Source organism: Thermoplasma sp. (genome assembly GCF_023256435.1).
Lineage (GTDB): Archaea > Thermoplasmatota > Thermoplasmata > Thermoplasmatales > Thermoplasmataceae > Thermoplasma.
The window spans coordinates 1-49908 of record NZ_JAGDXM010000013.1 but is presented as its reverse complement, the minus strand read 5'-3'; the positions used below and the strand labels follow the sequence as shown (position 1 = coordinate 49908).

Below are 49908 nucleotides of genomic sequence, written 5' to 3'. Positions count from 1 at the left end.
TTTCTCTTGAGTTCCGTATAATTTTCTCCGTAACCTGATATTTCAATCTCCAGCTCCGGGTTTTTCACTTCGACATTCCTTGGATGACTCTTTACATATATACCTTCGAATTCCTTCATCAGCTTATCTACATATGGCGAGAATAGACTTTCCATGACTCCAGATATAATTATGGATGTATCGTAATAGTGCACATCGGGTATTATTATGTCCTTCTCCATAGCCTCCAGAAGGGCTTCCATTTCCCTTGGGACACCAGGCGTAATTATGATCTTCTTACCATCAATGTTGCAGAGCAGACCCGGGGCCGTCCCAACTGGATTCTCAACCGGCCTGCATTCGGATGGCATCTTCGCCATCTTTATCCTCTGTTCTGTCAGCTGATCCGTGCCATATTTCTTCCTGATCATGGCCAGCGCATCGCTGTTCACCATCAAATCCCGCCCTATGCACTTTGCGAATGCCTCAACGGTCATATCATCGAATGTTGGGCCTAGTCCGCCAGATGAAACCACAAGATCCGAGGTTTCCAATGCTGTCTTAAAGGCCCAGCATATCTCGTCTGGATCATCCATCACAACTATGCCTCTTCTAACCTGATATCCATGATACGTCAGGAAATTCCCTATGAAAGCCGCATTTGTGTTGATGGTTCTTCCTTTCAGTATCTCATTTCCTACGGTTATCACGGTTGCATATTTCATATCAAATGCCTCCTGTATATGCATCTTTCAGTGGATTACGATTTATCTAATTTTTGTGGTCCACTCTATTCCATTCAAGCCTTATCTGACCTGGACATCACCATTGGAATCAGAGCTTCTGACCGTCATCTATGAAGGTGGAGATGGCCTGATCCCCATTTAGTATTTTTTCTAAGTTAGCCAGATCCCTAGATGTGACTATTACCCTTATTCTTGATCTCATGGCTATTGTTAGTGCGGTTATATCCATAAATACGTTCGGACCAGCACCAGTTGAACTCTTTGTAGAAAGCGCTATTGCTTCCCTGTATCCTATTCTCTCATACCTCTTGGCGTTGGCAAATTTATTGGGATCCATATCGTATACGCCGTCCACCGAGGTCACATTTATGAGCGTCTTTACACCGCTTCGCTCGCACAGAAGTGCTGCCACGGTATCTGTCGTATGGCCAGGTTCGGTACCACCCATTATGACAAAGCGATAAGTGTTCATCAGGTTTACGGCCTCCTCTACGGTAAAGGGTATCATCGGATTGGATCCTGGCATAAGGCTGGCCATGGAGAGGGCGTTCATTCTGGTCGCATAGATCCCTATTTCATCCAAAACATTCTCATTCACATTGAGCTTCCTCAGCACGGATATGTAGGATCTGGCAGTGCGGCCACCTCCAGTCACTATGCCTACCCTCCTGTACTTTGAAGATTCAAGAAGGCTGGCAAAATCCCTCATGTAATCCGCGTCAATTGGATCTCCGGAGATCACGGATCCTCCTAATGAGATTACTATGGAATCGTTCAATTCGATCAATAGGTTATTGAATACTCTTTAAAATACAATCGCAGAATATCAGTATGGGATCTATGAGCCATTCCTGAGAAGGAAATTCATTCGCTTCGTGGAAACTATTATACCGATGTTTGACCAATGCGATATAACAGCATGAGGGATGATGAGGGATCTCAATTCCATGATAACATTTTCCAGAGAACGGATAAGGATTGGTTTTTAACAGATGTTCTGAATGATAGATACGGAGTTTTCGAACTTGTAATTGAGAAAGCTAAGATCAATGCATCGCTGATCAGGCTGTTCAGGGACAGCAAAGAATGGGAGCAAAGAAACAGATTTCCCGTAATAATATCCAGTTTTTCATTTTCTTCCTTCTCTGGGGATATTAAGTCAAAGTGCAGCGATACCAAATTCTATGCTATCGCCAACGTGGATAGGATGATCGTTGGAGATTCCAGACATGCCGTAAATCTTGGAGATCAACTCGCATTCGAGATATTCTCCAGCGTTTTAAGAATAACCGATCTGGATATATTCCTGTTGGGCGCATCTGATATATATATTTCGGACAGAAGAGGATTCAACAGGGAGTTTACAGAAACATTTTGGAATTCCTGCATATCATCGCTTCTTGCGAGGAACGATAGAAACAGGCTTTTTTGGATAAACTGGGGAGGGCTGAGGGACGTGGAGGAGATCTTGGCATCTTATACGATCGCCAGTATATACTTAGATATCTCAGGGCAATCGTCTATCATCAAGGTAAAATTCCTATGAAATTCAATTATCAGTTATTTTCGTTTCTAATATTCTTCATATCGCCGATTGCTGCAGCCTACTTCACCTCAAGCAGTCTTTATGTGATACCCCTGGTCTATATGTTCTGGCTACTCCTTCTGGTTTCCATAACATCTGTGGTCATTTTTCAACTGCAGATGTTCGGAGCTGACAGATACACCATGAAGCTTCTACATGAATGCAGGGATGAGAGGGTCGTCAGCTTCATACTCAGTTACAATGAGGATGTGAAGATGCTGAAAAAGACGATCATAGCGGTTAAGAAGGCAAATATATACGGCGAGACGTGGCTTCTGGACGATTCAACAGATGAGAAGATAGTTTCTGATCTTAGGGAGATATGTGATAAAATGGGCGTAAAATTTGTCCATCGGAGTAATCGCAGAGGTTTCAAAGCAGGCGCCATAAACGACGCGATGTCACAGATCGATGATTCTTACGGATATATCGCAGTGTTTGACAGTGATCAGAGACCTACGCCAAGATTTTTCAATGGCATAATGAGCTATTTTGAGAGGAGGAATGTGGCTGTGGTTCAGATACCACAGACTTATACTGCGATATCTACATCGATAAGCGAATCTGCATTCTTTCAGCAGGAGGTTTTCCTGAGGAAGATAATGAGAGCCAGAAATGGCAGATCTGCCTTTATTCTTGGATCTGGATTCGTTGCGAGGATATCGGCGATAAGATCGGTTGGTGGATTCTACGAAAAAAACGTCACAGAGGATCTGGCTACATCCATAATGCTGCAGAGCCTTGGATGGGAGATAATATATCTGGATTCAACCGACATATGGTACGGTAAACCTCCTGAAACTGTGAGCGCCTATCTGACCCAACAGGGCAGATGGTCCCTTGGTGGTTTTCAGGCTCTAGGGCTTCTACTAGGTCTCAAGCTCAGGCCATCTGTGTTTGCAGAATATATGGCTGGATGGCTTTATTGGATCTGGGTTGGCCCGATCCGGCTGGCATCTATAATAATGCTCATACTGTTTCTTGATTTCAGATTGATAACCGTGATCATATATCCGATTTTCTTTATTTTCTTCTATTTTCCATACTTCATATATTCAATGCTATTCTATTACTACACAGTTTCTGATGGTCTCATGAATTACGGTGCTAGAGGATTCTTCCTGCATCAAGGAGCTGAACTCCTGCTAATGTTCACCGCCACCTCATCCTTCATATCGGCTCTGCTCAAGAGAAGAAAGCCATTCAAAGTGACCCCCAAGGGAAAGGCTGGCACATATTCTTTTACACAGGCTCTGCCCATGATCTCCCTGGAATTGCTGACAACCACCACCATTTCCATGGGCTTCATATGGCTCAGGGAATCGACATCCAGGATCATGGAAATTGCAATAGGCGTGAACATTTTCTTTGCTATGTATCTGATTCCATTCATGATCGTTGCAAGCGTGATTCTGTTTACCAGCACATATAAGGGCGAGAGCGATGAGATCAGACTCATTAATCTTAATTGAGGTGATATTGAGTTCAAAAATTTCCGGTATGATCATCCATTCTGGAATTCTATCCGCATTCAGGATTATGGCAGCGCGATGCATGACGAGATAATTCTAATTGTACCTGAAGAACATGGGGCCGTCCGGATTTGGACCGGAGTTTCCAGCTCCCGAAGCTGGAAGGATACCAGGCTACCCCACGGCCCCCCATTCATATAACAATGCAGTCGCCACCGATATTTTGTCTCTATGTTTAAATTTTATCATATGGGATGTTTTCACAGCAGTACTGTTTTCAAGGAGAGACTAGGATCATTTCATGAGTTCTATTGTATATGACTCGATCCTGTCCTTGACCGAATACTTTGAAAATGGCGAATGAGCTAAGATCCAGGTATTATCATTGAATCAGAATTGACAGGGTCGACCGCCCAGAAAACTACATGAGAAGCATGGAAGATCTATTATAGTTTAAATGAATATCGATGAGTAAAATGAACCGATCCCATAAAAATACATGGTTAGCGATTTCCAATGCGTTGAAATTCATATTCAGCAGTCAGGGTTTTGGGACGGTGCAGCAGAATTTTGATCTGAACTCTGGAATTATTTTCTGCACATCGAATTGACTTCTTCGTTTAGAAGGTGTTGTTTATGGAAGATGATGAACAGATAAGAAGATATGAATTTAAACGGGCGCTTGAGGAACTTTCCAAGCTTCATGGTCGTGGTACGGAGCTGATATCACTCTATATCCCTCCAGATAAACAGATATCGGATGTGGTTGCGTATTTGAGGGACGAGTATTCGACGTCCTCAAATATAAAGTCTAAATCAACGAGAAAGAACGTTCTGGCTGCGATCGAATCGATCATGGCAAGGTTGAAATATTACAAGACGCCACCTCCAAACGGCTTGGTATTCTTTGTGGGGCATATCGCAACAAGGGGAGATCAGACTGAGATGTACACAAAGATAATAGAACCGCCGGAACCCATAACTACGTTCATGTACAAATGCGATTCAGAGTTTCATCTTGAGATGCTAAAGACTATGCTGGAAGAAAAAGAAATTTACGGCCTCATAGTCATCGATAGAAAGGAGGCGACAGTTGGATTTCTCAATGGTACGAGGATTGAAGTGGTAGATAACGTTCAATCTCAGGTTCCAAGCAAGCACCATCAAGGTGGTCAGTCTTCGCGAAGGTTCGAAAGGCTTATCGAGATAGCCGCCAATGAATTTTTCAAGAAGGTGGGCGAGATAGCCAACAATGCATTCATGCCAAAGATAAAGGACATAAGAGCCATATTTCTAGGTGGACCTGGTGCAACAAAGGAATATTTCTTTGAGAAGGACTATCTCAGGAATGAAATTAAGGATAAGATAAAGGATCTCTTCGATGTTGGCTATACAGACGAATCTGGTCTGAGAGAGCTTGTGGAAAAGGCCTCTGAATCGATAAAGGATATGAAAATATCCAAAGAAAAGGATCTGATGAACAGGTTCCTGCGTGAGGTCAGAAAGCCAGATGGTGGTCTGGCCATTTATGGTGAGCAAGCCATCAGGGATGCGCTTGAGCAGAAGATGGTCGATCTGCTGCTAATATCGGAGGGCCTCAGAAAAGTCAGATACACCTACAGGTGCCCAACTTGCCAGACGGAAATTGTACTGAATCAGGAGCCTGACGAATGGCCTGTTTGTGATAAAGATGGTACACCCATGGAGCTGGTTGCAGAGGATGATTTCATAGAGGATCTCTATAGGCTGGCGAAGGAATCGGGGGCGCAGGTTGAGATAATATCGGACCAGAGCGAGGAGGGTAAGCTTCTGAAGCAGGCATTTGGTGGTATGGCCGCTGTTCTGAGATTCATCAGGAAAGATAATGTTCAGGTAACGTGATCGCATGATCGGAAGCAGCGCTAGATCGCAGATTGAAGATCTCATCGAGTCAATGCACCGGATGGGTATAGGCAATACGCCTTTCGTCCAAGTTGAAGAGGGTGTCTTCGCAAAAATAGAGTGGAGGAACAGGTTTGGTTCCATAAAGGATAGACCAGCATTTTATATGATATATAGCCTCAGGGAAGCCGGTGATCTGGACAATCGCATAATTATTGAGGCATCGTCAGGGAATACTGGCCTTGCCATATCCGGCATAGCCCGTATGCTTGGCTTGAAGTCCGTGATAGTCCTGCCAGAGAACGCAAGCAGTGCAACGAAGCAGGCAATACTGGGTAACGGATCAGAACTGATAGAGACCTCCGCTGTGTTGGGTACCGAGGGATCGATAAAAGCGGTAAACGAAATGGTATCTACTGGAAATTATGTTTGGCTAAATCAGCATTCCAACACGAAAAACAGTGATGCTCATTACTACACCACTGCAAGGGAGATGGCTGAGGCTGAAGGAAAACCTGCTGCGATAATAGCTGGAATCGGCACAGGTGGAACGATAACGGGCATAGCCAGATATTTCAAGGAGATGGATCCAGGCATAAGGATCATCGGTGTGCAGCCCTCCTCAGGTTCACATATACATGGCCTGAGAAACGCATTCTCATCCAAATATAGGGGTATAATAGACAGATACGGAGACCTTATCGACGAAATAGTTTATGTGAATGAAGATCAGGCAAAGGGAGAGATAAAGAGATATTACGAAAGAACGGGTGATCTCATCGGTATCTCCTCTGGCGCAAATCTTTTTGCTGCAAGGACAATGAAGGAGAGATATGGTAAGATATTCACCGTATTCCCGGATTCAGGAGAAAAGTACAGGGACGAGCTGGATTTCCTGAAGCAGTGATCGTTGGCTCTGCTGCACGAACATGCGAATGGAACCATTTAAATCGCAGGTAACAATCATGGGTTGAATGCAAATATTCACTCTTATTTCGTGGGATTTCAAAAGGAATAATCAATTTTTCAATCAAGCTGTTCTCAATCCATATGAATACTGGTCAGAACTGTTGGAAAGAAATGGCATTAAAAAGTATGTGATATTGCTGACATGCAATCGGGTAGAGATATACCTGCGTGGAGATTATCCATCTGAACTGGACAGAATGAATCCTATCGTGAGCCACGATGATCAGGCCATCAAGCATCTCTTTGAGGTCTCGGCAGGCCTTGATTCCATGTCGCTTGGAGAGAACGAAATACTGAAGCAGGTTAAGGAGGCCTATGATCTTTCTCTGAAAAATGGGAAGGTAGACAAGGTTATGTCATTGATCTTCCAGAAGGCTATATCAGTGGGCAAGAAGGTGCGTTCTGAAACAGAGATATCGAAAGGCAAAGTATCCATACCATCGATAGTTTACGATATTCTGGTGCACAGCGGGGTTTCCAAGGTTTTGATCATAGGAAACGGTATGATAGCAAGCGAGATTGCACCATATCTCAGCGGAAAATTTGAGGTTACAGTGGCGGGAAGGAATATAGATCATGTGAAGGATCTGGCAAGCAGATACAATTACAGCTATACGACCCTGAATGATGTCTGTGATCTGATCGTCAAAAACGATGCCGTTATAGCAGCTACGTCCGCCAAGACTCCGATAATAAGCAGCGATTGCATCGTTGACGGAAAGCTGTACATAGATCTGGGAAACCCAAGGAACATCCAGGATCGGCCAGGTGCTAACATAATAACTATAGATCAGATATACGCTGTATCAAACAGGAACGGAACGATGAGAGAGACGAGTGTGGAGGATGCCCACAGGATAATTGAATCAGAGTTGGAATCCCTGATGAATAAGGTTAAGGATCTTATGATCGATGAAATATTTGCCGATTTCTATAGATTTGCGGCCGTTGTTCAGAAGATAGAGGTGGAAAAGTTCAGGCGAATGCATCCAGAGATACCCGCATCGGATCTGGAAGCGTTTGCACATTCCATGATAAACAAGGTTATGAATATACCCGTCATGACGCTGAAGAGCGTTGCAAGATCCCAGGAGAGCCAGGATTTCGGAAGGATATTCTCAAAATTTTACGATAACTTCAGCGATCTCGTATCTGCTGCTCTCCAGAGCTATGAAGATCATCAAGATACCCAAAGTCTACGAGACCGAACTCGTCAGTTATTGCAAAGATCCTGAAGCTTGACGGCTTCATACCCTTCAGGGAGGGTGTGAAGTGTTCCTCGCTGAGCAATGACTGTGAGAGATCAGTTCCAGACGAAAAAAAACTCATAGCGGGAGTTATTATCACATTACGCTTGAAATTGAATGCGAATGCAGGCAGCTTGTACATTCCACCGACCCGATCCCTCAGGACGAGAGAGGGATGCTCATGGCCGAGTATGGTTATCTTTTTTATGCCCATATCTCTATCTCCGTGATATATGAAGTATCTGCTGTCTTCGTAAAAATCCAGCATGCCAAGGTTCTTCCTTGATAATATGGTTGCAAGATAGTTATCATGGTTTCCCCTTATGAATACGAGATCGCGATCATCGTACCTTTCTATGAAGTATATGACGTCTGTCCATTCACTGGGAAGGTTCTTTGAAAATTCCTGCTTGAAATCACCGTTGATTATGATCTTCTGCGGATCGTATCTCTCTATTATCCTGTCCATTATCGAAGTCACATGATCCCTCTGTATCTTGGGCAGGAACAGTCCGTGAAGGTTCATCTCCTCCTCGTAACCGAGATGCAGATCTGAAACAACTACAGCCTCTATATCGCTCAAGTAGACGCAGTATAGGTCTGTCAGAAAAACGTTTTCAAGGATCTCTATCTCACGCATGTGGATCTTTTAAGTACAGATTATGCTGACATACTTTATCCTATCGTATTTAGACGTCTTAAAGAGATATGATAAAATTATATTTTCATAATAAATGGTTTCAGAGATTTTTTGATCCCATGTATTTGATATACTTGATGACCTCCGGTATATTGATCTTCATTGGGCAAACTTCCTTGCAGCCACCAGAATGAACGCAGTATGACGCAGGCCATGGGTCCTTATTTGTTATGTAGTTCCACATAACGCCGGTTGGACCATTGTAAGGAGACTTTGTGGAAACCCAGTCCTTTCCAAGGATGCGGTATATGGGGCATGAAAAATAGCAGCGTCCGCATTTGATGCACAGAAGGGCCTCCTTGAGATCTGGGTTCTGGCTCGCATCCATCCTTCCATCATCGAGAAGAATCAGATGGAAGTCCTTTGGTCCTGTTGCAGGTGAAACCCGCTTGAGCTCGATGTCTGCGGTTGAACTGGGGCCAGCGGTCACATTTATGTAGGTTGGCGGGTAAATGCCTGCATAGGCCGCCTGTACCATGACCTCATCCATAGCATCCCTGAGTGTAGGCACTATCTTGTCTATTCCGGTGATTGATATATGGACCTGGGGCATTACCGTATCGATCCTTATATTGCCCTCATTCTCCACCAGGGCTATTGCACCGGAATCTGCTGCTACCGCGTTTGCACCAGTTATGCCCACATCCGCCTTAACGTATTTGGTCATCAGGAATTTTCTCACAGCCGCAACGATATCTTCAACTTTTGAGTTTTCGTTTATGCTTGGATCGATCTTTCTGACGGCTTTAGCCGCATCTTCCCTGGTCATATCAAGTGCGGGTGCAACTATATGGGTGGGCCACCCCTTCGATATCTGCACGAGATACTCGCCAAGGTCCGTTTCCCAGACCTCGTTGTGCCTTGATTCAAGATACTCTCTCAATCCCACCTCATAAGCTGCATTTGTCTTCGAGAATACAACGGTCTTGTTTTCACCAACTATCTCCCCTGCGATCTTTCTGGCATCGTCCTTATTCTTCGCCAGATAGGCATGTCCGCCCAGCTTCTCCACATTCCTCATCGTAATGTCAACATACGTACCCAGATTCTCGATGACCTTCATCTTTTGTTCTCTGAGATGATCGGCTAATTCAACTATGTACGGATATTCTCTGAGTATGCTCTCAACTTCGTTGTAATTCCCGGCGGAAACCATCGATATCAGTTCCACCCAGTTCATTCTATCACCTCCGCCAGATCCCTCACGTTGCAGTATGGTTCAAGATTAACATAGCAAAGCGGGCAGGCAACTAGCACATTTTCATATACTGATTTGAGGGCGGCGGCCCTGGCTCTGGCTATGTTATTGCTCAATTCGTCGTTGAGAGGCCCAACAGGACCACCACAGCAGAAGCCGACACCCTTCCCTGTGACTGTTGGATCCTCTATCAGTTCGATGCCTGCGGATTTAGCCTTATCCCTCACCGTGTCGTACATATCGAGAAACCTCGAGTATAGACAGGAATCATGCATCACGAACTTACCGCTACCTTTGACAGTTCCTATCATTGATATATAATTCCTGAACGGAATATCGAAATTGATGTATTTCTTGAGGTTTGCGAGCGTGTTTGTTGTATGGGGATCCACGGTAATTATCTCTTCGACGCCCTTTTCTCTGAAGAATTGAAGAACTTTCCTTCCATATTCCTTGAATTCATCCAGAAATCCAAGCTCATAGAGAAGCGATCCGCTGTAAGGTTCCTCCTCATAGAGATATCCCACATCTGCCTTCACTCTTGACACCATTCTGTATATGTTTTGGAGGATCTTCACGGATCTCTCCACGTCTTCGTCACTTGGTTTTATGAATCGTGATCCTATGGATGCCAGTATCCTTGATTTTCCAAGCGAACCAAGAGTTGGCACATATTTTTCATAGGATTTGAACACGGAAGCCATCTGATACATGTATGATGTGTAAATGATCACCCGCCCCCCTCTGGGAACGTTTAGTCCAGCAGCCCATTTTACCGCCAGCTTCTTGTCAAGGGGGAAAGGCGTATAATCTTCCATCAGGTTCTTGTAAAGAACACTCCTGATCAGACCCTCCTGCTTTTTCACCCGGTCCTCGTCCAAAACATCACCAGCATGATATCATTAAGGATACTAATAAATGATATTATGAAAGGGTCCGGGATTGGCCATATATCTCAGATGTATAATGACTGAAAAGGTCACAAGATCATAATAATGTTCAATGTACAGAAGCAGATGAAACCCTTTCTCCGTCTGCGAGAAGAATTGAAGATATATCGGTGACACTGTCGTCCTTGGCAAGATTTGCATAGCATATGGGGCATGCCGTCACTATGGGAAGTCCTGTTTTACTGAGCTCATTGAACCTCTTTTCTGATATATTTTCCGAGATCTCAGGAAAGAGAAGCTCATCTGGACCACCGCAGCATCTCGTTGGATTCTCCTCCACATTTACATCGAACATCCTGCCAACGTATTCGGAGAAATCGAAATACCTTGAGAAGTGGCATGGTGTATGCACCGCGTATTTTCCAGAGATCTTATGCGTCCCGATCAGATCCATGTAATATACCACCTCAAAATTGAACTCAGTGTATCTAGGATAGATGTACTTCAAAAGCTCGTATGTATGGGGATCCACCGTTATTATTCTCTTCACGCCCTTCGATCGGAAGAGTTCAGAAACGTATCGTGCATAATCTCTGAACTCATCTTCAAAACCGAGATCGTATATGAATGTTCCAGGATATGGCTCCTCGGATCCAAGATATCCAAACTTTATGCCATTCTGCTTCAAAAGTTTGACAATGTTGATCAGATATCCGTTCATCTTGTCCATCATAGCTTTATCGTAAAGATCACGAAATATTGAGACTGAAGAGGGATGTTTTCTTATGAATGACGCCAGCTGAACCTCGTATTGACCGAAGAATTTGCGCAGTTTGCCAAATTTTCTTAGGTATGCCATAAGCTGATACATGTTTCCGGTATAGAGCAGCGTTTCAGGAGCATCGAACTCAATACCTCTTGCCCACTGGGCGCATTTCTCCCTCACACCCAGAGGATTCTTGTATCTCATCGTAAGTTCCACTATCATCTTAGCGATTTCAGGTGCCTTCCCCTGTTTCGCCAGTATCATTCTTCCGATCTCACTTACCTTTCCGGCATTCACCCCGGCAGGGCATACTGTTAGGCAGGCATAGCAGTCAACGCATGAATAGAAGGATGCAGAGGGATCTATGCTATCATCCTTGTAGAAAAACTTTGCAATATCAACTCTCCCCCTTGCCCCCTTCGTTGAAAGAAAACCGGCAGCGGGCAGCGTTGGACATACTGATTCACAGAATCCACAATTAACGCATTTCCCAGCTTCCGCTATCAGATCCTGAAGCTTAGTCAAATATATTACCTCTGTTCAGTATGTTCTTGGGATCGAAGATCTTCTTCACCGATTTCATCAGTTCCAATGTCCGCATATTGTCGTTGAATCGCATCTCCTCAACGAGGAGCTTTTTCTTCTCTATACCTATCCCGTGCTCAGCTGAGACGCTTCCTCCATGCCTGACTGAGATCATAGCCATGTCCATCATGAATTTGTTAACTCTCTCCATAGACTGGCTGTCTGAAAGGTCTGCAAATATATTTGCATGTATGTTTCCGTCGCCTATGTGACCGAACAATGCAGCCCTTATACCGTCCTGATCCCTTGCAATCTCGATCTCCTTTAATGCAGAAGGCAATTCTGAGACGGGAACTACAATATCACCTATGACGATGTACTCTCCTTCCTTTTCCCTCAGCTTCAGTATGGAGGCGTATAGTCCCTTTCTGGCCTGATATATCCTGTTCATCTCCGTTTCGTCCATGGTGCTCCTCGTTTCTATGGCGTACTTCTTCAGGATGGTCTCAATATCTTCTTTGCGTCTCTGCACCGTCTCCTTTGATCCAGATGCGTCCAGCAGCAATGCATAATTTGTTCCCTGTGGATATTTTATTGCATCCGGCACTGAATCGAGAGAGATCTTGTCCATGAATTCAGCCATCTCAGGTATGATATGTTCCTTGATCTCTGCGATTGCCCTTCCCGCGTCGTCTATTGTTCTGAAGAATGCCAGAATCCTCGCTATCCTTTCTGGTTTTGGCCAGATCTTCAGATATGCCTTTGTGATGACCCCCAGAGTACCCTCAGATCCTATCATGAGAGCAGTCATATCATAGCCCAGGGATCGCTTCAGGGTTTTGTTTCCGAATTTCACAAGTGTCCCATCAGCCAAGACCACCTCCAGTCCAAGCACCCAGTCCTTGGTAACTCCGTATGCCACCCCTCTTAGGCCGCCTGCATTTGTTGATATGGATCCGCCCACGGTGGCTGCACGGGAACTCGCTGGGTCCGGTGGATAGAAATGATCGTATTTTTCCAGAAAGCGTTCAAGATCATCCAGCCTGACGCCAGGCTCAGCTGTTACGCACTTATCATTCAGGTTCAGATCAAGTATATGATTCATCCTGAGCATGGACATCACCACGCCCTCAGTTTTGAGTATAGACGATCCGGTAAGAGAAGATCCACCTCCCTTGACCACGACGGGAACATCATACTTATATGCAATCCTCATTATGTTCTGTACATCCTGCGTTGAACCTGGCAACAGGACGGCTTGAGGCATCTCACCTGTGAAATAGGAGGCATCGTTCATATAAGGTATGAGATCCTCCTTCTTTGTTATGACGTATTTGCCAAGGATAGGCCTGATCTCATCTATGAATTCCATAAATATCTAATAGTTACGGATAGTTAAGTGTTTGCTTATCATCGTGGATATGAGCCGCAATGCGCCATCCATTACAGATGGAATCTGTGTATTATGAAGAGACAGAGAAATAATTAATTTGGGTCAGTATCAAGAGTTCTGATCGATTATTTTTCCATTTTGTCCTTTGCCAGTTTGTGAGCTATTCCTAAACTAAAGCTTCGGATCCTCATTTTTAAAAGATATGAGCTATGTAAATAGTTTTCATCTGGATAAAATATAAATAAGCTTATAAATAAGTCCGTAAAATCCGATCTCATGAAGGGATCTCTTCCAATCTTGATCGTTTTATTCCTATTAATATTCCAGGGTATCGTATTGCATTCCAATGCTAGTTCGATGGACATAGGAGACTCTGAAACCCATTCAGATTATTACTGGTACGGAAATCTTGCTGTGAACTCCGGGATTATAATGAATATAACCGATGAGAACTTCTTTCTCTACGGTCATTATCTAAACGTCAGTGGGATTCTCGATCTGTACAATTCTACGATTCACCTCAACTGGACATCGATCGATGTCGATAATGGATCGCTGCGACTTTACAATTCAACCATAATCGGAAATGGATCGGTGTACCTGAATGAAGCCACATTATATTCTTACAGTTCAGAGATCTCGCAGAAAGGAGATGAATGCCAGTTTACTGCCACAAATTCCACAGTATATCTTGTCCGATCGCATGTATTCGGTCAAAGGACATCAGCGGAATTCAATTACGACGTTTATAGATATTACAATGATACCTATCAGAGTGGAGGTAGGGTTGAACTACAGACCTTACGGAATGCGTCTGGATACCCATACGAGCTTCTGATATCGATAAAATATGAATACATGAATACCAGCCATCCAGCTTCTGTATATCTGACGGATGAGAATAGATCAGAATACATACATCTTAATCAGTCAAACGATGTGTCAGAATCAAATTTCACGTTCCATCTTCCGTACCCAGAACCTGATCCGATCCCGGAAATATACGTGGAGAGCAATGAAAGCGATATGATGGTGTATTCTGTGAATATTCTGGCCATTGCCAATGATACCTATTATCTCTTCGGTCCAGCTTATTTTGATCTGTATATGAATGGAAGCACCATGTATAGCGTAGATTCAGAGTTCGATCTCAACGATGTTCCGATTCATCTCCAGGACGGCCTCCTGAATCCAGATACGACTGGCATATATCTTTACAGATCATCGGCCTATGTTGCGGATACCGGTTCTGATGCAGGCAATATTACGCTTATGCCCTTCATAGCCACGATGTCGGCAGTGCATTACTTTGCGGCCGTGAACGTGAGCTACGAGGTCGACGGCAAGATTCGACCCTATACTGGGGATATATATTTCGCGGGAGGAAATCCGATCAGAGTGAATGCGACGCTGGCAGATATCTTTTCCTCGGCCTTCAGCTTCAGCGGTCTGTATGCGGTTCCAGTATGGACATACAGCTCCAGCATGAACTTCACGGGAAATTATGAGATAAAAATATTCAATAGAACCGAATATTTTTCAGTGCCGCCTTTCCCTGACATGGGGACAGCCACATTCTCCTTTACAGGATCGGTCACCCTGCCGTTGATCCGCATAAATTTTCCATCCAGCATACTGACTGGCGTGAATTATACAGTAGATGTGGAGGTAGAAGCTCTCTATGCGTCTACAGGAAATCTTTCTGTGGCAGTGTATCTCGTGGAAAACATCACGGATTACAAACTATGCTATCTGCATATTCCTCCCATTGAAATCGATTCGTTCACGAATCTGACAGTAACGCTGCGTGACCAGATACCTGCAGGCGTATACAGGATATTTTATGAAACCAATTCCTCTGAACTACTGTTTGCCTATCAGTATTCCAATGTGGTCGTCCGAGAGGACGTCAACGTTTCGGTGCATTACCGCTATCACTATACTAGGCCGTTCACCGATGTCAATTTCACACTCGAACTGCACAATCCATCCAGCGAGATCTCCACAAACGATCTGGCGATATCCTTCCTATCGCAGAACATCACCTTATATTCAGACAACCTGACCCTTGAGATTCCTGCAGGATCGTATTATAACAGGACATTTTCCATAGGATCCTCAGAGAACATAACTTCAGCCGTAATATACTTGGATTATAGCCCGGAGATGTACAATTCATATGACGGGTATTCCAGTAATATACGGTTTCTTCCCTTGTTCAAAAGATATGCGGTTAGGATAGAAGAGGTAGGATCAGAGGTTTATCCCCTTAACATAAGCATCGACAAGATGAATTATACAGTATACTCAGACAACGCCACGCTGATGATACCAAACGGAACCTATTCGATACACTCATCACCTGTACCTGGATACAGTGTGCAGTTGCCCGGGTATTTCGCCGTAAATGGTTCTGGCTTAACGCTTTACGCATATGTATCCAAGACGCTGTACAATGTATCATTCGTATCAGATATGCAATCAGGCTGGAGCCTTTACGTAGACGGTCAGCATTGTTATAATGATTCGATCATGCTGCCGAACGGAACATACAGTATAGAGGCCGTCCCTACGATCGGATTTAGAACCATACATGATAGCATATCTGTGGAAGGAAACAGTCTGACAGTCTATCTGAATTTCACGAGATCCGTTTACACATTGAACGTACTAGTAGATGGTTCAAAAGCACAGCAGCGGATCGATATCAACGGTACGGTGTACGATATCAGTGGAAATATGAATATATCTACAGTTTCCGGAGAATACCGCATTGTGGGCCTGAACTCCACCTATCTCAGAACTAATTTTTCTGAAAATCTTGATCTGATAACAAACACCACGATCACGGTGAAATATTATAGACCTAATTCAATTATACATATTCATTCGATTGGCTACAGTGGGCCTTTCATGATATTCATCAACGGATCAGAATACGGGGTAGTCAATGGTTCAGAATTGAAGATTCCGTTTGGAATATATGCAATATCAATGATCGGTATAGATGGCTATAGGGAAAACTACGCAAGCGCTATGAGTATAAACACTCCAAACGAACATCTTAACATCACTTTCAGCAGGTGTGAATACAGGATCATCATAAGAACAGGCATCGCCTCGAATATAAATCTTGGAAACTACAGTTCTTCCTCAGGAATACTTAACGTATCTGAGTATTATGGAACTTACAATTTGACCATATCTAGAGCGGGTTATGACACAGTAAAAGAAAGAATTATGGTTGAATCCAACGAGACTCTGAATTTTTCATTGAATATCATGATATTCACGGTCAAAATAAATTCAGATATTGAGGCGTTTTCCATAAGGACGGGTAACCTCAGCTATAGGGTGGCTGGATATAATTCCACTCTATATCTACCATATGGGTATCACGTCATATATCTGACGAAAAGTGGCTATGAACACTCGGTTGTATATCTTAACATTACAGAGAACGAAACTCTATACGTCAAGATGAGGCCTGTTCCGCCATATATTATGATTTTATCGTTCATCGAATACAATTATCAGATGATTCTAATTTCAGTGCTGATTTTCGCTGTCACATATGGATCGGTGATCAGGCACATTCGGGTTGTTAAGCGCTGATGTGGAAATATGATCATAATTGTGCTTTATTTTGAGACGTTCGTATGTATAATTCACAATTTTTCAATTTTCCAGCCTTGATCAAAAACGTTACGCTATTGATAAATAGTACGTTGCACATATCGATATGAAGCTATAAAAGGCCCGTTTCCATGAAGGTAATATATCGAAAGGACGACGACTTCCGCAAGACGCTTTTCGTAGACAGGGACGGAACAATAAACAGAGACTGCCCATACTGCCGCAGAGTTGAGGATCTTTATATATACGATGATGCGGTGGATCTGATCAGGCGGTACGAAGACAGGGGGTACAGGATAATAATCGTCACAAATCAATCTGGAATCGGAAGGGGATATTTTTCATACGATGAATTTTTTAGATTCAATGGTGCCTTGGTAGATGATCTTCGTAAGCGAGGCGTCATCGTTAGTGCAACATATTTCTGCCCGCACAGACCTGAGGATAACTGTCCGTGTAGAAAACCGGGCCGCGGCCTTATAGATGAGGCATTATCCGACTTCAGAATAGATATGGGTGGATCCATCGTCATAGGAGACAGAGAAGACATAGACGGTGCCCTTGCAAATAATATAGGGCTACCCTTTATTCTGCTGAAGCATTGATTGAACTGCAAAGAACCCCTCAATTTCGAATGGCATGGAGAGATGCCTCCTTGCTATCACTGGTACATCATATCTACCAGGGCTGACATCTCTCTTGATCTCAACGAACTCTCTTGATTGGTATCTCGCCCCGCATTTGGGGCATCGGAAATCATGCTGTCCCTTCGATATGGTACGTGTACCACATTTATCGCAGACTGGGTTCTCCATCTTGTATGTTCTTGCTATGCTATGTATTATCATCTTTTCCACATTCAGATTTCCGTTCACATAAGATCCGTAAAAGCTCACCGCATCACCGCTCCTGAGTTTGGAAAACGTCGATCGGAATTCCTTTGTTGGTTCGAAGGCTGCCGCCGTTAGGGATCGATCCCTGTAGCGAAATTTGAGAAAGTAATGGCCTCCAGGTACGGCTATTGGGTCGCTCTCAACATATCCCCTGAGCGAGTATGAATGAAGATCCTCTATATTCTCAGGTTCATGTATTATGTGATCATCCGTCGCCTGATTGGTCTTGAACACTAGGCGGCCCTCATAGGATATTCCACCCGCTTCATTTATGGCATCAGATGCTGCAAGCAGCGCATCATTTTTGAAGCCTCTTATGCCATAGATCACCGGTGTTCTTGGATGAGGAAAGATGGCTGGATATCCATTTCTCACATCGATATTGTTGAACGTACTCTCGAATGAATCAGCCAAGGCGGCCAGCCTAAGCTTACTTTCCTTAGGCATATCAGGTGGCCTTGGGTATGCATATTCGAGTATCTCGTAGGTATATCTCCTGGCCGGCCATGCTATTGCTGCCGCAGATCCAACTATTCCGTGGCCCTCCTTGATCTTATGAAATATGGCATTCGACCCACTGATGAATTTTTCTGCAGTAGCCACTGAAATTTCTTCTTCCAATGCCTTCCAGTAAAAACTTTCGTCTAGCTGGTGATTTGAGACAACTATGCCTGGATGTGTAGTGTAATAGTCCGTCACCGCGTATTCATTCACCAAATTTCTGGCGATTTCCATAAGATCGCTTGCATCAGCTGGCCTGTATTCATCTTCATACGAAATTACAGGTTTACCCTGCGCATCGCCGATTACTCGTGTTCTGCCCTTACCATGTCCAAGTCTCAGCACGATGGCACCATTACCTCTTGTCTTGAATCTTATATTTGGATTCAATCTGACAAGCCACGGGTCTCCTATTATATCTAGATTAGATTCCTCTATCAGTTTGAGCGCCAGATAGGTGGTGCACATGCTCTCTGGAGAATCGGTATCATCTATGGCAAGAAACATATGATCTACCTTCCGAACCTCCTCTGCCTCCTCTGATACGAGTATATAGCCCTGAGAAAATCAAGTTTTGAGAACTCAGGCCAGTAAACATCCGAAAAGTAAAGTTCAGAGTACGCACTCTGCCAGAGAAGGAAGTTCGATATCCTCTCTTCCCCGCTGGTTCTGAGTATCAGATCTGGATCAGGTATTCGGCCATCGTAAAGGTATTCCCTGAACTTGTTCTCATCAAGTTTATCAATATCCAGTTTGCCGGCCATGGCATCCTTCGTGATCCTCTTTATCGCATCGAGTATCTCTTCCCTTCCACCGTAACCGATCGCAAGATTGAGCTGATAATTGTTAAAATTCTTGGTGGTTTCTTCAACAACGTGAATGGTCTGCCTCAGATAGGCAGGTAATATTGAAAGATTGCCTATGACCTTTACATTTATCTTATTTTTATAAACGCGTTCATCCTTGAGAAGCGATCTGAACGCATCGTTGATCAGGTTGAAGAGAAAATCTATTTCATCCTTACTCCTGCGGAAATTTTCCGTTGAGAAAGCATAGAACGTTACGATCTTTATATCCAACTCCATGCACCAGTCGACGACCTCCTCCACCTTATCCTTTCCCTTTACATGACCTTCGTTTTCAGAAATACCCACGTTTCTGGCATATCTCCTGTTTCCATCTGTTATGATGCCTATATGCCTCGGCCTAGGATACTTCTTGACTTCCTCTAGAAGGACATTCTCGTAAACTTTTGAGGCCAGATCTCCCAGCTTATTGGATACGCTCATGAACTGCAGATATGATCATAAACGACTATATAGGATTATGTAAAATGATAAAATTATGAAAATTAATAAAATTACATCATTCTTGAATTATCTCATCCACGAAGGTTGAGATCTTTATCACCGTGGTCTTCTTTACGGTCTTCGGAATGCGCAGAACCTTCACACCGTCTATGAATGCCACATATTTCGAAAATTCCTCATCAGATATGTTGCGAAATGTCAGTTCTTCTATATTTCTAAAGGCAACCTTCTGTCCGAGATCCTTCAAATCGTCTGCAGTTATCTCCAACTTCTTGAAATTGTCTATGTATCTAGGTATTGCGCCCTTAGCACCTTCTATGAAGTTCTGCGATATGTTTCTGACGCCTTCAACAGTTCCGAGGAAAGTTCTGTAGGCGTCGTTGGTGATCTCGCCTATGGTCTTCCCCGTGTGCTTTGCCAGTTCGCTGACGTTTTTGTAGATGTCGTCTCTTATTCCCTTGACGGATATGGTTATCTTCTTTGTTTCCTCTTCTTCCTTCTTTTCTTTTTCAACCATATATAGTTATAGCTTTCCAGTATATAAGATTACTGGTAATCTAGATTACCAATAAACCAAAATCATGGGAATGATTATATTACATGCTTTGGATAACGTGCCTATGAAATATGCCATAAGAGAATATAAGGGTAAGAACGTTGATCTTGAAAAGCTGTCAAAGGCCATTGAGGATTATTTTAAGGAGGAAAATTTTGTAACTCAATCAAGCCAGCATCCGAACGGCTATCTTGTTCAGGCGAAGAAGGGTGGGATCTTCAGGACGATACTCGGCATGGATCGCGCTTTCACAATAGTCATATCAGGTACGCCTTCAGATTTTCGTGTGCAGATAGGACTAGGCAAATGGCTGCAGGATCTGGGTGTAGCTGCGATTGAGGCATTCTTCATAACGCCGGTTCTTGCTTTCATAGAGGTTCCAGAATCACTCTGGTCCTTTGAACTGGAGCATGCCCTCTGGCAGTTCATAGAGACTCAGATAAATCTTGGACTGCAGTGATGTCCCTCAGAAACACTCTGATCAGAGAATTGAAGAGAAGAAAGTCCATCGGCGTAGATCAGTATGAGATAGAGGAGCTGATGGGCTTTTCAAAGTCAACGGCTTCGGAAGCTCTTTCAAAGCTTGAAGCCGAAGGTATGATAGTCCGCCGTAAGATTGCTGGAAAATCAAAGCGTGTCTGGCTTAGAGAATACTATCCTTACTATGATCCAAGCATAATAAGAATAGGCTGCCTTAGATCCACAGAATACGCTCGATTTCTGAGCATCGCAATGGATTATGGAGAACGCACAGGAACGAGGATCATGATCAGGTTTTACAACGATGCAGGTTCTCTGCTTCAGGACATATCATCCGGAACACTTGAATTTGCCCTCGCTCCCATATTTACTGAAACGCTTTTTGCGCTCTCTCAGCATAATATCGTTGTTGTAGGCCCGGTCGCGTCAGGTGGATCTGGTATATTCGAAAATCCTGCATCCAGTTCAAGCTTAATAGCAACCAGTGAATCGACGTCAATGATGCTTCTCTCTAGGGAATTTCAGAAAAAGCACCAGAATGCAAAGCTGGTTGTATTTAACGATCCAGTGAAGGCCAGGAAGGATTTTGAAGCCGGTAATTTCAGATATATCGCAATCTGGGAGCCCTATGCTTCAGCAATAGACGGCAATAAAGTTTACGATTATTCCGATCTCATGGACAGTTTTCCATGCTGCGGTATATCCGTGCCAGCTGACAGATACAAAAATGGGCGACTGGCCGATGTTGTGAGCATTTATAAAAACAGCGAGGCCAGCATAAGGTCAGACATAATAGATCTGCTTGCCAAGGCGACAAAAGTTGGAAAGGGTCTAGTAAAGAAAAGTCTGGAGAGCTATAATTTTCATCTGAAATATGACATGCACTCTATGATGGAATATATGGATTTCATTGGATACCCGACCGCTGAGGAGGCAATTAAAAAAGTCTTCTTGTTATAAAAATGAAATTACATCAATCTAATTGCAAAAATTTATATTCCATTAATGTCTATGTCAGACATAGGAGGTAAAGATAGATTGAATGATGACAAGAGGGTCACGGTGAGACTGTCTGGATCGATGATCCAAGAGATGGAGGATCTCGTGCAGAAAGAAGAATTTGAAAGCATTTCCGATCTCGTCAGAAAGGCAGTTTCTTCATTGCTAGAATCCCGTGGCGTCAGAGGAGACTTTGTTCCAGTTCAGATAATGATACCTAAGAATCTGGTTGAGAAACTTGGAAAGGATTCAAGTAGACCTGTCAATCTGAGCTTGGATGATTTTTCATCGCTCATACTGGACAGAATAAATGGTCTCACAGTGAGGGAGACGATAAAGAAAATTGTGCACGAAGAAAATATTAAATAAACTCCTGATCTAACTCACTCTGATGGTTGTAATCAGGGATCCCCTTCCACGGCTTGTGGAAAAATTCGGCAAGGAGATAGTAGATCTTATATATCGCTATTCTGAAATCATAGGTTATTCAGTCGATCAGGAAGATGATCTGAAAATAGAATTCAATCCTGACAGGCCGGATCTTTTTTCATTTCCTACCCTTGTGAAGCAGATTAAAACGTACTATTACGGAGAAATTGAGATACGCAGATCGCAATCTAAGGACGAAAATATCAAGGTGGACGTTTCGCAGGGATCAAGATCTATAAGACCGTATTTTTCGGCATTCACTGCGGATGGTTCTTCCATTGGATCCTATTTTGATGATCTTATTGACTATCAGGAAACGCTGCATTCTACCATCGGAAAGAACAGGTTGAAGGTGGCAATAGGGATCCACGATGCCGAAAAGACAGGAACAATGATACATTACAGGACTGTGAGCAGATCGGTTCGCATGGAAACCTATGACGGTTTTTCTGGTACGGTCGATGAAGTACTGCGAAATCATGAGAAGGGGAAGATGTATGGAAGTCTGCTCCCTGATACTGGCAGAGTGGTTGCCATAACAGACGAAGATGGTGAGATATTGTCCCTTCCTCCAGTTATCAACAGCTACAGGTCCAGGATAGATCAGAATACAAAGAAGTTCTTTGTCGACATAACAGGAACGGATCTCAACTCAGTTAAACATGCTCATTATCTTCTTTCTAACTTTTTTTCCAGCCTCAAATATAGAGTGCGAATGCCGACTATAAACGGAATACCCGCTTTCGAAAAGTCATCGATAGCTACATTCGATTACCGCCCAATAAGGCCTAGAAGGAAGAATATTGATCGATATCTAGGTGAGTTCCTGGAAGATGAAGAGATCATAGTTCTTTTGAGGAAGATGGGATATGTTGCGGAGCCTGGATCGCCTGAAATCGTTGTGTACGTTCCAGGATACAGGGTTGATGTCATGGGAGAAATGGACGTGATCGAGGATATCATCAAGGCTAAGGGGATAGAGAACATAAAAGAAAAAGAGATATACATAGGGAAATTCGGCAGACCCATATACAAGAACGATATGAAAAATATGATAAGGGATGTCATGATAGGTCTGGGATTTCAGGAAGTTATGACATTTGTGCTCACATCATCAGTTTATGCTGACGGATACACCGGCGGTGTTAAACTGCTCAATCCTAAGAGTGATGATTACTCCGTGATAAGGGACAAGATATATCCCAATTTGATAGATCTGATCGCCAGAAATAAGAAACATCCACTCCCGCAGAAGATCTTTGAGATCGGAGAAAAGATGGTGGATGGAAAACAGATATCAGCGTTATCCTGTGTTATCGCAGACACCAGATCAGAATTTTCCGTGGCAAAATCATATCTTCAGGCATTTCTATCAAGATTTATGAAGGGTGATATAGCTATCGAAGAATCCAATATCTATGGCGCCATAGAAGGCAGATCCGGATACATAAAGATATGCAATAAATATATAGGGATGATTGGTGAGATCCATCCAGAAATACTGGATCGCTTTTCTCTGGCTGTTCCAGTATCCTTCTTTGAAGTAAATCTGGATCATATTCTCTCTATAGGACTATGATTCAGCTGTGTCGGTAGCGTTCGAGTCTTCCGCCCATATGAAGTTCTTTCAATTTCAGATAATCTTCAGCGTTGGCCTTTATGTATTCCATCTGTCCTTTGTTCACCTTAACGACTTTTGCTGGCAGGCCCAGTATGAGTGAATATTCATCTGACACAAAACCCTGCGTCACTAAGGCACCAGCACCCACGATGGATCCGGTTCTTATATGGCTTCCATTCATGAGTATGGACCCCATGCCTATTAGAACGTAATCGTCAATGGTGCATCCGTGAACAACTGCATTATGGCCGATTGATACATTCCTGCCTATCTTGGTAGGATAACCAGTATCCGTGTGTATTGTTACATTATCCTGGATATTGGTGTTCTCCCCTATAGTTATTCTGTCCATATCTGCCCTTATAACGGCATTATCAAATATTGAAACGTTATCGCCTATTTCCACATCGCCTATGATCACTGCGGTTTCTGCTATGTAGACATTCTTTCCTATCTTCATAATCAGGTATCTCGTTATCGTTTTTAGATTTCTGCGCGCTTTAGATGATATGGATTAATCAGATATGGATATGAAAATAGAAGCAGCCTACATAAATGCGTATAGCCATCCGTACAAAAAACGGGTATATTTGTATGGCTGATCGAAGAGTTGAGGTGCTAGATGAATAAGCTCTTAAGAAAAGTGCGAAAGGTGTTCAGCCTTAAAGCAGATAACAAGGCTGAAACTGGGATAGGCACACTGATCGTTTTTATAGCCATGGTTCTCGTGGCTGCAGTGGCTGCTACTGTCCTGATACACACCGCAGGGACTCTGCAACAGAAGGCAACGAGCACGGGCTCGCAGACGACACAGCAGGTATCTACAGGTATTCAGGTTCTTTCAATACAGGGGCTTGATAGTAATGCAACATATCCGACATATGGTAATATAAAGTGGATCGCCATTGACATAGGTGTTTCGGCAGGCAGTTCGTCGATAAACCTTGGAAACATAACGGTATCTATGACATACAGGGGTGTATCTGCGTCTCTAACATACATAGGCAATGCAAATGGTGGCTCGTATGGTTTCACCAGCGTCACTGGAGGAACGGACAATATATTCAATGCAACATACTTCAGTACTCTAACAGGAAGTTACGCTAAAACTCACTTTGCAATACTTGTGTTAAGAGACCCAACGAACTCTCTGAGCCCACAGTATCCAGTCATATCATATGAGGATCAGGTTGCTCTGCTCATCAACGTAACAGCGGTGTTCGGTGGCTTCACGCAGGGACAGCAGGTTGTTGGTCAGGTCCAGGCTCCAGTGGGATCCCCAGGTGTGATACAGTTCACAACGCCAGAGTCCTTCGTATCGGATGTGATACAGCTTCAATAAATATAAGTTGAAGCTGTATTATATTTTTAGTGACAGCTATGGGTCTCTTGGACAATGTAAAGAAAATGGTTAAGAAGGAGGCCACAGAAACCCCTCAGCAGACCAGTGATGACCAGAAGCAGGTACAGGCCATACACGTGACAAATGGAGTTGACCCCAAGGTCATAGATGCTATGAATGAGAGAATGACAAAGATTGAAAACGATCTGGGAAAGATAAACGGTGAGATAGAAGGCCAGAAGAAGACATTGAACGACATAAAGAATGATCTTGAAGGAATAAAGGAGAATGTGAAGATGGTCGTCTCACTTTACGAACTTGTGTCGCGTGATTTCAACCCGTTCATGGACAAGACGCCCGAGGAAATCCGGGGTATCACAGACGCACTGGCAGATCAGGTGAACAACGTGAAGAAGCTGGTTGAAGCTGCGATAAAGGATCTTAGGGAGCTGTATGGCGTACCAGACATAGATCAGTTCATACAGATGGAGGAGAAAGAATGATCAACGACTCATTGAAACCGTACCTGGAGGAGAGACTGGAGGGCGCCAGAAAATCAGTGCCTGGTTTCGCACTGGAAGAACTGAAGCAGAAGATAATATCTTCACCAATACAGTTCGGCAAAAACGACATAGACGACCTGGTTTCAAACCTGCTCAAGAGATACGAACAGACAAAGGAAAACTCACTGATCGGAAAGATAGACTCGATATTCAAGGAGATATCGGACATAGAAAAGGTGATGTCTTCAAAACAGCCGGAGTCTGCCCCGTCGCAGGCCCCCGTTGAAAAACAGAAGAAGAAAGCTAAGCTGGAGGTCATTGGGGATGATGTGGTATCTATAATGGTATCATTGAGATGGCTGGAGTTTCTTCTGGACAACTACGGCCCAGAGAACACCCTGGATGTCTTGGACTACTACGAAAGCCTTGGATGGATATCTTCGACGGTGAAAGAACAGATGATGAAATACGCAAAGATGACCGGTGTGATGAACCCGGCCCAGGAATATAAGATAAAACCATCGATACAGGACCACATCATAAACATGCTGTTCATAGAGAAGCTGAGAGGTGAAGAGATCAACAGGGATCTCATCGAGGCGCTCGAAAGGGAGTTTAGAACAATAAGAAAGGGAGTTGACGAGCTGTATGGGATTTAGCTATACAGTGGCGGCGGTAATAATGCTCTCGTCTACTCTTATATTTTTTGGAATAGTTTATACTTCGTATGTTCAATCCAATGAAAATATAGCAAATGCAAATCAGAAGCTTGTTAAGAATATATACGATCTTGAAAATACACGGGTTTCTGTATTTGATTATTATTACAATTCAAGTTCATCATATTTCGTGATCAACCTGACGAACAATGGAAGTCAGGTATTCAATATGAGTCTGGCCAATGTTCTCGTAAATGGTTCGTTGGTCAAATTCAACGTCTCCGGCCAGTTTTTGTTTCCACTTCAGACGGTATCGATAACCTTCAAAGAACCGGCCGGAACCTATACGGTTGAGATAGTTATGCCAGACGGTTATGAGATATTCAAGAAGGTGGTGTCCTGATGGCTTCGACGGCAGTTTCGGAACTTGTATTTTTCATAGTCACTTTGCTTATAACTGCATCTGCGGTGGCCGTACTATCCGATCAGACATTCCATCTTGTGGACGGCATGAAGACTTCGTCGCAGAAAACATCGGATATGATTCAGCAGAACTTTGCCATAATAAACGATCCTACACAAATACCTTATAATGGTGGTTATGTATTTTATATAAAGAATACGGGAAGCGTTGCCTTTGCCTTCACGAACACCTCGGTATCGGTTCTGATCGATGGCAACATCGTCACTGGGCATTACCTCACATTCGAGACTCAGAACAACACCGGGGTGCTCTACCCGGGTCAGGTCGGAGAGATAATAGTGAATGAAACTCTCACAGGGTACAACAGCATAACCGTTTCCCTTTCCAGTGGTGTATCGCATCAACTGGAATTTGAGGTGTGATGGAATGTTCTTCAGCTTCAAGATAGATGGAGACGAACTGGACAAGAGGATGGGTGGCGGCGTATACGTCGGCCAGCTCTTCACGATATTTGGAGATAACAGTGAAGGTAAAACATTACTTTCAATAAGGTTAGCCTATGGCTTCCTGAAGAATGGAATATCAATAGCCTACGTTTCATCGCAGATGCCAATAAGGGAATTCATCTCGTTTTCAGACGCACTCGGTTATCCGGTTCTGAATTCCGTCATATCCGGTGCAATGCTGTATATAACGCCTGTTTTTATACTGAGGCGCCCAAGGAAAGCAAATCTGGACGATCTGCTTAATAACGAACACGTCAAGGAGAAAAGTGTTCTTATAATCGATTCGCTGAACCCTGGCATGTTCAGGGACTTCGAGATAAATTCCTATATGGAAAAGCTCAGGAAATTCTCGGAGAACCGCGTGGTGATAATAACTGCGAATCAGGCCAGTTTGGATGATGCTACGGTTCTGCGGATGAATCAACTCTCTACAACAATAGTCTCCCTGCATTCTAAGGAATTGGGAGGGATAAAGAGGCACTTCATAGACCTCGTGAAATACCCAATGGTCGTAAGATCCATCCAGCAAAGTATACCTTTCCGTGTTGAACCTGGCCGCGGTCTCATAGTTGAGATATCCAGCGTGTCGTGATCGCCATGGATAAGGGAGTTGTCTCTGACAGCTATGAGATTGCGATATCAAGGAATCCACATCTGGGAGAATACCTCTCAAAATACAGAGACGAGACAGGCAGAAGTCCATCGTTTCTCGTCAACATCGACAGCTCTCTGAAGAGTCTGGCACACGTTGATGTGATATACCCCGTCGGCGATCCGATATTCATCCATATATACGAAAAGGGAAAGGAGAGGAGATATAAGCCTATAGAACCACTTCTCAAGGGTAAAGAACTGGAATTCATGGATGCGATCCTTGATATAATAATGACAAAAGCTTCAGAGTATCCTCCCGCGGAGAACGAAGAGGAACAGGAGAAGAACATCGAGGATGTATATAAGAAGACCGTTTCCGTGGGTTCCAACAAGATAAGGAGGAACAGCGTATCACTTGAGAAGAACCTCTACGATAAGATGCTCTACAACGTCAAGAAGGAGATAATAGGCCTTGGTCCATTGGAACCTCTCATTAGGGATTCTCATATAGAGGATATAAGTGGGATAGGGCCTGAGGATGTATACATAGTCCATAAGATCTTCGGGTCAATGCCCACAGATATAACATTTGGAAGCATGGAGAGGCTGATGAGGTTCAGCAAAAGGCTCTCTGAACGCGTAGGCAGACCGGTCAGCGATAAGAGACCCATAGTAGACGCAACGCTTCCAGACGGATCGAGGCTTTCCATTGTTTACAGCACCGATATATCACAGAGGGGTCCAAGCTTCACCATAAGAAAATTCTCGGAGATACCGCTCAGCATAATCAATCTGATAAAGTACAATACGATGTCGTATGAGGAGGCCGCGTACCTCTGGTTAGCTCTAGAATATGGGCAGAGCGTCTTTGTCTGTGGTGAGACGGCAAGCGGTAAGACCACTGTGGTAAACGCCATAATACCGTTCATAAGGCCGGAATCAAAGATATTCAGTGCAGAGGATACCCCTGAAATAAGGGCACCGCAGAAGGCATGGCAGCAGCTTGTGACCAGAGAGAGCGGAGCGGAGGAGAGCCGTGTAACTCTCTACGATCTTCTTCGAACAGCCCTCAGATCCAGGCCTAATTACATAGTTGTCGGTGAGATAAGAGGCGCAGAGGGCGCGATGGCCTTTCAGGCCATGCAGACAGGGCATCCGGTGATATCCACATTCCATGCATCATCAGTCAAGAAGATGATACAGAGATTCACAGGTAATCCAATAAACATACCAGTGACGTTCATGGATAACCTGAACATAGTCCTTATACAGCAGGCCGTATACGTCGGCGGAAAATTTCTGAGAAGAACAACGAGTATAAACGAAATCGAAGGATATTACGAAGATCTTGGAGGTGTCGCGACAAGAGCCGTTTTTGAATGGGATCCATCAACGGACAGACACATGTTCAGGGGTATGAACAACTCATATATACTTGAAGAGAAGATAGCGAAGACTGCTGGGCTTGTTGATACAAGCCTCATATACAATGAGCTCTTCCGCAGGGCAAAGATACTGAAAGAATTGGCCGATCAGAAGATCACAGATTATTTCCAGGTATATGAGAAGATAAAGGAATTCTATGAGGGAGGATCCGCCTATGGATACTAAGATGAAGAGAGGTTTCTGGATTGGAATAAATTATTCGAAGACCGATCTTATGCTCATAGCAGGATCCGCCGTCATGTCAGTTATGTTTTATCTCGTTTACATGGCCACGCAGAAGACATTCATACTGATACTGTTCAGCATGCTTGCCCTCGGATCAGCTTTCTTCTTTCTGAAACCGATAATAGACCGCGACAATAAGAAAAACGATATAAATTCAAACATACCGTTTTTCATAACAGCGTTTTCATCCCTGGCAACCAGCGATGCAAATATAATCGATCTTCTTGATTTACTTTCGAAAAAGGAAAAACTGGGCTATCTACGAAAGGAACTTGAGAAGATACTGAATCTCGTGAGGAACTGGGGCATGGGTCTTGCTGAAGCGATGACATTTGTTGCAAAGAGAACACCCAGCGATATATTCTCTGATTTCTTAACAAGATTCGGACATGCGATAGACAGCGGTCAGGACATTCAGGAGTTCGCAAGGACAGAGGTGTTCAGCACGATGAACAGCTTCGAGACCGCTTACACATCGGCGCTGTACAGCTTCGATCTCTATCGTGATATATACGTATCGCTTCTGCTCTCCTTCGCATTTCTGATAACTTTTATCATGATAATGCCAATACTGATACCAATAAACATAACCTTGGTTTTGAGCCTGAGCCTTCTCATGGTAGCGCTAGGTGAATTTATGCTCGTCTATGGAATAAGCATAGTTCTTCCAAAGGATCCGCTGTGGCACAAGACCGGCATAAAGACTGATACCGATATAAAGATGAGAAATCTCTTACTCATATCCATAACGGCTTCGATGATGATCTTCATCGTTCTTGATGTTACAAAGGTTATTTACAAAATACCGTTCTATTTCACTTTTGCAATGATCGTAAGCCCTATCGCCTATCCCAGCTATATCGGTTCCAAGATGGAACGGGAGGTTCAGAAGAAGGACGAGATGTATGGCAGCTTTATAAGATCCCTCTCTGGCTCGGCGTCAGCACGTGGAAACCTTCTTATCGATGCTCTGAAGGCTATAGTGATGCACGACTTCGGCATACTATCCAAGGATATAGATAAGCTCTACAAGAGGCTCCTTTACAGGATAAATTCACTGAAAGCATGGAAGATGTTTTCGGCCGACACAGGATCGCATCTCATTGAAATTTACTCGGAGACATACGCTGAGAGCATCGATCTGGGTGCAGATGCGCTCAAGAGTGGAATGATCGTCTCTGAAAATTTTGAAAAGATAGTTGGTCTAAGGAAGAGAAAGCATTCTTCCGTGACAAGCTTCGTTGGTATAATGTACGGTATAACAGCGGGTCTTGCATTTTCCCTGGCGATATCTTACGGCATTCTGAAGATAATAGACGGCATATTCTCAGGTTTCAACCTATCCGCACTTGGTGTAACAGGGATATTTCTGGCTCCGCCTTCATCCTCTGTATACCTCATTGAGATATTTCTGATGATAATCCTCTTCGTTCATTCCTTCATAGGTGGGGTTTCGTTGAAAGTCTCTGACGGTGGAAGGATCGCCCATGGGCTTCATCACACTGTCCTCATGATATGGATCGTATCATTTGTGGTGTATGGCACACTGCAGATAACCAGCATACTCCTTTCATCGACAGTTTGAAGGAAGATTATGGGCTATCTACATGAATTTTCATGTCTTTTTATGAAATGGCTGATGGTTTTCGCCGATCGTCAGTTCTGCAACTTACAATAAGGGGATGCAGATAAATGGGCGTTCAATTCATCAATGGCTTCTTCTACTAAGGTTTTTCGGGATACAATTTTTTATATATGGTGAACTATTCTTGAAAGGATGGCGGATCCTAAACTTACAAAGACCATCGTAATGAAGATGAATGCGATCATTACGGAGAAGGATCCGGAAAGGAAAAAGTCGAAGATATCTGAACTTATAGAATCCCTGAAATCCGCCGATGTAACGCAGATCAACAAGGAGGAAGTTGATCCATTCATCTCGGTTCTTGTCAGAAATATATCTGATAGCACACAGATTCAGGATATAATGCCGTATCTGGAGATGATATCACCCGACAATAAGAGCATCGCAGAGTCAAAGGTGATAGAGAACTACAGCGCTGGAAACTATCTCGACGTGATACGTCTTGTTACTTCAGACACGTACTTCTGTGAGATAGAAAATGTGATCAACCTCCTCATATCAAGCGCAGATCACTTGGAAAAATATGACAGCGTGGCCGTCTTTCTTTCAAAATGCGGAAGATACGATGACAGAATAATGGCGAGATATGCAGAACGGGATAGAAACGACGCAACGACAGACACGATAATAGGGAATTATGAAGCGCATAACGATTGCAGGGCCATTGTGAGTTTGATCAGGCATGTTTTAGCCTATGAATATTCAGAGAATTATATAGTTAAAATGATAGAATGCGCTGAGAAGATTGAAGACAACGAATCTGTAATATACGCTCTTGATCTGATCCTGCCTGACAAGATAGAGAAATCAGATTCTTCAATATTCTTGGCGAATACGGCACTTCGCCTCGGTAGATATGAGAAGGCAAGGGCGATAGCTGATCGCGGTCTCAAGCTGGATCCTGGCAACGTCCAGCTTAAACTTCTGCTCGCAAGATCGCTCTATGGAATGGGAAAGATCAATGATAGTTTGAATTTCTATAGGGATGTCTGTGGATCTCAACCTGAGAATATAGAAGCAGTGTATGAGATGATCGATATATTGTACAATCATGGCCGTACAAAAGAATATGCTGAAGCTCTGAAGAATGTCAGCAGAGAAAAATTCAGACCGGAGGATTATGTAAGGATCGCCCATCTCCTCAAGGATTCTGGTGATATATCCTCTTCGGTGAATCTCCTCAAGGAAGCCGTGACGAGGTTTCCAGACAACGCGGATATAATCAGATCGTATGCAATTGCAATGCAGGAAGTGGGGAATCTGGGCGAGGCCTATCAGGCCTATCGAAATCTCATAAGGATAGAGCCGGATGAAAACGCATTAAGATTCCTGATAGATTATCTCTTCAGCAGGAAGAGCTTTGATGAGATACTGAGCATATATGAATCACAGCAGGACGAAAGCCTGAAAGAGAAATTCGTTGGCGTTGCGGCGGCCTCCTATGTGTATATGGGGTATATAGACGATGCTGTTAAGATGGCCAGAGATCATCGCGAAGTTCTGGATGACCCGTATTTTGTCGACTCAATACTTTTCTCCATAAGGGAAAAGGATCATGCACAGATGCTGATCTCTGTAGGCTTAGAAAACACGTATTCTAGGATCTCCATAGACAGGCTGCTTGGAATAGAGATCAGAGGCGTGGACTACATAATGGACTATGCAGCGAAGTCATGTTCAAAGGCAATGGCCTTCGTGGCAGCAGAATCCGTTTTCAAGAAGATGCACACTGTTCCAGATAAGATAAAGGTCACTCTGTCCACGAGATGCCTGGAAGAAGTCTATGATGTTATCGTGAGCATGCAGGGCATATATACGAAGGACAACATCAGAGTATTTGAAGATCACCCAAGATACCTTTATCCAGCAATAGACACGTTCATTGGCGTGGGTCTGTATGATGAGGCCTATAAATTGATCAGCAGATATGAAAATGTCAAGGACGATCCCTTCCTGAACTATGAATATGCCCGTCTGATGTACGTCATGAACAGGCAGAAGGATGCGCTGAAGCTGATAAGAAAGGCAAAGGAAGACTTTCCAAATGTGGACTTCTATCTGTTATCTATAATGATAGATCCAGAATCAGTGGTTGAGGATGTATCTGCGATACTGGAGCTTGATAAAAATGCGGTTCCTTATAAAATAATCAGAGATAAATACGTGGACAATGCCAAGATCATTTCCGGCATACTTTCTCTTCTTCATGAGAGAAACGTTCAGAATCTTGAAGTATCAAGGTTAGAAAGGGATCATCTATTCAGGTCGGGGAAGTTGGAAGAATCTTTGAATATTTCAGCAAATGTGATAAAGGAATCATCAGACACCGATGATCTGAAGGTTCATTATTCAATACTGAAGAAGATCAATTCTGATTCTGCAGCCGATTTTCTGCTGCACTATCTGGATAGATTCGAGGGCATGGATGATCTCAAGGAGGCTGCGCATTCATTTTACAGAAGAAGAGATTTTGAAAATGCTATAACAATATACAGGGCTATGATAAGCAGGGGTGCTAATCCGGTTCAGTTCCCAGAATACATAGACTGCTTAATAGAGACTGGAAATTATGCAGAGGCGGATGATATAATATCAAGGCTTCCTACCGTCATGCCTGTGACTATAAAATTCTACCTCAGGATGGGCAAGACAGACAAGATAGTGGAGTACCTTATGTCAGGTGAAGAAAAATCCCAAGAAGATATAAAATATATAGCAAAGGTTGGCTGGTCCTACGATAACATAAGGGAAGCCCTGATAAGATACTACGAAGAATCAGGAGACATCGTGGCAGGCAGGTCGATCATGGAGAAATTCGTGAACGAGGGTCGATATGAAGACGCACTCCGCATAGCCTCTTACCTGTATGAAAACTTTTCAGACATTGATGTTGGCATCTCCTATGTCGATCTGCTGAGGATCAAGGGCGATGCTGCAAGGGCCCTCGAAATCGCTGACGATCTGGCGTCCAGGTGTCAGGGGAATATCTGCACGGAGATATACAGACGGATATACGGAATTCTGTATGATCTGAAAAAGTATACGGAAATCATAAAACTATTCAGGAAAAGAAGGGATTCCGACTCAAACATCGTACCGTTTATAGTTAGATCATACCTGGCAGTTGATGATATTGAAACAGCGGAGGAGGTATTGAATCAGTACAGTTTACCTGATAGTGTAAAAAGATCCTTGATGCAGGCCATCAGCGACAAAAGATACATGGATAGGATCACAAAATACACCTCAAAGATCCTAACTATAGAATTCAAGCAGAGGAGAAAATTATCGTTGGGAGAGATGATCTCGAAAGCAGATGTGCCTGAGGATTTCACCAGTGACATAAAATCTTTCTTCACCGACGATAAATATATGGGATCGCCTGATGAGATCAGCCTTGAAAAGATATCTGCGGATATAATAAGAATGATTGCAGAGAAGGAGAAGATCGAAACCGCAGATAAAATATACATCCACACGATATTCGGTTATCTTGATCCCAGGGATCCAATACTGGCCAAAAATCTCTATGTATACATACAGAAATCGATGAAGAGAGATCCAGGGGACATCGAAGGGGCAAAATCAATCGCCGAAAATGCGATGAATGATAATGTTCCAGATAACGAGATAGAAATAATAAAGAGATACGGGGTAGGTATCGCTACAGCTTCGGCGGCGGTAAAAATGATGAGAAAGATGAAGGAGGATAGATACAAGGATGTACGGGCATGATATTTCGAATGAAGAAAAGGACATAGCTGTTTCCGTCATAGCATTGACCGCCGCATTTGCCATAGCTAACAGGTTCAGATCTCCATACGGTCCATTTTTCATACTTGCAGTATCATTTCTCGTTGCTATTACAGCGTTTCTGATGCACGAACTTTCGCACAGATATGTGGCAAGATCCTATGGAGGGATAGCATATTTTAAGATGTGGCCTACAGGCCTTTTCCTTGCCCTCGCGACATCTATATTCGGTTTCATATTTGCCGCTCCGGGAGCTGTTAATATAGGAGGGATATATCGCAAGGATCAGATAGGGAAAACCGCGCTGGCAGGTCCGGCCATGAATATATTTCTTGGTATACTCTTCTATGGCATGGCGTTCTTCACCCTCATACCGGTGGTCAGTGCCATATTCAGATATGTAGCCGAGATGAATTTCTGGTTTGGCTTCTTCAATCTCATACCCATACCGCCTCTCGATGGCTATAAGGTATTCACATGGGATCTCTATGTTTACATAGTATCGATAGCGATCGCGCTTGTGTTTGTTGTGCTTTTCGTTTTCTGATCATACATATCGATATTATTTCTGGATGGCATGCGACAGAGTTCAGAAATCTATAGATTACGCGATGCGCATACGATGATAGTAGAATTCGATTTTATCAATAAACGTATTCATAAAGATTACATGCATCTATCTCTCAGCAAACTTTTGAAGTTCATACTTATTTCCGCGCCACAGTATATGCTTCATTCTATGTGCGATTATCAAATTTACCAGATAGATAAAGGGAAGCAGTAAAAATATTGCTGCGAATGAGATCCTTCTGATGACTGTTCTATCGTAAAGGCGATAGATTCCTATGATTTTTGGGATGAAGAGATATAAAAACACAGGATTCGTAATAGAGAGGATAATCGCCGAGATAAAGAGAATGATATCGAGCGAGTAGAATATGATGCCATAACGAAATATTTTTGGAGAGGCGCTTATGGATAGCGCCGTCTGTCTGTTCGCCCACTCCCAGAATTGGGGCCATGTATCGGGACAGTATATTGCTGGCCTGGCCTCCCTGACATAGGCTATGCGGAGACCTTTGGATTTGCAGATGGCAGTCAATGCCGAATCATCCGAAACATTTTCTGAGAAAAACGACATTGCGGAATCGATCAGCGTTCTTCTGAAGGCGAGAGATCCGCCCCAGCCGAATCTGGTCAACCTGGATTCCATCAGAGATTGACCGACAGTACCCCATACGGCTTTGATCTTTGATGAGAATGATCCCACAGGATAGAAGTATGGAAAGGTGGTCGAGATGCCGACCTCAGGATCTGAAAGAGGGCATACAAGGTTCCTCAGCCATTCTCTTCCTACCCTGATATCCGAATCGGCTATAACATAAATATCATAATCTGGTCTTGATGCGATTGCAGTTGAGATCGCTCTGACCTTTCCGCTGCAGGTGTTGCACGCATAATTTGATAAGATATGTGGTATCCCGATATTCTCCACAGCGGGCATTGCCGGATCCGATGGATCGTCAAGCACAGCCAGATAGTCTGCGTTCACATCCTGTGATATGATCGATCTGAGATTATCCTCCAGGCCGTAATCTATGCCCTTGCATGGTATTATGACCAGGATCCTGTCTTGCCTTCTATATTCGCATCTCTCATCAATTTCCTTATGAATGCCTATATAAGAAAAACCCGCTGCAATCAGGGAAAGTAATAATATGAAAATGATCAGAAATAATATCATATAAGGGAGACATTTTCTGTACTTATCTCGCCCACACCATCTATGCTGGAAATTTTATTCTCAACGTTGTCTATCTCGCCCTCTTTATCCTGAACGATTATTTCCAGCTTGATGTATTTAAGCCCAAAACCGATATCGACTTCTTCCATTCGATTTATGGAGCAGATACCGGATATGCTTTCCCTTATCTTATCTTCGATACCCTTTATATCAACATCGGTATCTTTCGGCAGAACCTTCAGTGATACCAGAACATCTCCCATCTGTATCACGGCCCCTCAAAACCACAGTTATCACAGACGTATGGGGTGGAATGCTCTCTGCATGTTTTGCATCTACCTATAACTTCATTTCCGCAGTTTGGGCACAGAAATACCGAATAACCCTCATCTATCAGTCCAACACCACAGGATGTACAGGTCTCTTTGTATACCATACTCGCAAATAGCATTCTCCTATATTAGGTTACGGCATTTTTTCGGTTCGATGAGGTCAGTTTTCCTTTGAAATGTAAGTAATTTCTGATATGCATCGTATCTGTATATTATCGCGCCTAATGGATGCAGGTTAAGGCAGATGAAACTGGAAACTATGGCTTCAAACCAGATGACAATGTGGAACGTCTTTGATACTGTGAATCGCCCGGATGATCGTAGAAGATCGCCCAAGTCTTTTATAAGGGATGGCGCTATTCTTGATCATGGCTGATCAGAGGCTCTTTGGCACCAATGGTATAAGAGGCATTCCCAATGAAGATCTGACTGTTGACTTTGCAATGCGCGTGGGAAAGAGTATAGGGATGTTCGTGTCTGGAGATGTTGCTCTGGGCAGAGATACAAGGATCAGCGGCGATATGATAAGTTCTGCAGTGATTGCAGGCCTAACCTCCGCTGGCCATAACATAGTGGATCTGGGCATATTGCCAACACCAGCCCTTCAATACTATTGCAAGAATCACGGACTCTATGGTGTCATGATCACTGCCTCACACAATCCGCCTCAATACAATGGCATAAAGGTTATTGATAAAGACGGAACGGAGATAGAACGGCCATCCGAGGAAAAGATAGAGGGCATATACCATTCCGAATCATTTTCCACGGTAAAATGGGAGGATGTCGGGCGTATAAGGTATGTAGATGATGCCCTTGATCAATATATAGGCGGTGTTCTTTCAAAGGTAGAGGTAAACAGGATAAAGGAGAAAAAGTTCAGGGTTCTGGTGGATACGGGGAATGGCGCGGCATATTTTTCTACGCCCATGCTGCTTGAAAGATTGGGATGCACAGTCGTTACTCTAAACGCGAATCCAGATGGAAGGTTCACCTCAAGAAACGCCGAGCCAAAACCTGAGAACCTTAGAGATCTAATGGCTCTTATGTCCACGGGGAACTTCGATCTTGGAGTTGCGCATGATGGCGATGCGGACAGGGTTGTGTTCATAGATGAAAAGGGGGAATTCATAGATGGCGATAAGAGCCTTGCCCTGCTTGTGAAGAATGTCGCATCAGCCGGGGATATAGTTGTGACTCCGGTGAGTTCATCGGACATTATCGCAGACGTATGCAGTTCCGTCGGTGCAACCCTCATCAGGACAAAGGTTGGTGCGCCCATAGTTGCAAGAACAATGATCCAAAACGGAGCAGTGATAGGTGGCGAGGAAAATGGTGGGGTTATATATGGGAAGCATCAGTACTGTAGAGACGGTGCCATGACCTTGTCACTGATGCTTGATCTCATGGCCAGAAGCAACAAAAAGATATCTGAACTTGTCAGAGAACTACCGCAGTACTTTCTTGACAAGAGGCAGGTGGAGAGAACGGTTGACTGGTCAAGGTTGCAGAAGGAACTGCAGAAGGGAGAGAAGGTAGATCTGACTGATGGCGTCAAGATCCTGAAGGAGGATGGATGGATACTCATAAGGCCGTCAGGAACCGAGAAAATCTTGAGAATATATGCGGAATCTACAGACATGTCCACGGCCAGAAAATACGCCGATCAATATGTGGCTAAGATAAGGGATCTTCAGGAAAAGTTAGGATAAGCCGCATCATTGATCGCGCAATTTTCCATATATTATGAAGAAGCGCTGAACCACCGTAGCCGTTCCAAATACTCCGAATATTATAAGGAGTGTGTTTGTGGGCGTTAGGGAAATATAGCTGAATCTGTAGAACGATCCAACAAAGATCTGAATTATTATGAACACGATCATTATGACGAGGCGGTCGGCTCTCCCCATAATACCCGCATAGAGGCGGTTCAGTCCCAGTGCCTGGGCCTGAGTGCCGAGATAACTCGTCATCAATACCCCTATGAGCGCAAAGAGGCCAAGATACACATTGCCGAATCTGCTGAACGCAAAGCCTAGTATGAGAAATATATCAGAAAAACGATCAAAGCTGTGGTCTATAAAGTCGCCGAGTTTTGAAGAGACACCCTTCAGCCTTGCCAGTTTTCCGTCTATGGCGTCAAATAGAGCTGAGAGAATAACCATAATCAAGGTTATCGCTGGGTATCCAAAAAAATAGGAAAGTCCGGCTATACCTGCGAAAACCAAAGAAAGGACAGATATGGTGTTCGGATCCCATCTTATGAATGCCTTGGATATGGGCGTCAGGATACCGTCAACCCTATTTCGGTATGAGTCCAGCATTTTTGAACAGCCTATACATGAACATGGCGCATAATATATTATTTTCCGAAGCAGGATAGCGTATCAACGTCGCTTCGTAAAAATAAAATGCATCATCGGCGAAATTCATTGTATGGCTACTGGATTAAGAATACAGCGGGTGCTGGTCTATTATCTTTTCGATATTTAGGATCGTTGCATCTAGATCCTCGTTATTGATTCTGAATATTCTGGTAGATGGGATCAGATCAAGACTCTCCGAATATATTACGTCAGATCTCTGAGCATCCAGATTCTCCTCGATCTTTTCATCTGGGTATCCGCGGGCTTTCATCCTCTCCCTAAGCTTGGATTCATCCGCTTCTAGGATGATTACGACATCGCATGGGAGAAGATGGGCATAGTGAGCCGCTATGATACCATGAAATCTATCCATCAGGAGATGATCGGAGAGGCAGTCTATATCAACCTGATCTCCGGAGATGCACCCGTATCTCGTTGCCAATTCATTTCCTTCAACGCATGGATGGCCAAGATCGTTCATCTTCCTGCATACGGTGCTCTTCCCAGTTCCAGGTATGCCGCTGATGCATATTATCTTCGTTTCCATCTTGTATTATCACCAATATGAATTGATTCCAGACGTCTAAGCAATATATCGCCTGGCATTTATAATCATTTTCGGATCATACAAAAACATAGTTTTTCTTAATCTAACGTCACTTTAAATTTCAGATTGTGATGCTGAAGCCATGGGATCTAAAGATCTGTTCCAGATTGGATCATCAATGTTTCCAATGGGTGTTAATTCACCCGTGCGTTATTTCAAGGATTATCCTTTCTATGTTCATCATGTAAAAGGGTCAAAGATATACGATGTGGATGGCAACGAGTACATTGATTACTGTCTCGCTTATGGTCCTTCGATCCTTGGCCATGCCGATCCAGACGTGGTAAAAGCGGTAAAGGAACAGGCAGAAAATGGCCTGCTCTACGGTGCACCTGCGGAAATGGAGATAAGGCTCGGAGATCTCATACGCAGATCATCCAGGAATATAGAGATGATGCGATTCACAAATTCCGGCACGGAAGCCACCATGCACGCCATAAGACTGGCAAGGGGATATACAGGAAGAAGCATAATTGTGAAGATGGAAGGAGGGTTTCACGGTGCTCATGATTATTCGCTCATCAGATCGGGCAGCGGAACTCTCACATTCGGATCGCCATCATCGCCAGGAGTGCCGGAGGAGGTGGCCAAAACCGTAATCGTGGGGAAATACAATGACAGGGAAAGCATAAAGGATATATTCGACAGGTATGGAGACAGAATTGCTGCGCTCATAACGGAACCCATAATGGGAAACGCCGGCGTTATATTACCTGATCCCGGATTCCTCGAATTCCTTAGAGAAATTACGGAGAAAAACGGATCGCTCCTGATATTTGATGAAGTTATAACCGGCTACCGCTTCGCTTTCTCGCCCTATCAGGATCTGATCGGAATACGCCCGGATCTGACCACGATGGGGAAGATAATTGGCGGTGGCATGCCAATAGGTCTCTTCGGCGGATCAAAGGATCTGATGAGCAGGGTATCGCCATCTGGTGATGTGTATCAGAGCGGGACATTCTCTGGAAATCCCATCACCATGGCAGCTGGCTATTCGGCGCTCAAGAAACTGCAGAACATGGATTATTCAAGGATCAGAAAGACGACAGAGAAACTGATCACAGGAATAGACGAAATTCTGTCCAGAAGGAGGATCCAGCATGTTATAAATGGGTACGTATCCATGTTTCAGTTCTTCTTTGCTAAAGAAGCCCATAACTATGATCAGGTCATGAAGGCAGACAGGGATCTGTACTTCAGGATATTTAAAAGCCTGATGCGGCATGGTGTGTATCTTCCGCCTTCTCAGTTTGAAACGAATTTCGTCAGTTTTGCACATTCGGATGAGGATATAGCAAAAACACTGGAGGCGTTTGATTCATCTGTAGGTGAGGTTGTGGGATGAAAACGATCAGGTTGGGCACGAGGCCCAGCAGACTGGCCATGGCTCAGACTGAGATGGTGGCCAATTCAATAAGGAAACTTGGTTACAGTGTAGAAATAGTCAAATATCTATCGGAGGGCGATTCTGATTTAAGATCACCGCTGTATTCCATAGGCAAGACAGGTGTCTTTGTGGACAGGATCAATGCTCTAATACTCTCAGGCGAGATAGATGCTGCCGTTCATAGTGCTAAGGACATACCATACACCATTGATGAAAGGTTGCAGATATCGGCTGTGATGCCAAGAGGTCCATTCGAAGATGCTCTTGTTTCAGATATGCCTTTATCGATGATGCCACCAGGTTCAACGATTGGAACATCCAGCCTCAGGCGTAAGTATCAGATACTTTATCAGCGCAGTGATCTAAAGGTTGTGAATCTGAGAGGCAACATAGACACGAGGATTGAGAAGATGAAGACAGAAGGCATGGCGGGCATGGTTATGGCACTCGCGGCCATAGAGAGGTTGCATCTCGACGTCAGATACTGGCCGATAGATCCGGAAAAGTATGTACCGGCACCAAATCAGGGGATAATTGCTGTAGTGTCACGGAAGGGATCAGAAGCATCAGACATATTATCCAGAATCAACGACAGCGCAACTTACAGAGATATGATGGTTGAGAGAACCATAACGCAGGATCTGAGGCTTGGGTGTTCAACTCCAGTGGGCATACTTAGCAGATCCAGTGGAAGGGGAATGAGGATACTCGCGCAGTTCTTCTCAATGGACGGTTCAGACATGATCATGTTCGATCAGCATATAGAGGATCTGCATGACATCGAAGATACCGTATCATACATAAGGGACAACATTCCTGAGGAATACGGGTATAATCTATGAGATACGTTCTTTCCGTAAGACCAGAAAAAAAGGTAAAACCTGTCACGACTGATTGTTTCAGCATTATCAATGTGCCTGTGACGGATCTGAAGCCCATTGATATAGATTATGACGATATACTCTCAGAGAACAATGTGGAGTGCATCGCTTTCACCAGCTCATACGGTGCCCATCTCTTCTTCATCAAAGCAAGAAATAAGGCGTTCAGATACTTCGGAATAGGGAAGACCACTTGCGAGGAGGTTGAGAGAAATGGGTTCAGATGCGAATACCCAGAGAGAATGGACTCCGAAGGTCTTGCGAATCTCCTCCTGTCCAGATGCGCTGGCAGAAGGATTGCCCTCATAAGGAGCAGGAGTGCAAATAAAATCGTTAACGACCGTTTAAAGGGCAAAGCTTTCTTTCTAGATATCAGAAACTATGAGGCAGTACCCACGGGCGTCGATCTAGCACAATATCTGCAAAGCGATGATTGTGCCGGTATAATAGTAACATCATCCATGGAAGCAGAGATTGCATTGCCTTATATACGGGCTTCTGGAAAACCTGTTTACTCCATTGGAGATGTCACCACAGAAACTCTGGAAAGTGCAGGTGTACATCCGCTGATATCGGGAAAATCAGATTTCTCGGATCTGGTAAAAAAGATAAAAGAATATCTGTGTTCCATCAGCTGAATATGTCCTTTTCACCCATTGTCCTTTCGCAGTAGACGCACCTTATGACTAGCGGATGTTTTGACACGATCTCAAACTCAGATTCTACTGGTTCGTGGGTATTGGTGATGCAGTTCTGGTTCTTGCATTTTATGACGCCAACGAGCCTTGACGGTAGATCCACCTGAAATTTCTCGCTTATTTCGTAATTTTTTATGATGCTTATGGTGGCATTGGGGGCAATGAGCGATATCATGTCAAGTTCATTCCTGTCTAGAAACCGGTTTTCGATCTTTATCACATCCTTGAAACCCATCTTATTGCTTGGCACGTGTATAGCAACGCTCACGGTGTAATTCACGTCCTCATGTACACCTAAGACGCCGATCACACGTATACCCTTTCCAGAAGGCACATGATCTATAACGGTTCCGTCCCTTATTTTGGATATCCTTAACGTCTTTTCCATATTACTCACCTAGTATACGATATATAAGGGCCATCCTTACGGGCACTCCATAATATGCCTGTTTGAAGTACTTGGCCTGTGGCAGTTCATCAACTTCCGGCCTGATCTCATCAACTCTAGGAAGTGGATGCATTATTATGGATTTCTGCTTCATCTTCGATACGAGTTCCTTATCAACAGAATAGGATCCTATAACGCTCTGATATTCATTCTGATCGGTGAACCTTTCCTTCTGAATTCTTGTTACGTAGAGAACATCCGTGTCCGCTATGACTGACGAGAGATCATCGTATTCTTTTATCCTGCTCCTGTCTCCTATCTTGGTATAGACGTAATCAGGTAGTTTCAGTATCTGAGGGCTTACAAGATTTATTCTGACGTCGTACTTTGACAATGCTATGATCAGAGAATGTATTGTTCTCCCGTACCTGAGATCACCCACCATGGTTATGACCTTTCCATCTATTGATCCGGTCTCCTTTTTAATGGTGTAAAGGTCAAGTATGGTCTGAGTTGGATGCTGTCCAGATCCATCACCCGCATTTATGACCGGTTTATTGGCGAACTTGGAGGCAAGCCTTGCAGCACCTTCAAGCGGATGCCGTATCACTATTATATCGGAATATGAGGAGGCCATTCTGATGGTGTCGGCGAGGGTTTCCCCCTTTGCGACAGAGCTGGTCTTAACGTCAGATACTGTTATCACGGATCCACCAAGCCTGTGCATGGCGCTTTCGAATGAAAGTCGAGTTCTGGTGCTTGGCTCATAAAACAATGTGGCCATTATCTTGCTCTTCAAAAGATCTGTGCTTCCACCTTTTTCAATTGTTTTAAGCATGGAATCAGCAAGATCGAAGAGATCATTCAGATCATCGCTGTCGACATCTTCGATTGAAACAACACTCTTATTCTTCAACATCCAGTGGACATAATCGGCGAGTTAAAAATTTTATCTAGAGGGTTTTCCAATACAGGTTTCAGTATCTTCTGTATCCTGAATATATACCGATATTCCCGTTGTCATCCATTTCGATGAGATGCCCCCCAGCGTATCTGCATATCTCTTCGTTGTAGGATGGCATAAATCTTTCACTTCCCATGGTTGAAGAGATCAGAAATAAATCGCTTCTTGTACCGAGCTTCGTCGCCCATTCCCTTATGTCCTGATCGATATCTTTTCCCATGGGAACGTTTGCCCTTCCATCTGTGATCATGATGGAGACCGTTCTGTTCCTGTAACGGCCTGAAATATCATACATCATCTTCAGCGCTGCAGGGATTGGGGTTTTCCCCTGAGGCACCGTCCTTGATATCTCCTCGTCTATCAGATCCAAGTTCCTTGTTGGCTCAACCATGAGATGGCTCTCTGTTCCAAAGAACGTTATGTATGAGAGTCTTATGCGCATTCTATAGGCGGAATGAAGAAATGATCTTGCTATGCCTCTAGCGATCGCTATTCTGTGCATGGTCTCCATCGATCTACTGGCATCAAGGGCAAGGATCACCGGGATAGACGCTCTGGATCTGGACGCTACAAAGGCCAGATCGCTGTACCTTATTCTCCTATGTCCAGAAATTATCATGTTGATGAGGCTGCCTCTGTAATCAAAGTGTTCCCCTGGTCGGTTCCGATCAAGCAGTCTAAATATGTCTGAGGATCCGGTCCTTCCGCTTTTATGGGACTTCTCTGAAAACGCGGCGGAAACCTCTGCAGACCTCTCCTCCTCTTTACCTGAACCTATCTTCTTTTCCATTCTACCGTTTGATTCTTCGCCTTCATCAATGCCACTGTTTGAACCAGCCTCAATTGAGGTTGTAGGCATCTCCTTGGATTCCCTCTCTATAGTGCCTTTGATCATCGCAGTATCTTTGACTCTGTGGCGCAGTACCAGATTGAGTGCTTCTTTAACGTCTTCGAGAGTCACATATTTTCTACCATTGTAAGCAGCCAGTGCTTTTGAGGCTTTTACCGCGGTTATCATCGCTCTGTTTCCGGCCTGAAGTTTAAGTACAACCTCCGCTATGAAATACTTGAGATCGTCCTCTATCTTCACATCCTTCAATAGCGATCTCGCTTTCATGATCCTTTCACGGATCTCAGCCTGAAGTTTCTCGTATTTCTTCGAAAACGCCTCAGGATCTCTATCGAAATCTTCAACCCTATTTGATATCTCGATCAGATCCGCTGCTTCGGATGGCTGCACGGCATTCACAGAGAGACCGAAACGATCCTTCAGCTGTGGTCTAAGATCTCCCTCCTCTGGATTCATCGTACCTATCAGTATGAACCTTGCCGGGTGGGTCACGCTTACACCTTCACGTTCAACTACATTTATCCCTGAAGCGGCCGCATCAAGTATGGAATCGACAACCGCATCGTCAAGCAGATTGACCTCATCTATGTATATTATTCCACGATTTGCCTCGGCCAGGAGGCCGGGCTGGAGGGATCGCAGGCCCTCGTCTATGGCCCTCTTTATATCTAGACTACCAATGACTCTGTCTAGGGTTGCTGTTACAGGCATATTTATGAATGGCATTTTTCTGGTATCTGAAACGATATTTCCCTCTCTGTATTTCTTCAGGCAATCATCGCACATGGACGATGGATCATCCGGATCGCACTTGAAAGGACAGTCTTTAACCACCTTTATTTCCGGAAGAAGATCGGTAAGCGCCCTGGCTATCGTGGATTTGGCGACGCCCTTTGGACCCATTATCAGAACACCACCGATCCTCTGATCGATTGCGTTCAGAATCAGCGCCTTTTTCAGATCTTCCTCATCTACCACAGCACTAAAAGGAAACAGTATCTTTCCCATCAAACCCCTCATAGTATGGCCGTGATACCAGTCGCAGATTCCTGGTATGCATGCACCACGGCATCATCATATTTTTACACGGTATATCTAAATTGCTGTTTCATGGATGTGCTGTCATAGCAGATATACAGAATGGATTCACCGATCAGAAAAAATAAAGTGTTTATCCTGAGGTACTATTCCCATAGCATGAAGTATGATATTGCAATCATAGGCGCCGGCATAGTTGGGCTGTCCACAGCATTCCATCTCTCTGAGAAACACGGAGACCTGAAGATAGCCGTCATAGATAAATTCCACACGTATGCACAGGGAAATACAGGTAAAAGTGCGGCCGGATTCAGGGATGTTTTCTCGTCCGATACAAGCTTCAAATTATCCTCATCTTCTATAAGGTTCTACGATCATGTGCAGAAGATACTTGGTATCGATCTTGGGATGAAGCATGTCGGATATCTTTTCCTCATGGATAACGATTCCAGTGTGGATGTGATCCAGGAGATAGGGAAAAAGACAAAGATCAAAGAGATCGATCTTGATTTACTTGGCGATATGGGCATATCCACGAAGGTAGACGATGAGATACGGGAAGCCATGGGACTGGAAGATATAAGAAATGCCTATCTCGCGCTGAATGCAGGCATAATGGAGCCGGACAAGATAGCAGCATTCTACTATCAGCAATGTGTGAACAAGAAGATCGATTTCTTCTTCGACACCACAGTTCAGTCTCTGAATCTCGTGCCAGTGAGGCCCATAAACTTTCCGGGTGAGCCATTTATCTGGCAGGATAAATTTATAAAGAGCATAAACACGAACAGGGGAGAAATATATGCGGACACCTTTATACTGGCGACTGATGTCTGGACAAACCTCCTCACAGATCCGATAGGTATAGATAGCCATATAAGGCCAAAAAAGAGACAGCTCTTCAAGATAAAGAACGATTTCATATCGGATGTTGTTGGTAAAAACGTGCTTGATACAGGTTCATATCCATTCACAATTTTTCCAAAGGGGGTGTACATAAGGCCATCTCCTCAGGAAAAGACATTTTGGGCGGGTGTAGCGGATGACATAGGACGCGATTTCTCATTCGTTGAAGATCCTGAAGCAGAACCACAGTTCTACACGTACAATGTGCACCAGGTTCTCCAGGCATACATGAAGCCTTTTTCATCAGCTTCAGTCACGGGTATGTGGGCAGGATACTATTCATATAACACGATAGATGGAAATCCATACATATTCAGATCACTAAATCTCATCGTGGCAACGGGCACCAGTGGAAGCGGTATAATGAAGGGAGATGCGATAGGTAGAATTGTGGCTGCCCTATACGATGGAGAGGAGAAGGCCAAGCTATACGATGGCATGAGAATAAATACAGCAGATCTTGGCGTGAAGGAAAGAAAGGTTGAGGAAGAGCGATTAGTATTATAAGATTAGATTCCAACCAGTAGGAACGAGGATAAAGTCTTCGAGGTGATCTGGCCTGATAGATGCATTTTGAGATACCAAGATCAAATAAGATAAAGCAAATTTTTAAATCAGTAATCCACTTAGGTATGTAAAACATGGAAAAGAGTAGTATGAAACTAGACGGTTATTTCAATCTCTACGGAGTTATAATATCGATTGTTCTCATAGGCATAACTGCGACCGAGATATTCGAGCTGGCTGAACTTCCATTTGAGAAATTCTTTGCTGCCATAAGTGTAGGATCTTTGTTCAGTTTTTCGGTATCTGTAGTTTCCAAGTCTGGTTATCTTGGTGTTTTTGGGCTGATGACGCTTGAGAGCACGTTTATTCCTATACCCAGCGAGGTTGTGCTCCCTCTTTCAGGATATCTCGTTTACCTTCATACTTTTTCCTTCCCGCTGATCATAGCTGATGCAGTATTGGCTTCGATGGTCGGTTCTTTTATAGACTACTATTTGGGATTGGTAATTGGTAGACCCATAATCGTAAAGATACTTGCATTTTTCTATGTTAAAGAGGATTCCCTTGTAAAGGCGGAGAGCTGGATAGATAGGTGGGGAGCAAGCTCCGTATTTTTTGCCAGATTTATACCCGGAGTAAGAAGCATAATCTCGATACCTGCTGGCATGCTGAAAATGAAGGTCTGGATATTTGCCCTGATGACGTTTTTTGGTTCTGTGATCTGGTCAACAATACTGATCTACATAGGATTGAGAGCAGGACCATACTGGTCATCCGCCGTGCACAGCTTCAGCATGATACTTGATCAGATAATAATAGACGCGATATTCATAGCATCTTTGATATACGTTGGCTATTTCATATATTTAAAAATAAGTTTAAGAATGAACTCTTCATATTGAAGTCTCATTCATGAATATTCTGTTTTTCGGCATCTCTTCAAGGATTGTCTTACCGAACTCAGTCGTCTCCTTGAAAGGTCTGCTGGCAACGAATTCCCTAAATTTGTCTAGACTTTCCCACTCTGTGAATATCATATATTGCTGTGGATCGTTAACGTCTTTGTATAGTCTCACGTCCTTTATACCCATATCTGTGCTTTTCAGCATGGCCAGAACGCTGTTGAATGTTCTTTCAAATTCCTCTTCGTGCCCTTTCTTTACCTTATAATACAAGCCGACATTTATCATATCTGGTTAATGCGAACATTTTATAAATAGTGTTAGGAGCCTGGGGAATCTGTAAAAATCAACCTTCCGGAAGGCAATATACGAGCCTCTACAGATGAAAGATTCGATGAAGGGTTTGAAAGATATATAGGAGCAGGGATTGTGCAACCAAAATGGGCATATCTTGGAATACCAATTCTGGTTCGTGGGAATATGCATGCAAAGAAAAAAAATTGATAGCTGAAGCGAAGATTCAAAGATTCAGCTTAGTGATAGCTCACAGATCCGTTTTTGATCAAGCCGTGAGCGCGATGGTCGCAACATGTAGGCATAGTGGCATTTTCCTGCACCGCAACAGCTTTATCATATTCTTTGTATCTCTGAGAGATGGATGATTCAGAAGATGCCTTTGGACATGCCCTCATGGATTATTCTAAGGGAAGATGTAGCTACGAGATGGTAGAAACCAGAAACGGCAAGATAGATGTGACCTCAATTTCATATTATTTCAGATCTTTCGATCAGTGGCCCAGCATGGAAAAAAACGCCATAAAACATGCAACCGGAAAGATAATCGATGTTGGAGCAGGTGCTGGAAGGCACTCACTTTATCTTCAGAATCTTGGATTTGATGTGATCGCAATGGATATCTCGCCACTAGCAGTGAATGTTATGAAGAATCGTGGTGTAAGAAATGTTGTCTTGGGCGGAATAGATGATATCCATGGCTCGTGGGACACACTTATACTTCTGGGAAACAATTTCGGCCTTCTTCGTACAATCCTTGAAGCAAAAGGTTTTCTTCGCAAATTCTACAGCCAATCTTCAGATGATGCTAGGATAATTGCTGAAACGACAGATCCCTATGCGTCTGGCTTCACTTCTGCTGAAGGCTATCCAGGAGAGCTTGAGATAAGGGTGATCTACGACAGATACAGGTCAGACTGGTTTAGATATCTCTTGGTCGACAAGGCAAAGCTGATGGACATCGTCGAAGATACCGGTTGGCATGTTGATAAATTGTACGAGATGAGTGGAGTGGATGTTTACTGCTTCGTACTTTCAAAATGAAGGATATTATAAAATATTGTGGTACTGGAACAAGCAGAGATCGGTTTCAGGCCATATTGGTATGCTGAGTTTAAAAGAGAAGGTGGGGTTTGGGGGAAGCTGTAAATCTCAACAGCTTTAGCGA

Annotated in this window: 49 protein-coding genes and 1 tRNA gene; 29 read left to right on the top strand and 21 right to left on the bottom strand. The window is 43.7% G+C overall.

The features are described 5' to 3' along the window. Both Q0C15_RS01595 and pyrH read right to left on the bottom strand, forming a co-directional pair. On the bottom strand, positions 1-728 hold a 728-nt coding region (locus Q0C15_RS01595; RefSeq protein WP_297215277.1), incomplete at its 3' end, for a nicotinamide mononucleotide deamidase-related protein. Positions 729-813: 85 nt separating this feature from the next. Next, positions 814-1503 carry a UMP kinase gene (pyrH, locus tag Q0C15_RS01590; RefSeq protein WP_110640675.1) on the bottom strand — a complete coding sequence of 230 codons (690 nt, stop codon included), beginning with the start codon at positions 1501-1503 and terminating at the stop codon, positions 814-816. Positions 1504-1644: 141 nt separating this feature from the next. Between pyrH and Q0C15_RS01585 the strand changes: the two genes are divergently transcribed. Both Q0C15_RS01585 and Q0C15_RS01580 read left to right on the top strand, forming a co-directional pair. After that, the gene (locus Q0C15_RS01585) at positions 1645-2271 is read left to right on the top strand and encodes a hypothetical protein (RefSeq protein WP_297215274.1); all 627 of its coding nucleotides are present in this window, start codon (positions 1645-1647) and stop codon (positions 2269-2271) included. Beyond that, the gene (locus Q0C15_RS01580; protein WP_297215273.1) at positions 2268-3782 is read left to right on the top strand and encodes a glycosyltransferase family 2 protein; all 1515 of its coding nucleotides are present in this window, start codon (positions 2268-2270) and stop codon (positions 3780-3782) included. The genes Q0C15_RS01585 and Q0C15_RS01580 overlap by 4 nt, the downstream gene beginning before the upstream one ends. A gap of 116 nt (positions 3783-3898) precedes the next feature. Here Q0C15_RS01580 and Q0C15_RS01575 read toward each other — a convergent pair. Continuing rightward, positions 3899-3971, bottom strand: a tRNA-Pro gene (locus tag Q0C15_RS01575). Positions 3972-4418: 447 nt separating this feature from the next. Here Q0C15_RS01575 and prf1 point away from each other — a divergent pair. The 3 genes from prf1 to Q0C15_RS01560 all read left to right on the top strand — a co-directional run bounded on the left by prf1 (position 4419) and on the right by Q0C15_RS01560 (position 7867). After that, positions 4419-5663: a peptide chain release factor aRF-1 gene (gene prf1 / locus Q0C15_RS01570; protein ID WP_297215271.1), complete on the top strand. Its 1245-nt coding sequence runs from the start codon at positions 4419-4421 to the stop codon at positions 5661-5663. 4 nt (positions 5664-5667) lie between these two features. Next, a complete protein-coding gene (locus Q0C15_RS01565; protein ID WP_297215269.1) occupies positions 5668-6570 on the top strand; it encodes a pyridoxal-phosphate dependent enzyme in 903 nt (300 codons plus the stop codon). 67 nt (positions 6571-6637) lie between these two features. Next, a complete protein-coding gene (locus Q0C15_RS01560; RefSeq protein ID WP_297215268.1) occupies positions 6638-7867 on the top strand; it encodes a glutamyl-tRNA reductase in 1230 nt (409 codons plus the stop codon). On the opposite strand, the gene Q0C15_RS01555 is transcribed toward Q0C15_RS01560, so the two are convergent. The 5 genes from Q0C15_RS01555 to Q0C15_RS01535 all read right to left on the bottom strand — a co-directional run bounded on the left by Q0C15_RS01555 (position 7770) and on the right by Q0C15_RS01535 (position 13330). Next, complete coding sequence (locus tag Q0C15_RS01555) at positions 7770-8519, bottom strand: metallophosphoesterase (protein ID WP_297215266.1); 750 nt, start codon at positions 8517-8519, stop codon at positions 7770-7772. The genes Q0C15_RS01560 and Q0C15_RS01555 overlap by 98 nt on opposite strands. 100 nt (positions 8520-8619) lie before the next feature. After that, entirely contained in the window at positions 8620-9759 is a 1140-nt protein-coding gene (locus Q0C15_RS01550) for a lactate utilization protein B (protein ID WP_297215265.1), read from the bottom strand. After that, positions 9756-10658: a (Fe-S)-binding protein gene (locus tag Q0C15_RS01545; RefSeq protein WP_297215263.1), complete on the bottom strand. Its 903-nt coding sequence runs from the start codon at positions 10656-10658 to the stop codon at positions 9756-9758. Before Q0C15_RS01545 ends, Q0C15_RS01550 begins: the two co-directional genes overlap by 4 nt. Before the next feature lie 118 nt (positions 10659-10776). Next, the gene (locus Q0C15_RS01540; protein ID WP_297215261.1) at positions 10777-11958 is read right to left on the bottom strand and encodes a (Fe-S)-binding protein; all 1182 of its coding nucleotides are present in this window, start codon (positions 11956-11958) and stop codon (positions 10777-10779) included. After that, positions 11951-13330, bottom strand: coding sequence for an FAD-binding oxidoreductase (locus Q0C15_RS01535; RefSeq protein ID WP_297215259.1), 1380 nt, complete (start codon positions 13328-13330; stop codon positions 11951-11953). Before Q0C15_RS01535 ends, Q0C15_RS01540 begins: the two co-directional genes overlap by 8 nt. A gap of 378 nt (positions 13331-13708) precedes the next feature. On the opposite strand from Q0C15_RS01535, the gene Q0C15_RS01530 reads away from it, so the two are divergent. Beyond that, a complete protein-coding gene (locus Q0C15_RS01530) occupies positions 13709-16966 on the top strand; it encodes a hypothetical protein (RefSeq protein ID WP_297215257.1) in 3258 nt (1085 codons plus the stop codon). 152 nt (positions 16967-17118) lie between these two features. Beyond that, positions 17119-17592 (top strand): HAD family hydrolase, encoded by a 474-nt coding sequence (locus Q0C15_RS01525; RefSeq protein ID WP_297215255.1) that lies wholly within the window; start codon positions 17119-17121, stop codon positions 17590-17592. Here Q0C15_RS01525 and Q0C15_RS01520 read toward each other — a convergent pair. The 3 genes from Q0C15_RS01520 to Q0C15_RS01510 all read right to left on the bottom strand — a co-directional run bounded on the left by Q0C15_RS01520 (position 17566) and on the right by Q0C15_RS01510 (position 20208). Beyond that, positions 17566-18888, bottom strand: a complete 1323-nt coding sequence (locus tag Q0C15_RS01520; protein WP_297215252.1) for a tRNA(Ile)(2)-agmatinylcytidine synthase — start codon at positions 18886-18888, stop codon at positions 17566-17568. The genes Q0C15_RS01525 and Q0C15_RS01520 overlap by 27 nt on opposite strands. Positions 18889-18893: 5 nt before the next feature. After that, positions 18894-19670, bottom strand: a complete 777-nt coding sequence (uppS, locus tag Q0C15_RS01515; protein WP_297215250.1) for a polyprenyl diphosphate synthase — start codon at positions 19668-19670, stop codon at positions 18894-18896. Positions 19671-19746: 76 nt separating this feature from the next. Then, entirely contained in the window at positions 19747-20208 is a 462-nt protein-coding gene (locus Q0C15_RS01510; RefSeq protein WP_110640560.1) for a hypothetical protein, read from the bottom strand. Positions 20209-20311: 103 nt separating this feature from the next. Here Q0C15_RS01510 and Q0C15_RS01505 point away from each other — a divergent pair, with 103 nt between their 5' ends. Genes Q0C15_RS01505 through pheT form a run of 4 tightly spaced genes read left to right on the top strand, consistent with a single transcriptional unit; the run spans position 20312 to position 23734 of the window. After that, positions 20312-20707, top strand: coding sequence for a hypothetical protein (locus tag Q0C15_RS01505; RefSeq protein ID WP_110640562.1), 396 nt, complete (start codon positions 20312-20314; stop codon positions 20705-20707). Further along, the gene (locus Q0C15_RS01500; protein ID WP_297215247.1) at positions 20707-21687 is read left to right on the top strand and encodes a hypothetical protein; all 981 of its coding nucleotides are present in this window, start codon (positions 20707-20709) and stop codon (positions 21685-21687) included. The genes Q0C15_RS01505 and Q0C15_RS01500 overlap by 1 nt, the downstream gene beginning before the upstream one ends. 51 nt (positions 21688-21738) lie before the next feature. Further along, complete coding sequence (locus Q0C15_RS01495; protein ID WP_297215245.1) at positions 21739-22095, top strand: type II toxin-antitoxin system ParD family antitoxin; 357 nt, start codon at positions 21739-21741, stop codon at positions 22093-22095. A 22-nt stretch (positions 22096-22117) separates the two neighbouring features. Continuing rightward, positions 22118-23734: a phenylalanine--tRNA ligase subunit beta gene (gene pheT / locus Q0C15_RS01490; RefSeq protein WP_297215243.1), complete on the top strand. Its 1617-nt coding sequence runs from the start codon at positions 22118-22120 to the stop codon at positions 23732-23734. A gap of 1 nt (position 23735) precedes the next feature. Here pheT and Q0C15_RS01485 read toward each other — a convergent pair whose 3' ends face one another. Then, positions 23736-24236 (bottom strand): gamma carbonic anhydrase family protein, encoded by a 501-nt coding sequence (locus Q0C15_RS01485; RefSeq protein WP_297215241.1) that lies wholly within the window; start codon positions 24234-24236, stop codon positions 23736-23738. A 162-nt stretch (positions 24237-24398) separates the two neighbouring features. On the opposite strand from Q0C15_RS01485, the gene Q0C15_RS01480 reads away from it, so the two are divergent. From Q0C15_RS01480 to Q0C15_RS01435, 10 genes are all read left to right on the top strand, one after another. Then, positions 24399-25118: a flagellin gene (locus Q0C15_RS01480; RefSeq protein WP_297215239.1), complete on the top strand. Its 720-nt coding sequence runs from the start codon at positions 24399-24401 to the stop codon at positions 25116-25118. Positions 25119-25156: 38 nt separating this feature from the next. Then, complete coding sequence (locus Q0C15_RS01475; RefSeq protein ID WP_110640572.1) at positions 25157-25621, top strand: flagella accessory protein C; 465 nt, start codon at positions 25157-25159, stop codon at positions 25619-25621. Then, positions 25618-26280 (top strand): FlaD/FlaE family flagellar protein, encoded by a 663-nt coding sequence (locus Q0C15_RS01470; RefSeq protein WP_297215237.1) that lies wholly within the window; start codon positions 25618-25620, stop codon positions 26278-26280. The genes Q0C15_RS01475 and Q0C15_RS01470 overlap by 4 nt, the downstream gene beginning before the upstream one ends. After that, positions 26270-26683 (top strand): flagellar protein F, encoded by a 414-nt coding sequence (locus Q0C15_RS01465; RefSeq protein WP_297215235.1) that lies wholly within the window; start codon positions 26270-26272, stop codon positions 26681-26683. The genes Q0C15_RS01470 and Q0C15_RS01465 overlap by 11 nt, the downstream gene beginning before the upstream one ends. After that, a complete protein-coding gene (locus Q0C15_RS01460) occupies positions 26683-27126 on the top strand; it encodes a flagellar protein G (RefSeq protein WP_297215234.1) in 444 nt (147 codons plus the stop codon). Before Q0C15_RS01465 ends, Q0C15_RS01460 begins: the two co-directional genes overlap by 1 nt. 4 nt (positions 27127-27130) lie before the next feature. After that, a complete protein-coding gene (locus tag Q0C15_RS01455) occupies positions 27131-27802 on the top strand; it encodes a flagellar accessory protein FlaH (protein WP_297215232.1) in 672 nt (223 codons plus the stop codon). A gap of 5 nt (positions 27803-27807) precedes the next feature. Next, positions 27808-29415, top strand: coding sequence for a type II/IV secretion system ATPase subunit (locus Q0C15_RS01450; RefSeq protein ID WP_297215230.1), 1608 nt, complete (start codon positions 27808-27810; stop codon positions 29413-29415). Continuing rightward, positions 29405-31060: a type II secretion system F family protein gene (locus Q0C15_RS01445; RefSeq protein WP_297215228.1), complete on the top strand. Its 1656-nt coding sequence runs from the start codon at positions 29405-29407 to the stop codon at positions 31058-31060. The genes Q0C15_RS01450 and Q0C15_RS01445 overlap by 11 nt, the downstream gene beginning before the upstream one ends. A gap of 192 nt (positions 31061-31252) precedes the next feature. Then, positions 31253-34855 carry a tetratricopeptide repeat protein gene (locus Q0C15_RS01440; RefSeq protein ID WP_297215226.1) on the top strand — a complete coding sequence of 1201 codons (3603 nt, stop codon included), beginning with the start codon at positions 31253-31255 and terminating at the stop codon, positions 34853-34855. Continuing rightward, entirely contained in the window at positions 34842-35420 is a 579-nt protein-coding gene (locus Q0C15_RS01435) for a site-2 protease family protein (RefSeq protein WP_297215225.1), read from the top strand. The genes Q0C15_RS01440 and Q0C15_RS01435 overlap by 14 nt, the downstream gene beginning before the upstream one ends. Positions 35421-35549: 129 nt before the next feature. On the opposite strand, the gene Q0C15_RS01430 is transcribed toward Q0C15_RS01435, so the two are convergent. The 3 genes from Q0C15_RS01430 to Q0C15_RS01420 are packed head-to-tail and all read right to left on the bottom strand — an operon-like array spanning position 35550 to position 37053. Then, a complete protein-coding gene (locus Q0C15_RS01430) occupies positions 35550-36617 on the bottom strand; it encodes a glycosyltransferase family 2 protein (RefSeq protein ID WP_297215223.1) in 1068 nt (355 codons plus the stop codon). Further along, complete coding sequence (locus Q0C15_RS01425) at positions 36614-36880, bottom strand: elongation factor 1-beta (protein ID WP_297215221.1); 267 nt, start codon at positions 36878-36880, stop codon at positions 36614-36616. Before Q0C15_RS01425 ends, Q0C15_RS01430 begins: the two co-directional genes overlap by 4 nt. A 5-nt stretch (positions 36881-36885) precedes the next feature. Next, entirely contained in the window at positions 36886-37053 is a 168-nt protein-coding gene (locus tag Q0C15_RS01420; protein WP_110640587.1) for a zinc finger domain-containing protein, read from the bottom strand. 140 nt (positions 37054-37193) lie between these two features. On the opposite strand from Q0C15_RS01420, the gene Q0C15_RS01415 reads away from it, so the two are divergent. Together Q0C15_RS01415 and glmM are read left to right on the top strand one after the other, a co-directional pair. Continuing rightward, the gene (locus tag Q0C15_RS01415) at positions 37194-37325 is read left to right on the top strand and encodes a hypothetical protein (protein ID WP_297215218.1); all 132 of its coding nucleotides are present in this window, start codon (positions 37194-37196) and stop codon (positions 37323-37325) included. After that, positions 37318-38661, top strand: a complete 1344-nt coding sequence (gene glmM / locus Q0C15_RS01410) for a phosphoglucosamine mutase (RefSeq protein ID WP_297215216.1) — start codon at positions 37318-37320, stop codon at positions 38659-38661. Before Q0C15_RS01415 ends, glmM begins: the two co-directional genes overlap by 8 nt. 6 nt (positions 38662-38667) lie before the next feature. Here the strand turns inward: glmM and Q0C15_RS01405 are convergent, their stop codons facing one another. Together Q0C15_RS01405 and Q0C15_RS01400 are read right to left on the bottom strand one after the other, a co-directional pair. Then, a complete protein-coding gene (locus tag Q0C15_RS01405; protein WP_297215215.1) occupies positions 38668-39273 on the bottom strand; it encodes a CDP-alcohol phosphatidyltransferase family protein in 606 nt (201 codons plus the stop codon). A gap of 124 nt (positions 39274-39397) precedes the next feature. Beyond that, positions 39398-39862, bottom strand: a complete 465-nt coding sequence (locus tag Q0C15_RS01400; protein WP_297215213.1) for an adenylate kinase family protein — start codon at positions 39860-39862, stop codon at positions 39398-39400. A gap of 142 nt (positions 39863-40004) precedes the next feature. Here Q0C15_RS01400 and hemL point away from each other — a divergent pair, with 142 nt between their 5' ends. From hemL to Q0C15_RS01385, 3 genes are read left to right on the top strand one after another with little or no spacing between them, the layout of a single operon-like run. After that, a complete protein-coding gene (gene hemL / locus Q0C15_RS01395) occupies positions 40005-41270 on the top strand; it encodes a glutamate-1-semialdehyde 2,1-aminomutase (protein ID WP_297215211.1) in 1266 nt (421 codons plus the stop codon). Then, positions 41267-42154, top strand: a complete 888-nt coding sequence (gene hemC, locus Q0C15_RS01390) for a hydroxymethylbilane synthase (RefSeq protein ID WP_297215210.1) — start codon at positions 41267-41269, stop codon at positions 42152-42154. The genes hemL and hemC overlap by 4 nt, the downstream gene beginning before the upstream one ends. Next, positions 42151-42831 carry a uroporphyrinogen-III synthase gene (locus tag Q0C15_RS01385; protein ID WP_297215208.1) on the top strand — a complete coding sequence of 227 codons (681 nt, stop codon included), beginning with the start codon at positions 42151-42153 and terminating at the stop codon, positions 42829-42831. Before hemC ends, Q0C15_RS01385 begins: the two co-directional genes overlap by 4 nt. On the opposite strand, the gene pyrI is transcribed toward Q0C15_RS01385, so the two are convergent. From pyrI to Q0C15_RS01370, 3 genes are read right to left on the bottom strand one after another with little or no spacing between them, the layout of a single operon-like run. After that, positions 42824-43279, bottom strand: a complete 456-nt coding sequence (gene pyrI, locus Q0C15_RS01380; protein WP_297215206.1) for an aspartate carbamoyltransferase regulatory subunit — start codon at positions 43277-43279, stop codon at positions 42824-42826. The two genes, Q0C15_RS01385 and pyrI, sit on opposite strands and share 8 nt — an antisense overlap. Before the next feature lies 1 nt (position 43280). After that, positions 43281-44198, bottom strand: a complete 918-nt coding sequence (pyrB, locus tag Q0C15_RS01375; RefSeq protein ID WP_297215203.1) for an aspartate carbamoyltransferase — start codon at positions 44196-44198, stop codon at positions 43281-43283. A 58-nt stretch (positions 44199-44256) separates the two neighbouring features. After that, entirely contained in the window at positions 44257-46101 is a 1845-nt protein-coding gene (locus Q0C15_RS01370; RefSeq protein WP_297215201.1) for a magnesium chelatase subunit D family protein, read from the bottom strand. Between the two features lie 189 nt (positions 46102-46290). On the opposite strand from Q0C15_RS01370, the gene Q0C15_RS01365 reads away from it, so the two are divergent. Together Q0C15_RS01365 and Q0C15_RS01360 are read left to right on the top strand one after the other, a co-directional pair. Further along, the gene (locus Q0C15_RS01365; protein ID WP_297215200.1) at positions 46291-47544 is read left to right on the top strand and encodes an FAD-binding oxidoreductase; all 1254 of its coding nucleotides are present in this window, start codon (positions 46291-46293) and stop codon (positions 47542-47544) included. 134 nt (positions 47545-47678) lie between these two features. Further along, complete coding sequence (locus tag Q0C15_RS01360; RefSeq protein WP_297215198.1) at positions 47679-48446, top strand: DedA family protein; 768 nt, start codon at positions 47679-47681, stop codon at positions 48444-48446. Here the strand turns inward: Q0C15_RS01360 and Q0C15_RS01355 are convergent. Then, entirely contained in the window at positions 48438-48734 is a 297-nt protein-coding gene (locus tag Q0C15_RS01355) for an antibiotic biosynthesis monooxygenase (protein ID WP_297215196.1), read from the bottom strand. The two genes, Q0C15_RS01360 and Q0C15_RS01355, sit on opposite strands and share 9 nt — an antisense overlap. Positions 48735-49100: 366 nt before the next feature. On the opposite strand from Q0C15_RS01355, the gene Q0C15_RS01350 reads away from it, so the two are divergent. Continuing rightward, positions 49101-49784, top strand: coding sequence for a bifunctional 2-polyprenyl-6-hydroxyphenol methylase/3-demethylubiquinol 3-O-methyltransferase UbiG (locus Q0C15_RS01350; protein WP_297215194.1), 684 nt, complete (start codon positions 49101-49103; stop codon positions 49782-49784). The last annotated feature ends 124 nt before the right edge of the window (positions 49785-49908 follow it).

Coding starts and splice junctions, on each gene's coding strand:
- Q0C15_RS01420 (WP_110640587.1), bottom strand. CDS start 37,053: ATGGTATACAAAGAGACCTGTACATCCTGTGGTGTTGGACTGATAGAT.
- Q0C15_RS01450 (WP_297215230.1), top strand. CDS start 27,808: ATGGATAAGGGAGTTGTCTCTGACAGCTATGAGATTGCGATATCAAGG.
- Q0C15_RS01400 (WP_297215213.1), bottom strand. CDS start 39,862: ATGGAAACGAAGATAATATGCATCAGCGGCATACCTGGAACTGGGAAG.
- Q0C15_RS01585 (WP_297215274.1), top strand. CDS start 1,645: ATGAGGGATGATGAGGGATCTCAATTCCATGATAACATTTTCCAGAGA.
- Q0C15_RS01445 (WP_297215228.1), top strand. CDS start 29,405: ATGGATACTAAGATGAAGAGAGGTTTCTGGATTGGAATAAATTATTCG.
- Q0C15_RS01365 (WP_297215200.1), top strand. CDS start 46,291: ATGAAGTATGATATTGCAATCATAGGCGCCGGCATAGTTGGGCTGTCC.
- Q0C15_RS01475 (WP_110640572.1), top strand. CDS start 25,157: ATGGGTCTCTTGGACAATGTAAAGAAAATGGTTAAGAAGGAGGCCACA.
- Q0C15_RS01505 (WP_110640562.1), top strand. CDS start 20,312: ATGAAATATGCCATAAGAGAATATAAGGGTAAGAACGTTGATCTTGAA.
- Q0C15_RS01550 (WP_297215265.1), bottom strand. CDS start 9,759: ATGAACTGGGTGGAACTGATATCGATGGTTTCCGCCGGGAATTACAAC.
- Q0C15_RS01560 (WP_297215268.1), top strand. CDS start 6,638: ATGCAAATATTCACTCTTATTTCGTGGGATTTCAAAAGGAATAATCAA.
- Q0C15_RS01415 (WP_297215218.1), top strand. CDS start 37,194: ATGAAACTGGAAACTATGGCTTCAAACCAGATGACAATGTGGAACGTC.
- Q0C15_RS01465 (WP_297215235.1), top strand. CDS start 26,270: ATGGGATTTAGCTATACAGTGGCGGCGGTAATAATGCTCTCGTCTACT.
- glmM (WP_297215216.1), top strand. CDS start 37,318: ATGGCTGATCAGAGGCTCTTTGGCACCAATGGTATAAGAGGCATTCCC.
- Q0C15_RS01385 (WP_297215208.1), top strand. CDS start 42,151: ATGAGATACGTTCTTTCCGTAAGACCAGAAAAAAAGGTAAAACCTGTC.
- Q0C15_RS01500 (WP_297215247.1), top strand. CDS start 20,707: ATGTCCCTCAGAAACACTCTGATCAGAGAATTGAAGAGAAGAAAGTCC.
- Q0C15_RS01470 (WP_297215237.1), top strand. CDS start 25,618: ATGATCAACGACTCATTGAAACCGTACCTGGAGGAGAGACTGGAGGGC.
- Q0C15_RS01455 (WP_297215232.1), top strand. CDS start 27,131: ATGTTCTTCAGCTTCAAGATAGATGGAGACGAACTGGACAAGAGGATG.
- Q0C15_RS01350 (WP_297215194.1), top strand. CDS start 49,101: ATGGATGATTCAGAAGATGCCTTTGGACATGCCCTCATGGATTATTCT.
- Q0C15_RS01525 (WP_297215255.1), top strand. CDS start 17,119: ATGAAGGTAATATATCGAAAGGACGACGACTTCCGCAAGACGCTTTTC.
- hemL (WP_297215211.1), top strand. CDS start 40,005: ATGGGATCTAAAGATCTGTTCCAGATTGGATCATCAATGTTTCCAATG.
- Q0C15_RS01355 (WP_297215196.1), bottom strand. CDS start 48,734: ATGATAAATGTCGGCTTGTATTATAAGGTAAAGAAAGGGCACGAAGAG.
- Q0C15_RS01440 (WP_297215226.1), top strand. CDS start 31,253: ATGGCGGATCCTAAACTTACAAAGACCATCGTAATGAAGATGAATGCG.
- Q0C15_RS01435 (WP_297215225.1), top strand. CDS start 34,842: ATGTACGGGCATGATATTTCGAATGAAGAAAAGGACATAGCTGTTTCC.
- hemC (WP_297215210.1), top strand. CDS start 41,267: ATGAAAACGATCAGGTTGGGCACGAGGCCCAGCAGACTGGCCATGGCT.
- Q0C15_RS01430 (WP_297215223.1), bottom strand. CDS start 36,617: ATGATATTATTTCTGATCATTTTCATATTATTACTTTCCCTGATTGCA.
- Q0C15_RS01460 (WP_297215234.1), top strand. CDS start 26,683: ATGGCTTCGACGGCAGTTTCGGAACTTGTATTTTTCATAGTCACTTTG.
- pheT (WP_297215243.1), top strand. CDS start 22,118: ATGGTTGTAATCAGGGATCCCCTTCCACGGCTTGTGGAAAAATTCGGC.
- Q0C15_RS01555 (WP_297215266.1), bottom strand. CDS start 8,519: ATGCGTGAGATAGAGATCCTTGAAAACGTTTTTCTGACAGACCTATAC.
- Q0C15_RS01580 (WP_297215273.1), top strand. CDS start 2,268: ATGAAATTCAATTATCAGTTATTTTCGTTTCTAATATTCTTCATATCG.
- Q0C15_RS01530 (WP_297215257.1), top strand. CDS start 13,709: ATGGACATAGGAGACTCTGAAACCCATTCAGATTATTACTGGTACGGA.
- Q0C15_RS01480 (WP_297215239.1), top strand. CDS start 24,399: ATGAATAAGCTCTTAAGAAAAGTGCGAAAGGTGTTCAGCCTTAAAGCA.
- Q0C15_RS01520 (WP_297215252.1), bottom strand. CDS start 18,888: ATGTTTCTTGCCATAGATGATACCGATTCTCCAGAGAGCATGTGCACC.
- Q0C15_RS01360 (WP_297215198.1), top strand. CDS start 47,679: ATGGAAAAGAGTAGTATGAAACTAGACGGTTATTTCAATCTCTACGGA.
- Q0C15_RS01535 (WP_297215259.1), bottom strand. CDS start 13,330: ATGGAATTCATAGATGAGATCAGGCCTATCCTTGGCAAATACGTCATA.
- Q0C15_RS01510 (WP_110640560.1), bottom strand. CDS start 20,208: ATGGTTGAAAAAGAAAAGAAGGAAGAAGAGGAAACAAAGAAGATAACC.
- Q0C15_RS01495 (WP_297215245.1), top strand. CDS start 21,739: ATGTCAGACATAGGAGGTAAAGATAGATTGAATGATGACAAGAGGGTC.
- Q0C15_RS01425 (WP_297215221.1), bottom strand. CDS start 36,880: ATGGGAGATGTTCTGGTATCACTGAAGGTTCTGCCGAAAGATACCGAT.
- pyrI (WP_297215206.1), bottom strand. CDS start 43,279: ATGGAAAAGACGTTAAGGATATCCAAAATAAGGGACGGAACCGTTATA.
- prf1 (WP_297215271.1), top strand. CDS start 4,419: ATGGAAGATGATGAACAGATAAGAAGATATGAATTTAAACGGGCGCTT.
- uppS (WP_297215250.1), bottom strand. CDS start 19,670: ATGAGCGTATCCAATAAGCTGGGAGATCTGGCCTCAAAAGTTTACGAG.
- Q0C15_RS01485 (WP_297215241.1), bottom strand. CDS start 24,236: ATGAAGATAGGAAAGAATGTCTACATAGCAGAAACCGCAGTGATCATA.
- pyrB (WP_297215203.1), bottom strand. CDS start 44,198: ATGTTGAAGAATAAGAGTGTTGTTTCAATCGAAGATGTCGACAGCGAT.
- Q0C15_RS01370 (WP_297215201.1), bottom strand. CDS start 46,101: ATGGGAAAGATACTGTTTCCTTTTAGTGCTGTGGTAGATGAGGAAGAT.
- Q0C15_RS01405 (WP_297215215.1), bottom strand. CDS start 39,273: ATGCTGGACTCATACCGAAATAGGGTTGACGGTATCCTGACGCCCATA.
- Q0C15_RS01565 (WP_297215269.1), top strand. CDS start 5,668: ATGATCGGAAGCAGCGCTAGATCGCAGATTGAAGATCTCATCGAGTCA.